60 protein-coding genes, 4 tRNA genes and 1 pseudogene (2 of these 65 cut by a window edge) are annotated in these 56,228 nt (G+C 67.3%); 21 read left to right on the forward strand and 44 right to left on the reverse strand.

The features are described from left to right. The 8 genes from PV646_RS07690 to PV646_RS07725 form a co-directional block, all read left to right on the forward strand. On the forward strand, positions 1–2,339 hold the 3' portion of the coding sequence (locus PV646_RS07690; RefSeq protein ID WP_500340754.1) for a WXG100 family type VII secretion target. It extends 2,287 nt beyond the left edge of the window; the window shows 2,339 of its 4,626 coding nt (coding positions 2,288–4,626); its start codon lies off the left edge, out of view; it ends in the stop codon at positions 2,337–2,339. Beyond that, complete coding sequence (locus PV646_RS07695) at positions 2,336–3,034, forward strand: hypothetical protein (RefSeq protein WP_500340755.1); 699 nt, start codon at positions 2,336–2,338, stop codon at positions 3,032–3,034. The genes PV646_RS07690 and PV646_RS07695 overlap by 4 nt, the downstream gene beginning before the upstream one ends. Continuing rightward, the gene (locus tag PV646_RS07700; RefSeq protein WP_500340756.1) at positions 3,031–4,548 is read left to right on the forward strand and encodes a hypothetical protein; all 1,518 of its coding nucleotides are present in this window, start codon (positions 3,031–3,033) and stop codon (positions 4,546–4,548) included. The genes PV646_RS07695 and PV646_RS07700 overlap by 4 nt, the downstream gene beginning before the upstream one ends. Positions 4,549–4,560: 12 nt before the next feature. Further along, positions 4,561–5,385, forward strand: coding sequence for a phosphotransferase family protein (locus PV646_RS07705; protein WP_500340757.1), 825 nt, complete (start codon positions 4,561–4,563; stop codon positions 5,383–5,385). A gap of 39 nt (positions 5,386–5,424) precedes the next feature. Then, positions 5,425–5,736 carry a TFIIB-type zinc ribbon-containing protein gene (locus PV646_RS07710; RefSeq protein ID WP_500340758.1) on the forward strand — a complete coding sequence of 104 codons (312 nt, stop codon included), beginning with the start codon at positions 5,425–5,427 and terminating at the stop codon, positions 5,734–5,736. Between the two features lie 89 nt (positions 5,737–5,825). Further along, complete coding sequence (locus PV646_RS07715) at positions 5,826–6,272, forward strand: hypothetical protein (RefSeq protein ID WP_452255807.1); 447 nt, start codon at positions 5,826–5,828, stop codon at positions 6,270–6,272. Continuing rightward, the gene (locus PV646_RS07720) at positions 6,269–6,706 is read left to right on the forward strand and encodes a hypothetical protein (protein ID WP_500340759.1); all 438 of its coding nucleotides are present in this window, start codon (positions 6,269–6,271) and stop codon (positions 6,704–6,706) included. The genes PV646_RS07715 and PV646_RS07720 overlap by 4 nt, the downstream gene beginning before the upstream one ends. Before the next feature lie 106 nt (positions 6,707–6,812). Beyond that, the gene (locus PV646_RS07725) at positions 6,813–7,094 is read left to right on the forward strand and encodes a DUF4287 domain-containing protein (RefSeq protein ID WP_500340760.1); all 282 of its coding nucleotides are present in this window, start codon (positions 6,813–6,815) and stop codon (positions 7,092–7,094) included. Here the strand turns inward: PV646_RS07725 and PV646_RS07730 are convergent. Continuing rightward, positions 7,091–7,543, reverse strand: coding sequence for a TetR-like C-terminal domain-containing protein (locus tag PV646_RS07730; protein ID WP_500340761.1), 453 nt, complete (start codon positions 7,541–7,543; stop codon positions 7,091–7,093). The genes PV646_RS07725 and PV646_RS07730 overlap by 4 nt on opposite strands. Here PV646_RS07730 and PV646_RS07735 point away from each other — a divergent pair. Next, positions 7,517–8,287 carry a DUF418 domain-containing protein gene (locus PV646_RS07735; protein WP_500340762.1) on the forward strand — a complete coding sequence of 257 codons (771 nt, stop codon included), beginning with the start codon at positions 7,517–7,519 and terminating at the stop codon, positions 8,285–8,287. The two genes, PV646_RS07730 and PV646_RS07735, sit on opposite strands and share 27 nt — an antisense overlap. Beyond that, positions 8,275–8,553 carry a DUF418 domain-containing protein gene (locus PV646_RS07740; protein WP_500340763.1) on the forward strand — a complete coding sequence of 93 codons (279 nt, stop codon included), beginning with the start codon at positions 8,275–8,277 and terminating at the stop codon, positions 8,551–8,553. The genes PV646_RS07735 and PV646_RS07740 overlap by 13 nt, the downstream gene beginning before the upstream one ends. 54 nt (positions 8,554–8,607) lie before the next feature. On the opposite strand, the gene PV646_RS07745 is transcribed toward PV646_RS07740, so the two are convergent. From PV646_RS07745 to rplJ, 15 genes are all read right to left on the reverse strand, one after another. Beyond that, complete coding sequence (locus PV646_RS07745) at positions 8,608–12,504, reverse strand: DNA-directed RNA polymerase subunit beta' (RefSeq protein ID WP_500340764.1); 3,897 nt, start codon at positions 12,502–12,504, stop codon at positions 8,608–8,610. A gap of 100 nt (positions 12,505–12,604) precedes the next feature. Continuing rightward, positions 12,605–16,084 carry a DNA-directed RNA polymerase subunit beta gene (gene rpoB, locus PV646_RS07750; protein ID WP_500342322.1) on the reverse strand — a complete coding sequence of 1,160 codons (3,480 nt, stop codon included), beginning with the start codon at positions 16,082–16,084 and terminating at the stop codon, positions 12,605–12,607. 624 nt (positions 16,085–16,708) lie between these two features. Next, a complete protein-coding gene (locus PV646_RS07755) occupies positions 16,709–17,551 on the reverse strand; it encodes a hypothetical protein (RefSeq protein ID WP_500340765.1) in 843 nt (280 codons plus the stop codon). Positions 17,552–17,581: 30 nt separating this feature from the next. Beyond that, positions 17,582–18,082 carry an Rv1363c family protein gene (locus tag PV646_RS07760; RefSeq protein WP_500340766.1) on the reverse strand — a complete coding sequence of 167 codons (501 nt, stop codon included), beginning with the start codon at positions 18,080–18,082 and terminating at the stop codon, positions 17,582–17,584. Further along, entirely contained in the window at positions 18,082–19,314 is a 1,233-nt protein-coding gene (locus tag PV646_RS07765; protein ID WP_500340767.1) for an MCE family protein, read from the reverse strand. Before PV646_RS07765 ends, PV646_RS07760 begins: the two co-directional genes overlap by 1 nt. Continuing rightward, positions 19,311–20,447 carry an MCE family protein gene (locus PV646_RS07770; protein WP_500340768.1) on the reverse strand — a complete coding sequence of 379 codons (1,137 nt, stop codon included), beginning with the start codon at positions 20,445–20,447 and terminating at the stop codon, positions 19,311–19,313. The genes PV646_RS07765 and PV646_RS07770 overlap by 4 nt, the downstream gene beginning before the upstream one ends. After that, entirely contained in the window at positions 20,444–21,610 is a 1,167-nt protein-coding gene (locus tag PV646_RS07775) for an MCE family protein (RefSeq protein WP_500340769.1), read from the reverse strand. Before PV646_RS07775 ends, PV646_RS07770 begins: the two co-directional genes overlap by 4 nt. Next, a complete protein-coding gene (locus PV646_RS07780) occupies positions 21,607–22,608 on the reverse strand; it encodes an MCE family protein (RefSeq protein WP_500340770.1) in 1,002 nt (333 codons plus the stop codon). The genes PV646_RS07775 and PV646_RS07780 overlap by 4 nt, the downstream gene beginning before the upstream one ends. Further along, positions 22,605–23,636 (reverse strand): MCE family protein, encoded by a 1,032-nt coding sequence (locus PV646_RS07785; protein WP_500340771.1) that lies wholly within the window; start codon positions 23,634–23,636, stop codon positions 22,605–22,607. Before PV646_RS07785 ends, PV646_RS07780 begins: the two co-directional genes overlap by 4 nt. After that, the gene (locus tag PV646_RS07790) at positions 23,633–24,937 is read right to left on the reverse strand and encodes an MCE family protein (RefSeq protein WP_500340772.1); all 1,305 of its coding nucleotides are present in this window, start codon (positions 24,935–24,937) and stop codon (positions 23,633–23,635) included. Before PV646_RS07790 ends, PV646_RS07785 begins: the two co-directional genes overlap by 4 nt. Then, on the reverse strand, positions 24,934–25,743 hold the full coding sequence (locus tag PV646_RS07795) for an MlaE family ABC transporter permease (RefSeq protein WP_090065886.1): 810 nt from the start codon (positions 25,741–25,743) through the stop codon (positions 24,934–24,936). The genes PV646_RS07790 and PV646_RS07795 overlap by 4 nt, the downstream gene beginning before the upstream one ends. Continuing rightward, positions 25,743–26,528 carry an MlaE family ABC transporter permease gene (locus PV646_RS07800; protein WP_500340773.1) on the reverse strand — a complete coding sequence of 262 codons (786 nt, stop codon included), beginning with the start codon at positions 26,526–26,528 and terminating at the stop codon, positions 25,743–25,745. The genes PV646_RS07795 and PV646_RS07800 overlap by 1 nt, the downstream gene beginning before the upstream one ends. Beyond that, positions 26,525–27,592, reverse strand: coding sequence for an ABC transporter ATP-binding protein (locus tag PV646_RS07805; protein ID WP_500340774.1), 1,068 nt, complete (start codon positions 27,590–27,592; stop codon positions 26,525–26,527). Before PV646_RS07805 ends, PV646_RS07800 begins: the two co-directional genes overlap by 4 nt. A gap of 707 nt (positions 27,593–28,299) precedes the next feature. After that, positions 28,300–28,683, reverse strand: coding sequence for a 50S ribosomal protein L7/L12 (gene rplL / locus PV646_RS07810; RefSeq protein WP_360047091.1), 384 nt, complete (start codon positions 28,681–28,683; stop codon positions 28,300–28,302). Positions 28,684–28,739: 56 nt separating this feature from the next. After that, the gene (rplJ, locus tag PV646_RS07815) at positions 28,740–29,294 is read right to left on the reverse strand and encodes a 50S ribosomal protein L10 (RefSeq protein ID WP_090065889.1); all 555 of its coding nucleotides are present in this window, start codon (positions 29,292–29,294) and stop codon (positions 28,740–28,742) included. 242 nt (positions 29,295–29,536) lie between these two features. On the opposite strand from rplJ, the gene PV646_RS07820 reads away from it, so the two are divergent. After that, positions 29,537–30,247 carry a hypothetical protein gene (locus PV646_RS07820; protein ID WP_500340775.1) on the forward strand — a complete coding sequence of 237 codons (711 nt, stop codon included), beginning with the start codon at positions 29,537–29,539 and terminating at the stop codon, positions 30,245–30,247. On the opposite strand, the gene PV646_RS07825 is transcribed toward PV646_RS07820, so the two are convergent. Then, positions 30,244–31,086 carry an NAD(P)-dependent oxidoreductase gene (locus PV646_RS07825; protein ID WP_500340776.1) on the reverse strand — a complete coding sequence of 281 codons (843 nt, stop codon included), beginning with the start codon at positions 31,084–31,086 and terminating at the stop codon, positions 30,244–30,246. The genes PV646_RS07820 and PV646_RS07825 overlap by 4 nt on opposite strands. Positions 31,087–31,170: 84 nt before the next feature. Here PV646_RS07825 and PV646_RS07830 point away from each other — a divergent pair, with 84 nt between their 5' ends. Continuing rightward, entirely contained in the window at positions 31,171–32,139 is a 969-nt protein-coding gene (locus tag PV646_RS07830) for a GlxA family transcriptional regulator (RefSeq protein ID WP_500340777.1), read from the forward strand. A gap of 60 nt (positions 32,140–32,199) precedes the next feature. On the opposite strand, the gene rplA is transcribed toward PV646_RS07830, so the two are convergent. The 12 genes from rplA to PV646_RS07890 form a co-directional block, all read right to left on the reverse strand. Next, positions 32,200–32,910 carry a 50S ribosomal protein L1 gene (rplA, locus tag PV646_RS07835; protein ID WP_191298157.1) on the reverse strand — a complete coding sequence of 237 codons (711 nt, stop codon included), beginning with the start codon at positions 32,908–32,910 and terminating at the stop codon, positions 32,200–32,202. 81 nt (positions 32,911–32,991) lie between these two features. Further along, positions 32,992–33,426, reverse strand: a complete 435-nt coding sequence (gene rplK / locus PV646_RS07840) for a 50S ribosomal protein L11 (protein WP_030478269.1) — start codon at positions 33,424–33,426, stop codon at positions 32,992–32,994. A gap of 85 nt (positions 33,427–33,511) precedes the next feature. Next, entirely contained in the window at positions 33,512–34,324 is an 813-nt protein-coding gene (nusG, locus tag PV646_RS07845; RefSeq protein WP_500340778.1) for a transcription termination/antitermination protein NusG, read from the reverse strand. A 40-nt stretch (positions 34,325–34,364) separates the two neighbouring features. Next, a complete protein-coding gene (gene secE / locus PV646_RS07850; RefSeq protein ID WP_500340779.1) occupies positions 34,365–34,778 on the reverse strand; it encodes a preprotein translocase subunit SecE in 414 nt (137 codons plus the stop codon). 37 nt (positions 34,779–34,815) lie between these two features. Then, positions 34,816–34,888: transfer RNA gene (locus tag PV646_RS07855), tRNA-Trp, on the reverse strand. A 237-nt stretch (positions 34,889–35,125) separates the two neighbouring features. After that, the gene (locus PV646_RS07860; RefSeq protein WP_500340780.1) at positions 35,126–35,533 is read right to left on the reverse strand and encodes a MaoC/PaaZ C-terminal domain-containing protein; all 408 of its coding nucleotides are present in this window, start codon (positions 35,531–35,533) and stop codon (positions 35,126–35,128) included. Then, entirely contained in the window at positions 35,530–35,979 is a 450-nt protein-coding gene (locus PV646_RS07865; RefSeq protein WP_500340781.1) for a MaoC family dehydratase N-terminal domain-containing protein, read from the reverse strand. The genes PV646_RS07860 and PV646_RS07865 overlap by 4 nt, the downstream gene beginning before the upstream one ends. Positions 35,980–36,049: 70 nt before the next feature. After that, entirely contained in the window at positions 36,050–36,214 is a 165-nt protein-coding gene (gene rpmG / locus PV646_RS07870) for a 50S ribosomal protein L33 (RefSeq protein WP_319976887.1), read from the reverse strand. Positions 36,215–36,313: 99 nt separating this feature from the next. Beyond that, a tRNA-Met gene (locus PV646_RS07875) sits at positions 36,314–36,386 on the reverse strand. Between the two features lie 42 nt (positions 36,387–36,428). Then, a tRNA-Thr gene (locus PV646_RS07880) sits at positions 36,429–36,504 on the reverse strand. A gap of 74 nt (positions 36,505–36,578) precedes the next feature. Beyond that, on the reverse strand, positions 36,579–39,185 hold the full coding sequence (locus PV646_RS07885) for an EAL domain-containing protein (protein ID WP_500340782.1): 2,607 nt from the start codon (positions 39,183–39,185) through the stop codon (positions 36,579–36,581). A gap of 158 nt (positions 39,186–39,343) precedes the next feature. Then, entirely contained in the window at positions 39,344–40,096 is a 753-nt protein-coding gene (locus PV646_RS07890) for a PhzF family phenazine biosynthesis protein (RefSeq protein ID WP_500340783.1), read from the reverse strand. Positions 40,097–40,126: 30 nt separating this feature from the next. Between PV646_RS07890 and PV646_RS07895 the strand changes: the two genes are divergently transcribed. Then, the gene (locus tag PV646_RS07895) at positions 40,127–40,945 is read left to right on the forward strand and encodes a GNAT family N-acetyltransferase (RefSeq protein WP_500340784.1); all 819 of its coding nucleotides are present in this window, start codon (positions 40,127–40,129) and stop codon (positions 40,943–40,945) included. Positions 40,946–41,084: 139 nt separating this feature from the next. Next, positions 41,085–41,294, forward strand: a complete 210-nt coding sequence (locus tag PV646_RS07900) for a hypothetical protein (RefSeq protein ID WP_500340785.1) — start codon at positions 41,085–41,087, stop codon at positions 41,292–41,294. Positions 41,295–41,404: 110 nt separating this feature from the next. Here PV646_RS07900 and PV646_RS07905 read toward each other — a convergent pair whose 3' ends face one another. The 3 genes from PV646_RS07905 to PV646_RS07915 all read right to left on the reverse strand — a co-directional run bounded on the left by PV646_RS07905 (position 41,405) and on the right by PV646_RS07915 (position 43,457). Next, positions 41,405–41,830, reverse strand: a complete 426-nt coding sequence (locus tag PV646_RS07905; RefSeq protein ID WP_500340786.1) for a carboxymuconolactone decarboxylase family protein — start codon at positions 41,828–41,830, stop codon at positions 41,405–41,407. 77 nt (positions 41,831–41,907) lie between these two features. Further along, entirely contained in the window at positions 41,908–42,642 is a 735-nt protein-coding gene (locus PV646_RS07910) for an SDR family NAD(P)-dependent oxidoreductase (protein WP_500340787.1), read from the reverse strand. Continuing rightward, positions 42,639–43,457 carry an NAD(P)-dependent oxidoreductase gene (locus PV646_RS07915; RefSeq protein WP_500340788.1) on the reverse strand — a complete coding sequence of 273 codons (819 nt, stop codon included), beginning with the start codon at positions 43,455–43,457 and terminating at the stop codon, positions 42,639–42,641. The genes PV646_RS07910 and PV646_RS07915 overlap by 4 nt, the downstream gene beginning before the upstream one ends. Before the next feature lie 83 nt (positions 43,458–43,540). Here PV646_RS07915 and PV646_RS07920 point away from each other — a divergent pair, with 83 nt between their 5' ends. Next, positions 43,541–43,894: a winged helix-turn-helix transcriptional regulator gene (locus PV646_RS07920; RefSeq protein ID WP_500340789.1), complete on the forward strand. Its 354-nt coding sequence runs from the start codon at positions 43,541–43,543 to the stop codon at positions 43,892–43,894. A 16-nt stretch (positions 43,895–43,910) separates the two neighbouring features. Here PV646_RS07920 and PV646_RS07925 read toward each other — a convergent pair whose 3' ends face one another. Continuing rightward, positions 43,911–44,588 carry a protein phosphatase 2C domain-containing protein gene (locus PV646_RS07925; RefSeq protein ID WP_500340790.1) on the reverse strand — a complete coding sequence of 226 codons (678 nt, stop codon included), beginning with the start codon at positions 44,586–44,588 and terminating at the stop codon, positions 43,911–43,913. Positions 44,589–44,665: 77 nt separating this feature from the next. Next, a tRNA-Tyr gene (locus PV646_RS07930) sits at positions 44,666–44,746 on the reverse strand. 119 nt (positions 44,747–44,865) lie between these two features. On the opposite strand from PV646_RS07930, the gene PV646_RS07935 reads away from it, so the two are divergent. Together PV646_RS07935 and rfbA are read left to right on the forward strand one after the other, a co-directional pair. Beyond that, positions 44,866–45,357, forward strand: coding sequence for a YajQ family cyclic di-GMP-binding protein (locus PV646_RS07935; protein ID WP_189160100.1), 492 nt, complete (start codon positions 44,866–44,868; stop codon positions 45,355–45,357). After that, positions 45,354–46,226 carry a glucose-1-phosphate thymidylyltransferase RfbA gene (gene rfbA, locus PV646_RS07940; RefSeq protein ID WP_500340791.1) on the forward strand — a complete coding sequence of 291 codons (873 nt, stop codon included), beginning with the start codon at positions 45,354–45,356 and terminating at the stop codon, positions 46,224–46,226. The genes PV646_RS07935 and rfbA overlap by 4 nt, the downstream gene beginning before the upstream one ends. Here the strand turns inward: rfbA and htpX are convergent. The 4 genes and pseudogenes from htpX to PV646_RS07960 form a co-directional block, all read right to left on the reverse strand. Next, a complete protein-coding gene (gene htpX, locus PV646_RS07945; RefSeq protein WP_500340792.1) occupies positions 46,223–47,086 on the reverse strand; it encodes a zinc metalloprotease HtpX in 864 nt (287 codons plus the stop codon). The genes rfbA and htpX overlap by 4 nt on opposite strands. Before the next feature lie 17 nt (positions 47,087–47,103). Next, positions 47,104–47,550 (reverse strand): annotated as a pseudogene (locus PV646_RS07950) (4Fe-4S binding protein); the annotation flags it as partial. A 2-nt stretch (positions 47,551–47,552) separates the two neighbouring features. Further along, positions 47,553–48,098: an NADH-quinone oxidoreductase subunit C gene (locus PV646_RS07955; protein ID WP_500340793.1), complete on the reverse strand. Its 546-nt coding sequence runs from the start codon at positions 48,096–48,098 to the stop codon at positions 47,553–47,555. Then, the gene (locus PV646_RS07960; protein ID WP_177224550.1) at positions 48,095–48,505 is read right to left on the reverse strand and encodes an NADH-quinone oxidoreductase subunit B; all 411 of its coding nucleotides are present in this window, start codon (positions 48,503–48,505) and stop codon (positions 48,095–48,097) included. Before PV646_RS07960 ends, PV646_RS07955 begins: the two co-directional genes overlap by 4 nt. A gap of 312 nt (positions 48,506–48,817) precedes the next feature. Here PV646_RS07960 and PV646_RS07965 point away from each other — a divergent pair, with 312 nt between their 5' ends. Next, positions 48,818–49,762 carry a LysR family transcriptional regulator gene (locus PV646_RS07965; protein WP_500340794.1) on the forward strand — a complete coding sequence of 315 codons (945 nt, stop codon included), beginning with the start codon at positions 48,818–48,820 and terminating at the stop codon, positions 49,760–49,762. Positions 49,763–49,863: 101 nt separating this feature from the next. Here the strand turns inward: PV646_RS07965 and PV646_RS07970 are convergent, their stop codons facing one another. From PV646_RS07970 to PV646_RS07990, 5 genes are all read right to left on the reverse strand, one after another. Next, positions 49,864–50,013 (reverse strand): hypothetical protein, encoded by a 150-nt coding sequence (locus PV646_RS07970; protein ID WP_355300328.1) that lies wholly within the window; start codon positions 50,011–50,013, stop codon positions 49,864–49,866. A gap of 150 nt (positions 50,014–50,163) precedes the next feature. Further along, the gene (locus PV646_RS07975) at positions 50,164–50,913 is read right to left on the reverse strand and encodes a transglycosylase SLT domain-containing protein (RefSeq protein ID WP_500340795.1); all 750 of its coding nucleotides are present in this window, start codon (positions 50,911–50,913) and stop codon (positions 50,164–50,166) included. A gap of 532 nt (positions 50,914–51,445) precedes the next feature. Then, the gene (locus PV646_RS07980) at positions 51,446–51,823 is read right to left on the reverse strand and encodes a hypothetical protein (RefSeq protein WP_500340796.1); all 378 of its coding nucleotides are present in this window, start codon (positions 51,821–51,823) and stop codon (positions 51,446–51,448) included. A gap of 9 nt (positions 51,824–51,832) precedes the next feature. Continuing rightward, the gene (locus tag PV646_RS07985) at positions 51,833–52,654 is read right to left on the reverse strand and encodes a phosphotransferase family protein (protein WP_500340797.1); all 822 of its coding nucleotides are present in this window, start codon (positions 52,652–52,654) and stop codon (positions 51,833–51,835) included. A 95-nt stretch (positions 52,655–52,749) separates the two neighbouring features. Next, the gene (locus PV646_RS07990; protein WP_500340798.1) at positions 52,750–53,187 is read right to left on the reverse strand and encodes an HNH endonuclease; all 438 of its coding nucleotides are present in this window, start codon (positions 53,185–53,187) and stop codon (positions 52,750–52,752) included. A 596-nt stretch (positions 53,188–53,783) separates the two neighbouring features. Here PV646_RS07990 and PV646_RS07995 point away from each other — a divergent pair. After that, the gene (locus PV646_RS07995; RefSeq protein WP_500340799.1) at positions 53,784–54,161 is read left to right on the forward strand and encodes a MerR family transcriptional regulator; all 378 of its coding nucleotides are present in this window, start codon (positions 53,784–53,786) and stop codon (positions 54,159–54,161) included. Positions 54,162–54,271: 110 nt separating this feature from the next. Here PV646_RS07995 and ddaH read toward each other — a convergent pair whose 3' ends face one another. Beyond that, entirely contained in the window at positions 54,272–55,174 is a 903-nt protein-coding gene (gene ddaH / locus PV646_RS08000) for a dimethylargininase (protein ID WP_500340800.1), read from the reverse strand. Positions 55,175–55,240: 66 nt separating this feature from the next. Here ddaH and PV646_RS08005 point away from each other — a divergent pair, with 66 nt between their 5' ends. Further along, entirely contained in the window at positions 55,241–55,690 is a 450-nt protein-coding gene (locus tag PV646_RS08005; protein ID WP_177224552.1) for an Lrp/AsnC family transcriptional regulator, read from the forward strand. A gap of 10 nt (positions 55,691–55,700) precedes the next feature. After that, on the forward strand, positions 55,701–56,228 hold the 5' portion of the coding sequence (locus tag PV646_RS08010; protein ID WP_500340801.1) for an enoyl-CoA hydratase. 213 nt of this gene lie beyond the right edge of the window; the window shows 528 of its 741 coding nt (coding positions 1–528); the start codon lies at positions 55,701–55,703; its stop codon lies off the right edge, out of view.

Raw genomic sequence — 56,228 nt, forward strand, 5'->3', positions numbered from 1 at the left:
AGTTCATGCGGCGACGCAGCGAGGTCCCGCTGCCGGACAACCTCAAGCACCTGCGACACCACACCGAGTTCACGAAGGCGGGTCTGTCGCTGCTCGACGACGCCGGGCGCGGCGGGGACAGGGTCAAGTCGACGTCGGTCTCCGCCACCACCGTCGCTCCCGACCCTCACCGCTACACCGTCGACGTCCACGGCTCGGTCGACAGCGTGCGGGTCGGCGACACGAAGCTCACTCCCAGGGACCTCGCCGACATCATCCGGGGCGCCGGTGACTGGGACGGCAAGCAGCCGATCCGCCTGCTCTCCTGTCAGACCGGCAACAACCCGGACGGCTTCGCGGCCCACCTGAGCAAGGAACTCGGTGTCGAGGTCGTCGCCCCCGTCAAGGACGCCTGGGTCGACGACATGGGCAACGTGTTCGCGAGCTCCACGCACCACGACCCCAAGCGCGGCGACAACTCCCCCGGCTGGCCTCCGAACGGCGACTGGGTGACCTTCAAGCCGGACGGCACCAGCACCAAGCACGACCGGGCGGTTCCCCCTGGCGCGACGCCGACCTGGGGTTCGGACGTCCCGGAGAAGCGCCCGCTCGCGTGGAAGCGCGGCGAGCCCTCCCAGTACCACGCCGGCCCGGACGGCGTCTGGCGCGAGGTTCCCCCGCGCAACGCGCCACCACCCCACGAGACCAGGGGCAACGGGCCACGCCAGTGGCTGCCCAACCAGCAGCCACCTCAGCAGCACCGGCAGCCACCGCCTCCCGGCGCGCCCATGCACGGCCGGCCTCCGCAGGGCCAGATGCCGCAGGGCCAGATGCCGCAGCGCCACCCGAACCATGGCGGTCCCCAGCAACAACACCGTCCCTCGTTCGACCAGCACAACCGGCAACCAGGGTTCGACCCGCGCAACGCGGGGCAGCAGCGCGGCTTTGATCCGCGCCACCAGCAGCACCACCAGGCCCCAGGCCACCACAACCAACCGCAGCAGCAACCGCATCAGCACCCTGGTCAGCAACACCAACAGCAGCAGGGGTACCGCCAGCAGCCGCCCGGCCCGCAGTACTCGCAAGCACCGCGCCACGGACCCCAGCAGCCACGGATGGCGCCACCTGGCCAGCAGCCGCGCCCGTTCCAGGGACCACCCGGCCAGCAGCCGCCCTTCCGCCAGCCGCCACCTCAGGCCGGTCCGAACCAGCAGGGCATGCGCCCGATGCCGCCGCGAGCCGACAACCCGCAGGTGCGCCACGACGTGCCCGCACGCCCGGCACCGATCAGGGACACCCAGCCGGTTCCTCCGCGGCCCGCTCAGGACAGTCGGCCGCGGTTCGACACGACACCGGTCCAGCGCACCCCGCCGCCGGCCTTCACCACCTACTCGGGCCCGCCCGGCACGGAGACCCCCGCACCGCGACCACAGGCGTACGACCCGTCCAACGACCCGGAACTCCGTGACGCGATCGCGGACTACCGGGACAAGCACCCGGAGTTCGCCAACCTCACCGCGGACGAGTGGCAGGCGAAGACGCGCAACTGGGCGCTGGGCCCGAACGGCGAACTCCTCCTGCACGACGCCGATCCGGCCAAGCCGGCGGAACCCCGCTGGAAGACCTTCCAGAAGTGGGTCAACGACCTGTTCGACCAGAAGTCAGCCGGTACGTACGAGGGACACGGGCGCGATACCAGCGACCAGGACCTCACGTTCGCGCCAGGTGGTGAACTACCTGCCGACATGACGCGGACGATGCCCAGGAGCGTGCTCGACGGCATGGCCAAGCCGGTCGACATGGCGAACCTGCGGGAACCCGTCGTGTGGCGGGACGACGCCGACTTCCTGCGCAAGCCGCTCTTCCGCCTCGACGGGTTCGAGCACCCGATCATCGGCGGGCCGGGAATCGAGCCCAAGGACTCGACGAACATGAACGTCATGGCGCACGTGGGCCCGAACACCCACTCGGCCTTCACGTCGTTCGGGATGAGCGCGGAACACGTCGTGCAGCGGGAAAGCTCGACGTTCCACAACGCACACCCCCCGAGGGACGTCGAGGTCGGTCCGGGCGTCTACGAGCGGGTCGAGTACGTCACCGAGGCGTACCACCCGAGCGGAATCCACGTCGACGCCACCATCCGGGACAACGCCCACGGCGGCGGCTCGCACGGGGAGGGCGAACTCCTGTTCCCCGGCGGCATGCACAGCGAGTACATCTACCGGGTGTGGACGCGGACGACCCGCTTCACGCCGGAGACCGGCGAGATCACCACCCAGACCCTGAACGATCCGCAGGTCAACCCAGGCTTCAAGTACCGCGCGGAAATCGAGGAGATCGAAAGAGAGATGGCGGCATGAGCCAGGTCCCAGAGGTGCGCGTCGACACCTACCTCGGCGCGTCACCGCTACCGGAGATCGACGAGAAGGAGCTGGCCGCCGCCGCTCGGAAACCGAACGGCGAGATCCGCTACTTCGACCCGAACCAGCCGAAGTTCGCTCCTCTGGGACACCTCCAGCTGATGGGCGTCCGCGCGGTCGGCCCCGACGGCACCTTCACCGGCGAGGAATGGCGCAACCCCGAGTTCGTGCCGCACCCGAAGACGGCGGGCGGCGTCGAGTTCGCGAACCACTTCGAAGTTCAGTTGTGGCGCATGCTCAACGGGTTCGTGCAGCTCGGCACGTTCGTCGGCGCGTTCGCGGAGGCCGAGTTCCAGGTGGGCTGCGACTCGAGCGATGTGCTCGGTGTCGTGCCGGACACCGACGGACCGACACTGGACGTCTACACCACACCGGCCCGCGTCGAGGCCGGGAAGTGGCCGCGGTGGATGACGATCGTGGGCACCGACGTGTTGAAGGCACTCGGCCGCGACCCCGCGCTCGGCATCCGCTTCAACGGCGAGGACTGGCCGGGACTGCGCTGGCCCACGAGTGACCTGCTCCAGCTGTGGCAGGAGCGGGAAGCGCTCCTCGACGACTTCATGCGCACGGGCCCGCTGCCCACCGCTTCAACGACGATGGGCACCGTCGCGGCGCCGGCAGGAGGAAACCGGTGAAGGCGATCGTCTCTGGACCGCTGGGCACGGCGCAGCTCGTGGCGTGGTCGGGCCAGGTGTTCCCGGCGCAGATCGCGAACGTCCGCGACCACCAGCACGTCTCGTTCGACGCCGGAGCGGAGCACGGCATCGTCGTGCTGCAGCCGAGCCTGGTCGAGTCGTGGTTCTCGCAGACCGCGGTGGCACACGAGGACGGTGCGATCTTCGCGATCGAGGGCGTCTCGGACGAGGGCGATCTCGTCTGCCACCCGTTCACGGGGTCTCGGCCGAGGTACTGGCGCGTCAGGAAGTCTCCCGGCTCGTGCGACAAGCTCAGCCAACTGCGGGTGAACCACCTCGCGTTCCTCGACGAGCCACCCGCCGGGCAGAGCGTGGCGCTGCCGTGGGGTCCTGTCGCCGAGCCACGCCTCGACTCGATCGTCGACGCGATCACCGCCGAACTCTCCGCCGCCGCGGCTGAGGGCTGGCAGCGCATCCACGTCGAGTGCGAGGCGACGGCGGGCTGGCAGTCGCTCACGACCACGCTGTCCACTGCGGACGGTGAGGAGCACTACTGGCTGCCTCCGGCGTCGGTCAGCCAGTGGTTCCACCGCCTGAGGGCAGCGGGCCACAGCTTCCCGTCGGGAACCTGGTTCACCGCTCGCTACACCCTCGAACCCGGACAGCTGCCGACTCTCGCCTTCGACACCGAGACCGAACCCGCGTGGCAGCCGTACTTCGAGGACCGCGCCGACTTCGCGGTTCAGGCGCTGCGGCACGAAGCGACCTTCTTCCCGCGGTTCCCGACCCACGTGCCCGACTGGCTCGCTGCGGCGAGCGCCATGAACGCGGTGATCAACCCCGAGCCGGAGGAGATGCCGCGGGCGTCCCCCGAGCTGCTGCTGGTGCGCGCGGTCGACGGCATGTCCGAGCAAGGGGTCGCGATCTGCCATCGCACGCCGGTGACGGCCGGCGAGAAGCAGCTGCTCCTCGACTACCTCACCCGTGCACCGGTCGTGCTGGCCTCCCGGGGCTTCGCACCGGACGCGGTGGATCCGGCACATCCGGACTCGGTGCCCATGGTGTTCCGCACGGACGGCAGGTTCGTCTGGTCCGGCTCGGTGCCGCACTACCTCGAACACCACGACATCGCGCCGGACGTCGCGTTCCTGGGCCACGTCCGTGCGCAGCAGTACCGCACGCCGACCCAGCTTCCGTCCGCGGTGCGAGCACGTGCTCTCGCCGTGGCCACCGGTGCGCCGGACGTCGAGCCGGGCCTCACCGAGGAGTTCGAACAGGCTGCCAGTGCGGTGCTGGCGACCGCCGCCCACCTGAACCTGGACCCGGCCTCGTACTCGCTGGGCACCGTCGTCGACGGTGCGCTGTGCCTGGTGCGCGAAGGCGACCGGTACGTCGTGTTCTGGCTGTACGACGAGGATCGCCGCTTCTACGCCGCGTTCGACAGCCCTGGTGACGCGGCGACCTACCTGATCGGCTTCTTCTACTCCTACGCGGGATCCCTGCAACGCACCTGATTCACTGTGCGCGTGGACGACCTGATCGCGGCGATGGCCTCGCTGACCGGCTCTTCCGCCGACCCGGAGGTGCTGGGCGGCGACCGTGGTGACGTCGTGGTCGTGCGCGTCGGCGACGTCGTGGCCAAGGCGTTGCCGGCGGACACCGACGTCGAGGCGCTCGCGCAGCGGCTGGAGATCGCGGCCGCGCACCCCGAGTTGTTCGTGCCGCCGGTGATGCCGCTGCAGTTCGTGGACGACCGGCCGGTGACGGTGTGGGCGTACGGGACGCCGGTGAGTCAGGAGGACCCTGACAAGGCGCCGTGGGAAGAGAGCGCGGCGCTGCTGGCGAAGCTGCACGTGTTGCCCGTGCAGGGGCCTGTGGCCGGTACGCCGGAACGGATCGTGCGCGCTATTCGGGCGTTGCCGCCGGACTTGCCGCACGCCGATGTGGTGTTGCGTGCGTACGAGGTGTTGCCGCCGTTGGAGCTGAACGGCCGTGCGTTGATCCACGGCGATTGGCACCTCGGGCAGTTGGTGCACCGGGGTTCCTGGCGGCTCATCGACGTGGACGATCTCGGGGTCGGAGATCCGGTGTGGGATCTGGCACGACCTGCGGCTTTGTTCGCCGCCGGGGTGTTGCCCGACGACCTGTGGGCGCGGTTCCTCAACGCCTACCGTGAAACGGGTGGTGTGGCGCTGCCGACATCCGAATGGGAAGCGCTCAACATCCCGGCTCAGGCGTACGTTGTGCAGATGGCGGCTCGGGCACTCATGTCCGGGTTGCAGGCAGTGGAACCGCTGGTTGAAGCCTGTCGTCGGATCGTCGCGACGCACGAGAGCAGTGACCGCGGCTAATATCGTTTTGTCCGGTCCCACCGCAGGAGGCTCACCACGATGCAGTGTCCCAAGTGTCATGCGAACATGCGCACGTTCGACCGCATGGGCGTTCACATCGAGCAGTGCGACGGCTGCCGCGGGGTCTTCCTCGACTACGGCGAGCTCGAGTCGATCACGCGCCTCGAGTCCCAGATGCAGGCCCCGCCGCCGCCCGTCGCGCCGCCGCCCGCCGCCTACCCGCAGCCGGCCCAGCCCGCCTGGGGCGCGCAGCCGCAGCAGATCCACCACCACCACGGTGGCGGCCACGCCGGCTACGGCTACGGCCACCGCAAGCACCGCGGCCTCGGTGGTCTCTTCTTCTCCTCCTGAGTGCGCAACGGCCCCGGATCCCTGCTCCGGGGCCGTTGACGACTACCGAAAAAGTAGTGGATAATCGGTAGTCAACGAGAGGAGTGGCCATGTCTGTCGCGACCGAGGCCGCCCACATCCGCGACCTCTTCGACACGATCGAAGAGCTGGAAGCCGTCGCGTCATCCCTGTCAGAAGACGACGAACGCCGCGCCCGCCTCGACGGCGTGGTCGCCAAGACCCTCCGCCAAGCCCCGCCGGTCCGTCCCGTGGTGGCAGGCGAACTCCTCGACCTCACCGAGAAAACGGTGAAAGCCTGGGCCCGAGAGGGCGTGCTCGCCATCCACAGCCAGGAACCGCGCATGCTGCTCGACACCGTGCGCCTGCACGAGGTGCTCCACCTCGTCTCCGACCTCCGCCGCGCCGGCAAGACCCGCGGCCTGATCGACGAAGTCCACCGCCGCCTGAGCGACCAGTCACTGCTGGACCGCCAAGACCTCGCCAACTCCCTGGACGAGATGCGCAGCGGCAGGGGACGCGTGGTCCGCCCGGTTTGATCGAGGTAGTCGAAACCCCCACCGCTCACGCCCAGGCCGACGGCCTGCGCGGCAGAGCCCGCGTGGCCTACGAACGCTTCCTGGACGAACTCGCCCACTCGGGCTGCGCCGCTCTCGGCTACCGGGTCACCGGCCCGGAACCACTACCGCGCCTGTGCGTGAAGCACCTGCGGGGTGCGGACCGCGTCGTGGTCGCCTTCCCGTCCCCCGACGTCGTGTGGGTGCTCCTCGTGGGCCCGCACGACGACGACCCGGGCCTGGACCTCTACGAAGCCCTGTACGAGATGGCCGGCGTACGACCCCGCCTGTCGGAGAAGCGCACCAAACCCCGTTGCTGCACGGATGAGAGCGGCATCCCGCCCCTGGTGGACGAACACCTCGTGGACGACCTGGTGATCCGAGCCAGAGCGCTGGCCAGGGCCCGCCGCCGCTAGCACCCTTCGAAGGTCCTGACCACGAGCAGAGCTCACCGACAAATTTTCTTGTCAAGACAGACATAGTTGTCCTAAGCTGGGGTTCACCAGACGAACGGAGCCCACCATGTCCTTCCAGGCCTACCTCGACGGCGCGGAGAAGAAGACCGGCAAGACCCCGGCCGAACTGCTGGCGGAGGCAACCAGCCGGGGCTACGACGGCTCGACCAAGGCGGGCGTGTTCCTGGAGTGGCTGAAGAGCGACCACGACCTGGGCCGAGGCCACGGCATGGCGCTCTACCACGTCCTCAAGAACGGCCCGCAGATCAGCGAGAAGCACGTCGGCACCCAGGGCACCCACCGGGACGAGTCGACGACGCTCCGACTGGACGGCATCGCCAACCGCTAGAGCCCCAGCGCGGGCAGCAACGCCTCGTCCACGATCGCGGTGACCTCGTCGGCCGACGGGATGCGGCTGTTGTCGATGGCCAGCTTGAAGACGAGCGCCTCGCCGATCTGGGTGGTGATCGGCGTCAGGCGTGCCGGGTCGAGTCGGCCGCGGTCGGCGTACCAGCGCAGCACGGTCGTGGTGAAGGTGCCGCCACGAGGGTCGAACACCTTGTCCCACAACGTTTCCGCCAGCTCCGGATAACGCTCGCGCTCGGACGTGATCGCCAGCACCGCATTGGCCGCCGGAGTGGCCATCCAGTCCGTGAGCAAGGTCAGCGCCGCGATGAGGTCCGCCCTCAGGTCGTCCGCCGCCGGCGTCGGCACCTCCACCGGGTAGGACTCACCCAGCGCGCACTTGCGCCGGATCTCGCACAGGGCGTGATGCTGCTGCTCATCGCCCTGGCGCACGCCCACATGTACCTGTCACCGCAGGCGACCGGCTTCAGGTCGTACGCGATCGACGGCAGCCCGCTCGACATGGTGGTCACGGGGGTTCAGATCACCTTGGTCGACGGGCGGGCCATGCCGATGTTCGCCGCGTTGTTCGGCTACGGGTTCGTGCAGATCGCTGCGAGACGAGGCGATGACGCACGGCGCGTGCTGCGGCGGCGATCCGCGTGGTTGCTGGCGTTCGGATGCGCTCACGCACTGCTGCTGTTCTTCGGCGACATCCTCGCCGCATACGGGCTGCTCGAACTGGTCCTCGCCGGCGCTGTGCGCTGGAAAGACCGGTCGTTGCTGGTGTTCGCCGGACTGTGGCTGGCAGTGCACGGCACGGCGACCGCTCTGGCGGGCCTGCGGATCGCGGAGTTCGGCGGCGCGTCGGGAATGGTCTCGGCGACGGATCCGGTGACCGCGATGATCGACCGGATCACGTTGTGGGGTGCGCTCACGCCGTTCTTGATCATCGACCTGGTCGTGCCGTTCCTGCTCGGCGTGTGGGCCGCCAAGCGGAAGATGCTGATCGAGCCGCACGAGCACCAGAAGGCTTTGCGCGCCATCGCGTTCATCGGCATCGGCACGGCCGTTGCAGGCGGGATCCCGTTGGCACTGGTCGACACCGGGCTCTGGAACGGCGCACCGGAGGTCGCTCTCTACGTGCTGCACGGCCCGTCGGCGGCCTCGGCTACGCGGCCCTCGTGGGGCTTCTAGCCGTTCACCTCACCCCAGGTCCGGTGATCACGGCGCTCGCCGCCTGCGGGCAGCGGTCGATGACCTGCTACCTGCTGCAGTCCGTGGTGTTCGTGGCCGTGTTCGTGCCCTACGCGGGAGGACTCGGCACGGAGGTGGGCACCGCCGCGGCGTCCGGCATCGCCGTGCTCACCTGGCTGGCCACCGTGGTGTTCGCGGAAGTGTTGCGGCGCAACGACCTGCCGGGGCCGGCGGAGACGCTGCTCCGCAAGCTCGCCTACCGGTGAACGCCGAACGGCCCCCGGAGCGCGAAGCTCCGAGGGCCGTTCGAAGACAACCGACTAGCGGTAGTCGCGACCGAAGTCGTAGTCGTCCAGCGGCACCGCGGCACCAGTGCCCGTGCCGAAGACGTCCGGGGTGTAGTACCCGTCGTCGTACGAGGGGATCGCGTACGCAGCGGCACGCGCCTCCTCGGTCGGCTGGACCTGGATGTTGCGGTAGCGGTTGATGCCCGTACCAGCCGGGATCAACTTACCGATGATCACGTTCTCCTTGAGGCCGATGAGCTTGTCCGAACGCCCGTTGATGGCGGCGTCGGTCAGCACACGCGTGGTCTCCTGGAACGACGCCGCGGACAGCCACGAGTCGGTCGCCAGCGAGGCCTTCGTGATACCCATCAGCACCGGACGACCGGCAGCCGGCTCGCCACCCTCGGCGACGACGGCGCGGTTGCCCGACTCGAAGTCCGCGCGCTCGACGAGCGAGCCCGGCAGGAACTCCGTGGCACCCGAGTCGATGATCGTGACCCGGCGGAGCATCTGCCGGACGATGACCTCGATGTGCTTGTCGTGGATCGCCACACCCTGGGCGCGGTACACCTTCTGCACCTCACCCACGAGGTGCAGCTGCGCCTCGCGCGGGCCCATGACACGCAGGACCTCGTGCGGGTCGGGAGTACCTTCCAGCAGCTGCTGGCCGACGGACACGTGGTCGCCGTCCTGCAGCGGGCCGGTGGCCGTGTTGGCGAGACGCTGACGCTTGGACAGCTTCTCGAACACGATCTCCTCGGAACCGTCGTCCGGGATCAGCGTGATCTTCCAGAAGCGGTCGCCGTCCTCGATGCGGACGCGACCGTCCACGTCGGCGATCGGCGCCTTGCCCTTCGGGACGCGGGCCTCGAAGAGCTCCTGGACACGGGGCAGACCGGTCGTGATGTCGTCACCGGCCACACCGCCCTGGTGGAACGTACGCATCGTCAGCTGCGTGCCGGGCTCACCGATCGACTGGGCGGCGACGATGCCGACGGCCTCGCCGACGTCGACCAGCTGGCCGGTCGCCATCGAGCGGCCGTAGCAGGACGCGCACACACCGACCGGGGACTCGCAGGTCAGCACCGAACGCACCTTCACGCGGACGATGCCGGCCTCGACCAGCGACACGAGTGCCGGGTCGCCGAGGTCGTCGCCGCGGTTCAGGACCAGGTTGCCCTGCGCGTCGGTGATGTCGTCCGCGACCGTGCGGGCGTAGACCGAGGTCTGCGCGAACTCGTGCAGGCCGACCTTGTCGCCCAGCTGCTCGCCGACGGTCATCTGCACACCACGGGTGGTGCCGCAGTCGACCTCGCGGATGATGACGTCCTGCGAGACGTCCACCAGACGACGGGTCAGGTAACCCGAGTCGGCGGTACGCAGCGCGGTGTCGGCCAGACCCTTACGAGCACCGTGCGTCGCGATGAAGTACTCGAGCACCGACAAGCCCTCGCGGAACGAGTTCTTGATCGGGCGCGGGATGTACTCACCCTTCGGGTTGGTTACGAGACCACGCATACCCGCGAGCGAACGGACCTGCGTCATGTTGCCGGCGGCGCCGGACTGCACGATGACGCGGATCGAGTTGTCCTCGGGGAAGTTGTCTTCCATGATCTCGTGGACCTGCTCGGTGGCCTTGGTCCACACCTTGACCAGCTCGGAGTTGCGCTCGTCGTGCGAGAGCTGACCGCGCTGGTAGCGCTTCTCGACGGCGTCCGCGAGGCGCTCGTGCTCCTCGAGGATGTCCTGCTTCGCCGCCGGGACGAGGACGTCCGAGATCGCGACCGTGACACCGGAGCGGGTGGCCCAGTGGAAACCGGCGTCCTTCAGCTTGTCCAGCGTCCGGGCGACGGTGACCATCGGGTACCGCTCGGCGAGGTCGTTGATGATCACGGCCTGCCGCTTCTTGGGCATGACCTCGTTGATGAAGGCGTAGTCCTGCGGCAGGATCTCGTTGAACAGCACGCGACCCAGCGTGGTCTCCGCGAGCCACGGCTGACCGGGCTCCCAGCCTTCGGGCTCCTGGCCCTTGGGCGGGTTCTTGTCGGAGACGCGGATCTTCACCATCGACTGCAGGCCCAGGACCTTGCGGTCGAACGCCATCAGGGCCTCGGCGGGCGACGAGTACGAGTGGCCCTCGCCGATGTCGCCGGGCTTGTGACGGGTCAGGTGGTACAGGCCCGTCACCATGTCCAGACGCGGCATGGCCAGCGGCTTGCCGGACGCCGGGGACAGGATGTTGTTCGACGACAGCATCAGGACGCGGGCTTCGGCCTGCGCCTCGGCGGACAGCGGCAGGTGGACTGCCATCTGGTCACCGTCGAAGTCGGCGTTGAACGCTTCACAGACCAGCGGGTGCAGCTGGATGGCCTTGCCCTCGACCAGCTGGGGCTCGAAGGCCTGGATGCCGAGGCGGTGCAGCGTGGGTGCGCGGTTCAGCAGCACCGGGTGCTCGGTGATGACCTCTTCCAGCACGTCCCACACGGCCGGGCGCGCACGCTCGACCATCCGCTTGGCGGACTTGATGTTCTGGGCGTGGTTGAGGTCGACGAGCCGCTTCATCACGAACGGCTTGAAGAGCTCCAGGGCCATCTGCTTGGGCAGACCGCACTGGTGCAGCTTGAGCTGCGGGCCGACCACGATGACCGAACGGCCGGAGTAGTCGACGCGCTTGCCGAGCAGGTTCTGGCGGAACCGGCCCTGCTTGCCCTTGAGCAGGTCGGACAGCGACTTGAGCGGCCGGTTGCCCGGACCCGTCACCGGCCGGCCGCGGCGGCCGTTGTCGAACAGCGCGTCGACGGCCTCCTGCAGCATCCGCTTCTCGTTGTTGACGATGATCTCGGGCGCGCCGAGGTCGATCAGTCGCTTGAGGCGGTTGTTGCGGTTGATCACGCGGCGGTACAGGTCGTTCAGGTCGGACGTCGCGAAACGGCCACCGTCGAGCTGCACCATCGGGCGCAGGTCCGGCGGGATGACCGGGACGCAGTCGAGGACCATGCCCTGCGGGTTGTTGCGGGTCGCCGCGAAGGCGGCGACGACCTTGAGGCGCTTGAGCGCCCGCAGCTTCTTCTGGCCCTTGCCGCTGCGGATCGTCTCGCGCAGGATCTCGGACTCGGCGTCGACGTCGTAGTCACCCAGGAGCTTCTGGATGGCCTCCGCGCCCATGGCACCGGTGAAGTAGTCGCCGTAGCGGTCGTACAGCTCGCGGTAGAGGAGCTCGTCCGCGATCAGCTGGGCCTTGTCCAGCTTGGTGAACGTGGACCAGATCTCGTCGAGGCGGTCCAGCTCGCGCTGGGCGCGGTCGCGGAGCTGGCGCATCTCACGTTCGCCACCCTCCTTGACCTTGCGGCGCACGTCGGACTTGGCACCCTCGGCCTCGAGCTCGGCCAGGTCGGCCTCGAGCTTCTGGGCGCGGGCCTCCACGTCGGCGTCGCGACGGTTCTCGACGCGCTTGCGCTCGACCTGCATCTCGCTCTCGAGCGTCGGCAGGTCGTTGTGGCGCAGCTCCGCGTTCACGCCCACGATGACGTAGGCGGCGAAGTAGATGATCTTCTCGAGGTCCTTGGGGGCCAGGTCGAGCAGGTAGCCCAACCGGCTGGGGACGCCCTTGAAGTACCAGATGTGCGTGACGGGAGCGGCGAGCTCGATGTGGCCCATGCGCTCACGACGCACCTTCGCACGCGTCACCTCGACGCCGCAGCGCTCACAGATGATGCCCTTGAAGCGCACGCGCTTGTACTTGCCGCAGTAGCACTCCCAGTCCCGGGTGGGACCGAAGATCTTCTCGCAGAACAAGCCGTCCTTCTCAGGCTTGAGCGTGCGGTAGTTGATGGTCTCGGGCTTCTTGACCTCGCCGAAAGACCACTGGCGGATGTCGTCCGCGGTCGCGAGACCGATACGGAGCTCATCGAAGAAGTTGACGTCGAGCACGTCTACTCTCTTCCCCTTTTTAGATCGGTGGCAAAGGAGCTGGTCTGAGGGCCGGTGAAGGGGACGCGGGAGGCATCCCCTTCACCGACCGACGAGGTGACTAGTTGACGACGTCGTCCACGGAGGGCGACTCGGACCTCGACAGGTTGATGCCGAGGTTCGCGGCCGCGCGCTCCAGGTCCTCGTCGTCGCCGTCGCGCATCTCGATCGCGGCACCGTCCGAAGACAGGACCTCGACGTTGAGGCAGAGCGACTGCAGCTCCTTGAGCAGCACCTTGAAGGACTCCGGGATACCGGGTTCCGGGATGTTCTCGCCCTTGACGATGGCCTCGTAGACCTTCACGCGGCCAAGCACGTCGTCGGACTTGATGGTGAGGAGTTCCTGCAGGGTGTATGCGGCGCCGTACGCCTGCATCGCCCAGCACTCCATCTCACCGAAGCGCTGACCACCGAACTGCGCCTTACCACCCAGCGGCTGCTGCGTGATCATCGAGTACGGGCCGGTCGAACGCGCGTGGATCTTGTCGTCCACCAGGTGCAGCAGCTTCAGGATGTACATGTAGCCGACGGACACCGGGAACGGGTACGGCTCGCCGGAGCGGCCGTCGAAGAGCTGCGCCTTGCCGTTCTGCTTGACCATCCGCTCACCGTCGCGGTTCGGGATGGTCGAGCCGAGCAGGCCCGTGATCTCTTCTTCCTTCGCACCGTCGAACACCGGCGTGGCGGTCTTCGTGCCGGGCTCCACGTCCATCAGGTCCTCGGACAGGTTCTTCGCCCAGTCCGGGTCCCCGTTGATGCTCCAGCCCTGCTTGGCGATCCACCCGAGGTGGGTCTCCAGCACCTGGCCGATGTTCATACGACGCGGCACACCGTGCGTGTTCAGGATGATGTCGACCGGCGTGCCGTCCTCGAGGAACGGCATGTCCTCCGCGGGGAGGATCTTGCCGATGACGCCCTTGTTGCCGTGGCGGCCGGCGAGCTTGTCACCGTCCTGGATCTTGCGCTTCTGGGCCACGTAGACGCGGACGAGTTCGTTCACGCCCGGAGGCAGCTCGTCGTCGTCCTCACGCGAGAAGACGCGGATGCCGATGACCTTGCCGTACTCGCCGTGCGGCACCTTCAGCGACGTGTCGCGGACCTCGCGCGCCTTCTCACCGAAGATCGCGCGGAGCAGGCGCTCCTCGGGCGTCAGCTCGGTCTCGCCCTTGGGCGTGACCTTGCCGACGAGGATGTCGCCGGGCTGGACCTCGGCACCGATGCGGATGATGCCGCGCTCGTCCAGGTCGGCCAGGACCTCTTCGGAGACGTTCGGGATGTCCCGGGTGATCTCCTCGGCGCCGAGCTTCGTGTCGCGGGCGTCGATCTCGTGCTCCTCGATGTGGATCGAGGTGAGAACGTCGTCCTGCACGAGGCGCTGCGACAGGATGATCGCGTCCTCGTAGTTGTGGCCTTCCCACGGCATGATCGCCACGAGCAGGTTCTTGCCGAGCGCCATCTCGGCGTTCTCGGTGCAAGGACCGTCGGCCAGGACCTGACCCGCCTCGATCCGGTCGCCCTCGTTGACGATGGGCTTCTGGTTGATGCAGGTGCCCTGGTTCGAGCGACGGAACTTGTGCAGCGCGTAGGTGTTGCGCGCACCGTCGTCGGCCATGACGGTGATGTAGTCGGCGGAGACCTCCTCGACCACACCCGTCTTCTTCGCGACGACGACGTCACCGGCGTCGACCGCGGCACGCAGCTCCATGCCGGTGCCGACGAGCGGCGACTCGGAGCGGAGCAGCGGCACGGCCTGACGCTGCATGTTCGCACCCATCAGGGCGCGGTTCGCGTCGTCGTGCTCGAGGAACGGGATCATGGCCGTCGCGGCCGACACCATCTGGCGCGGCGAGACGTCCATGTAGTCGACGTCGGTCGGGTCGATGAACTCGACCTCGCCGCCCTTCTTGCGGACGAGAACGCGGTCGTCGGTGAAGTTGCCCTCGTCGTCGGTCGGCGAGTTCGCCTGCGCCTTGACGAAGCGGTCTTCCTCGTCCGCGGTCAGGTAGTCGATCTGGTCGGTGACCCGGCCGTCGGTGACCTTGCGGTACGGCGTCTCGATGAAGCCGAACGGGTTGACCCGCGCGTAGCTCGAGAGCGAACCGATCAGACCGATGTTCGGGCCTTCCGGCGTCTCGATCGGGCACATGCGGCCGTAGTGCGACGGGTGGACGTCGCGGACCTCCATGCCGGCGCGCTCACGGGACAGACCGCCCGGACCCAGTGCCGACAGGCGGCGCTTGTGGGTCAGACCCGCGAGCGGGTTGGTCTGGTCCATGAACTGCGAGAGCTGCGAGGTGCCGAAGAACTCCTTGATCGCCGCCACGACGGGACGGATGTTGATCAGGGTCTGCGGCGTGATGGCCTCGACGTCCTGCGTGGTCATGCGCTCGCGGACGACGCGCTCCATGCGGGACAGGCCGACGCGGATCTGGTTCTGGATCAGCTCGCCCACGGTGCGCAGACGACGGTTGCCGAAGTGGTCGATGTCGTCGACCTCGACGGGCACGTCGCCACCGGCGGCGGCGTCCATCAGCGTCTCACCCGCGTGCAGGCGAACGAGGTACTCGATCGTCGTGACGATGTCGTCCTCGGTCAGGACACCGGTGTTGATCTCGGTGTCCAGGCCCAGCTTCTTGTTGACCTTGTAACGGCCAACCTTCGCCAGGTCGTAGCGCTTGTCCTTGAAGAACAGGTTCTCCAGCAGGGCCTGCGCCGACTCCTTCGTCGGGGGCTCGCCGGGGCGCAGCTTGCGGTAGATGTCGAGCAACGCCTCGTCGGTGCCTGCGGTGTGGTCCTTCTCGAGCGTGGTCAGCAACGTCTCGCTGAACGCGAACCGCTCGCGAATCTGCTCCGTGCTCCAGCCCAGAGCCTTCAACAGCACCGTCACCGGCTGGCGACGCTTCCGGTCGATGCGGACACCGACGGTGTCGCGCTTGTCGACGTCGAACTCCAGCCAAGCACCCCGAGACGGGATGATCTTGACGCTGAAGACGTCCTTGTCGGTCGTCTTGTCGACCGCGGTGTCGTAGTACACACCGGGCGAACGCACGAGCTGAGAGACCACCACGCGCTCAGTGCCGTTGATGATGAACGTGCCCTTGTTCGTCATCATCGGGAAGTCACCCATGAACACCGTCTGGCTCTTGATCTCGCCAGTGGTGTGGTTGGTGAACTCCGCCGTGACGAACAACGGTGCCGCGTACGTCATGTCCTTGTCCTTGCACTCTTCGGTCGAGGCCTTGACCTCGTCGAAGCGCGGGTCGGAGAAGGACAGTGACATGGAGCCGGAGAAGTCCTCGATCGGCGAGATCTCGTTGAGGACCTCTTCGAGGCCGCCCGTCGGGTTCTCGTCACCGGCGTCGATACGGCGCTGGAACCACGCCTCGTCACCGGTGAGCCATTCAAAGGACTGGATCTGCAGGTCAAGCAGGTTGGGCGTCGAAAGCGGCTCGTGAATCTTCGCGAACGAGACCCGCTTCGGCGCTCCAGGGATCCCCGACGTGGAGTTGGTCGCAGCAGTGGCCTTGGTCGCGCGAGAGATCGCCAAGATGCGTCCTTCCAGGGACAAATAGCTGGCTAGAGCGAACTAGCACGGCTGTCAAGGGTGCGGCGCTGCTCGACTAATCCACGCTCTCGGCGAAGGGCAAGCGGAAAATGGGCAGCGCAAAGGGGCAGTCTAGCCACGCGCACGGCGACTGTCGAGAGGCACCTGGAAGGACCCTCCTCTTGCTCACCGACAGAGTGACCCTGCATGAGCGCGCAGTCAAGATGTTGCGGGTCGATCCACCCTCTGGATGGAGCGCCGTTTACTGCAAGTCACCCAATTGACCTGGGGAAACACGTGTACGGCCGTTTTGGTGGGAAGTTGACGGCCTCAAGTGGACTTACAGAGCGCCACAAGATTTGTGTGACTGAGGTCACGCGTGTCGGGACTGGTGGAGGACGTCCAATCGGTGCTTCCGGGGCTCCCGCGGCGTCCTCGCAGCGGAGTTGATCTTAGTGGACGGTGATCAGTTACCCGGCACCGGCCCGCCCCAAACGAGTTGGGGTGGTGGGGTGAGGCTCGCGGGGGCGGCTGGGTGGGTCGTGAGGGCTGGGACGCGCCTGGGGCCGTCTCGGGCGTGCGCGAGAGCGGTGCCGTGCGCGCGTGCGGGACCCGCTGCGGTCAGCAGCCCTGGAGTTGGCGGTTCTGCTCCGCCGTCGCCCCGAACATCTCCATGTTGTCGATCTTCCACCGGCCGCCGTCGTCCACCGCGCTCACGCGGAGCATGGCGGTGCCGCCGCCCGACTGGTTGTCGGTGGTGCGGGTGGTGACCTGGTCGGCGAACACGAGCACGGTGGCGTGGTCGTCCTTGAGAGAGGACACGGCCGACGACACGACGCGGACGGTCACGACGAGCTTCTGCTGCGGCGCGACCTCCTTCACCGGGCCGAACACGGCGTTGTACTGGCACAGGGCCTTGCCGGTGAGGAGCTCTTTCGCGGCCTTCTCGGTGGACTCGACGTCGGCGAAGTTGTACGAGAACGACCTCTCGACGGCCTCGCGGATCTGGCCGTTGACCGCCGAGGTGGTGGCGGCGTCGACCAGGGCGGCGTCGTAGGACACCGAGCGCGACTTCACCAGGAAGAACGTGCCCAGGGCGCCCAGCAGGACCGCGACCACCAGCAGTGCAGCGGGAAGCACCCAGCCGCCCTGGAACGGAGCCTTGGCCGGCTCTACCACCTTGACCGGCTCGGCCTTCTCGGCCGCCACAGCCTTCTTCTTCGGCGTCGCCGACGGGGGCCAGTCGAGCGCCTCAGGTGCCTTGAGGTCTGCCTCTTTGGCCACCGGCTCCGGCACGACCTCCGGCGCCACGTCCTCGACCACGGGCTCGGCCGCGGGCTCGGCCGTGGGCGAGACGTCAGGCGCGACCTCGGGCTCCGCGGACGCGCGGCGGTTCAGACCGGCGACCTTCGGACGGCCTCCGGCGGGCGGCGTGGGAATGGGGCGGCGGCGGGAAGGGGGCACGTGCACTCGTTCCAATCAGCTCTGGCCGGATCAGACGCCTGCCCGCAGGGGGCCGAGCTGCGAGAGCTTCCAGCCGTCCTCGGTGCGGGTGAGCTTGGTCAGGTACCGGTTGATCTTGGTGACCTGCTGGCCGCCGTCGGGCGTCACGGTGCTCTCGACCACGGCGATCATCGACGCGCTGCCGGCACGGTCGTCCAGCTCGGTGATCGCGGCGTCGAGGACCTTCGACGTCGTCACGGACTTGGCGTCGACCAGCTGCTTCTTGCGCGAGTCCTTGTCCTTGTCGATCTCGGCGCGCAGGTCGCCGGTCGACGAGTTGAGCCAGCGCTGCAGGTCCTCGTCGACCTTCTTGTAGTCCAGCGTCAGGAAGTTCGTGACGCCCACCTGGCCCGAGCGCAGGGCCTCGTCGCGCACCGAGGCGAACGACGACGCCGACGAGTTCGACGCCGAGTACCAGGCCACGCCCGCGTAGGCGGCGTACCCGAACGTCAGCACCGCCAGGACGGCGGCGACCACCGTGAAGATCCGCACTACTTCTTCCCCTCCGAAGGCAGGCCGAGCAGCTGGCCCAGCGACGTCAGCAACGGCACCTCCGGAGCAGCTGCCTGCCCCGTCGGCTCCTGGCCGGGCTGCGTGGTCGCGTTGCCGACCGGCGTGGTCGGCGTTCCACCGTACGGCGCATTCTGCGAGCCTCGCACCGACGTCGCCGACCCGCGCGCGAGAGCGCAGTAGGCCTGCGTGTTCAGCGGCGCGGCCGAGGTGTCACCACCGGGCCGGATGGTCGTGCCCTCGTATCCGACCGTGCACGGCATCGGGTCGAACACGTTCAGAGCCAGCCCGAAGTGCGCAGACCCGTCGCCCGGCGCCACGGAGAACCCGCCACCGACGGCGATGGGGTACGTCACCGCGATCTGCTCCAAACCATCACGCCTGGTCACGAGGATGTTCGACGTGGTCAGCAGGTTCGCGAACACCACCCCGAGGTTCGGCCCGCTCTCCTTCAGAAGGGCCGACACCTGCTCGGACGCCGGCGGCACCGCCACGATCAACCGCCGCAGGTCGCCGTCGGACGCCTTGAGCTGCTCGGCGAGCAACCGCAGGTCACCGCTGAACGACCGGATGGCGCCACCGGACGCGGCCTGCGTGGCCAGCACGATCCGCCCGTCCTGCAGCAACTGCGTCGTCTGAGGCAGGTGTTCCTTGGCCGCAGCCGTGAACGCCGCGGTGTTGTCGATCAACACCTGAAGATCGCCACCGGTCCCGCTGAACGCCGTGTGCAGCTCGTCCACGACGGTCCGCAGGGAATCCGTCGGCACGGAGGAGGCGAAGGAGTCCAAGTTGGACAACAGCCCGTCGACCGGAGGCGGCGTCTTGGTCGAGGACCGCGGGATGACCGCCCCCGCCTCCAGGTAGGGCCCGCCGTCGGCCTTGGGCCGCAGATCGACGTACTGCTCACCCACCGCCGACCGGTTCGCCACCACGGCCTCCAGGGCGGACGGCACGCGGGGCGCGTCGGCGTCCAGCTCCAGGTCGACCTCGATGCCGTCGGACGCCAGTCGCAGCTGCCCGACCCGCCCGATCGTCACGCCGCGATAGGTCACCTCGGCGTTGGTGAAGATGCCGCCCGAATCGGCGAGCTGCATCGTCACGACCGTCGACGACGACTTGAACAGCCCGACGTAGGTGGCACTGACGTAGGAGATGCCCAGCAACGCGACCAGCACGAACGCGCCGATCTTGAGCTTCGTCGACCGCAGGATCACTTGCGACCACCTCCCAGCAGACCGCCGAGCAGGTCGCCCAGCCCGGACCCGGTGCCCTGCCCGAGGTTCGGCAGCGGGATGTTCGGCATCGGCAGCGGCGTGCCCTGCGACGGGATCAGCGAGTCGATCGGCGACTGCCGCGACCGGCCGAGGTTGTCGAGCACGGTGCCGAGGTTCAGGTCGAGGTCGATGAACGCGTTGGTGTAGTCGCCCTTGATGCCGTCGACCGCCTCGTCCGGGAACGGGTAGGTCAGCAGCAGCTCCAGCGACTTCGGCAGGTTCTGCCCCGACTCGACCAGCTTGGTCAGCGTCGGCTGCAACGCCTTCAGGTCCGCCACGATGTCGTCACGGCTCCGGTTGATCGTGTCCGTGGCGACCCCGGAGAGCTTGGTCAACGACTGCAGCAACGTCACGAGCTGCGTGCGCTGCTCGGCCAGCACCTGCAGGCCGGGCTGCAGGTCCGTCAGCGCGACGGCGATCTTGTCCCGCTGCTGCGCCAAAGTCCCGGACAACCGGTTGAGGGAGTCGAGCGCGCGGACGATCTCCGCCTTGTGCTTGTCGAGCTCCCCGACGAACGTGTTGAGGTTGCCCAGCAACGAGCGGATCTCGGCCTCGTTGCCCTCCATCGCCGCGTTGAGCTCCTTGGTAATGTTCTGCAGCTGCGCCACACCACCACCGTTGAGCAGCATCGACAACGCGCCGAAGACCTCTTCGACCTCGGGGTTGCGGTTGGTCCGGTCCACCGGGATCACGGCGTTGTCGGCCAACGAGCCGGCAGCGTCCTTGGGCTTCCCGAGCTCCACGAACTTCTCGCCCAGCAACGCGGACTGGCGCAGCTTCGCGAACGCGTTGGCTGGCAGCCGAACGTCCCCGTTGACCAGCAACGTCACCTCGGCGGTCCAGCCGTCGGCACCCAGGTCGATCTTCTCGACCCGACCGACCGGCACGTCGTTGACCTTCACGCCGGCCTGCGGCACGAGGTCGAGCACGTCCTTGAACTGCGCCTTGACCCGGTACGGGTGATCACCGACGTCGGCACCACCGGGCAACGGCAGGTTGTAGACACCGTCGAACCCGCCCGAACCGCACCCGGCGAGCACCAGCGCACTGAGAACGATCGCCAGCTTCCTCACTGGGGCACCCCCGCGAGCGGCAGGGGCAACGGCAGCTTGCCCGCGTTGAGGTCGCTGAGGATCTCGGCCGGCGGCTTCAGCGGCACCACACCGGTCAGGATCGGCTCCAGCTGCTTGCACGTCTGGGCGAGCACCGGCGGCACGTCGTTCGGCGTCGCCTGCTGGATCAGCTTGCAGATCAGCACGATCGGCGGCTGGTTCAGCTCGTTGATGTTCGCGCGGGTGTCGAGCGTGCCGGACGCCGCGTTGTAGGAGTTCTGCAAGTTGCCCAGCGCCAGCGGCGCCACGTCCAGCGTCTCGGCCAGCGCCGCCCGCTGGTTCACCAGCACCTGCGTGATCGAGGCGAGCTTGTCCACGTTGGACTTGAGCACCTCGCGGTTGTCCTTGATGAACCCCTGCACCATCCCGAGCGCGGTCGCGAGCTCGTTCAACGCCGCCCCGAGGTCACCGCGTTCGTCGGCGAGCATCTTCGACACGTCCGCGAGCTGCTTGTTGAAGTCGCGCACCTGGCTGTCGTTCGCCGCCAGCATCGCGGTGAACTTCTGCAGGTTGTCGACCGTCGCGAACAGGTCCTCTTTGGACCCCGACAGCGTCCGGGTGGCCTGGCCGAGGTTCTTCAACGTGTCGTTGAGCGCCTGGCCGTTGCCCTCGAGGTTGCGGGCCGCGGAGTTCAGCAGGTCCGCGAGCGCCCCATCGGCGTTCGCGCCGTTGGGCCCCAACGCGGTCGTGAGCTTGTCGAGCGACGAGTACAGCTCGTCCAGCTCGACCGGCGTCGCGGTGCGTTCACGCGGGATCACGGCGTCGTCACCCATGACGGGACCGCCGGTGTAGGCGGGCGCGAGCTGCACGTACCGGTCGGAGACCACGCTCGGCGAGACCACGACGGCCTGCGCGTTCTCCGGCACCCGCACGTCGCGGTCGAGCGTGAACACGACCTTCACGGTCTTGCCCTCGGGCGTGACCTCGTCGATCGTGCCGACCTTCACGCCGAGAACGCGCACGTCACCGCCGGGGTAGACGCCGACGGCCGCCGCGAAGTGCGCGGTGACCTTGCGCCCGTTCATCCCGGCGAAGACCCACCACAGCGCGGCCGTCACGACCAGCGCGAGCACGCACGCGATCGCGATGAACCGGCCGACCTTGCTCTGAGCCACGTCAGTCATCGCTGCACCCCCGGCGGCAGGCAGCCTTCCTCGTTGAACCCGACGACGCCGAGGTTCACCGCGGGCGGCAGCAGACCGCAGATGTAGGTGTCGAACCAGCGACCGTTGCCGAGGGTGTTCGCGAACACCCGGTAGAACGGCGCCATCAGCGCCAGGCTCCGGTCGAGGTTGTCCTGGTTGCGCTGCAGGATCGTGGTGACGCGGCCGAGCTGTTCCAGCGCCGGCTTGAGCTGGTTCTGGTTGTCCGTCACCAGTCCGCTGAGCTCGCGGGACAGCGAGCGCGTGCCGTCCAGCAGCGCACTGATCGCCTCACGGCGCTTGCGCAGCTCGCCCAGCAGCAGGTTGCCGTCCGACAGCAGCTTCTCGAACTCGGCGTTGCGGTCGGCCAGCGTCTTGGTCAGCTGCCTGGTGTTGTCCAGGAGCTTCGCCAGCTGCTGGTCGCGCGAGGAGATCGTCTTCGACAACGCGGACAGGCCGTCCAGCGCGCCGCGGACGTGCTCCGGCGAGTTCTTGAAGGTGTCGGACAGGACGGTGAAGCTGTCCGCGAGCTGCTTGGTGTCGATCTGCCCGACGGTCGTCGCGAGCCCGTTGAACGCCTCGTTGACGTCGTACGGTGCGAGCGTGCGTTCCTTCGGGATGGGGTCGCCGGGCGACAGGGGCTGCGTGCCCTGCGGGTCCAGCGCCACGAACTTCTGCCCCAGCAACGTCTTGATGCGGATCATCGCGGTCGTCCGGTCGCCCACCCAGGCGTCCTTGACCTTGAACGTCACCCGCACCCGGTCGCCGTTGAGCTTGACCTTGGTGACCTTGCCGACCTTCACACCGGCGACGCGGACCTCGTTGCCCGCCACCAGTCCCGCGGCCTCGCTGAAGTCGGCGGCGTACGAGGTGCCACCGCCCACGATGGGCAGGTCGTCGGAGTAGAACGCGGCGAGCAGCAGCAGGGCGATCAACGTCAGGCTGATCGCACCGGTCCTGATCGGGTTCGTCGTCTTCATCGGCGGCACCTCTGCTGTGTCACCGGCAACGCCGTGATGGGGATCGGGTTGTTGATGACCGGCGGCACGGCGATCTGGCCGCTGGCCTCGCACAGGTAGAAGTTGAACCACGAGCCGTAGGTCGCGGTCCGGGTGATCGTCTCCAGCTTGTTGGGCAGTCGCTGCAACATGCGGTCGACGAGCACCTCGTTGTCGCCCAACGTCTTCGAGACGATGCCGAGCTGGGCGATGTCGTTCTTCAGCGGCTCGCGGCCCTGCTCCAGCAACCCGGAGGTGGCCTGCGTCAGGTCGCCGAGCGCGGTGATCGCGTCACCGATCGGCTGACGGTCCTGCGCGAGCCCGGAGACCAGCGACTGCAACGTGATCACGAGGTTGTTGAAGTCCTCGTCGCGCGAGTTCACGGTCTCCAGCGCGGTGTTGAGGTTGTCGACGACCTCGCCGATCACCTTGTCCTTGCTCGCCAGCGTGCTGGTCAGCGAGGCCGTGTGCTGCAGCAGGCTGTCGATCGTGCTGCCTTCTCCCTGCAGCACCTGGATGATCTCGAACGACAGCTTGTTCACGTCGTCCGGGGACAGCGCCTGGAACAACGGCTTGAAGCCGTTGAACAGCACGGTCAGGTCCAGCGCGGCTTTCGTCCGCTCCAACGGGATCGTGCCGCCCTCGGCCAGCACCGCCTTGGTGTCACCGGTGCCGGACTCCAGCGCGATGTACCGCTGCCCCACCAGGTTCCGGTACTTGATCGTCGCGGTGACGGCCTCGGGCAGCTTGCGGTCGCCGTCGATCGAGAACTCGACCTCGGCGGTCTTGCGGTCCACGACCTTGATGCCGTCGACCTGCCCGACGCGGACACCGGCGATGCGGATGTCGTCACCCTCGTTGAGCGCGGTGACGTCGGTGAACTGGGCCTTGTAGCCGGTGGCGCTGGCCAGGTTCACGTTGGCGATGGTGACCGCGAGCAGCGACGTGGCGAGGATCGTGACCACCGCGAAGGCGATCAGCTTGAGCAGCGGGGCGAGCAGTCCCTTCACTTGACGGTCACCTCCGTGCCGCGGACCAGCGGGCCGAGCAGCAGGCTCGACCAGCCGGGCATGTCCTGCGGGTCGACGCCGATGCGCGGTCCGAAGAGCGCGGCGATCAACCTGGCCTCCTCCGGCGAGTTCGCGAGCCGCAGCACGTCGGCGGACTGCGGCATGGTCGCGCCGGGCGGGATGATGCCGTCGTTCGCGACGCGGGCGGGCGGCGGCGAGCTGGAACCGTCCTGCACCGGACCCTCCGGCGGGTACTGCGGGAACGGGTTCGGCCGCGGGATGAGGTCGTAACAACGGGGTCCGCGCTTGTCCCGGTACTCGGGCTCGTCGAGGTTCGGCTTGTACTTGCCGCGGTTCTGCGTGATCTCCAGCGTGATGTGCAGACCGGGCTCGTTGGTGCCCTCGCCGAACGCCTTGCTGATCACCGGCTCGAACTCCGCAAGTCCCTTGAGCAGGCACGGGTACTCGGGCGCGTACTTCGCGAGCAGCTCCAGCGTCGGGCGGCTGGTGTCGGCGAGCGCGATGATGTTGTTCTTGTTGACCGTGACGAAGCTGGTGACGTCCTGCGACGTGGTGGTCAGCGAACCGTAGAGCGACAGCAGGTTCTCGCGCTGGTCGACGACGGTCTTGGTCGTCGTGGTCATGTCGTTGAGCGCCTGCAACAGGTCCGGCGCGGCGTCCGAGTAGACGTTCGCGACGTCCGCGAGCTTGGAGATGTTGTCCTTCAACGCGGGCAGCTGCGGGTTGAGCTCACCGAGGTAGGAGTCCAGCGACACCAGCGTCTCGCCGAGCGGCTTGCCCCGTCCGTCGAGCGCCTGCGACAACGCCGTCAACGTGGTGGCGAGCTTCTCCGGCTGGATCGCTTGCAGCACCGGCATCAGGTTGTCGAGCACGCGTTCGAGCTCGATCGCACTGCTCGTCCGGTCCTGCGAGATGACCGCGCCCTGGGTGATGGCCGCGCTCTTCTGCTGCGGCAGCACGAGGTTCACGTACCGCTCACCGAACAACGTCTTGGGCAGCAGGCGCGCGCTGACGTTGGACGGGATCTGCTCGACCTTGTCCGGCAACAACGCCAGCTCCAGCTCAGCGCCGTCCCCGCTGGTGCGGATGGCCTTCACCGAACCGACGATCAGCCCGCGCACCTTGACGTCACTCGCGGTCTGCAGCTGGTTGCCGATGTGGTCGGTCTTGAGCGTGACCTTCACGTAGTCGCTGAAGGCGTCCTTGTAGAGCGCCACGGTGAGCGACAGGAACATGGCGATCGCGAGAAGAAAGGCGATGCCCAGCACGCGTTTCTTCATCCGGCGATCCTCACCGTCGTCGTCGCGCCCCAGATGGCGAGGCTCAGGAAGAAGTCGAGCAGCGCCGTCGTGACGATCGCGGTCCGCACCGCACGCCCGACCGCCACACCAACCCCGGCCGGACCACCGGAAGCGCGGTAGCCGTAGTAGCAGTGGGTCATGATGATCACGACCGCGAAGACCAGCACCTTGCCGAACGACCAGAGCACGTCGATCGGCGGTAGGAACAGGTTGAAGTAGTGGTCGTACGTACCGGCCGACTGCCCGTAGAACTCCACGGTGATAGTTCTGGCTGCCAGATAACTGGTCAGCAGCCCGATCACGTACAGCGGGATGATCGCGACGAACCCGGCGATGATCCGAGTGGTCACCAGGAACGGCAGGCTGGGAATCCCCATGACTTCAAGCGCGTCGATCTCCTCGGAGATCCGCATGGCACCCAACTGAGCCGTGAAACCAGACCCGACGGTGGCAGACAGCGCCAACCCGGCAACCAACGGCGCAATCTCACGGGTGTTGAAGTAGGCGGAAACGAACCCGGCAAAGGCGGACGTACCGATCTGGTTCAAGGCAGTGAAGCCCTGCAACCCGACCACAGTCCCGGTGAACACGGACAGCCCGACCATCACACCGATCGTGCCGCCGATGACCGCGAGCGCCCCGGACCCGAAGCTGACCTCGGCCAGGAGCCGCAACGTCTCCTTGGAGTACCGCTTGAGCGCACGGGGCGTCCACGCCAGCGCCTTGATGTAGAACGACAGCTGGTCGCCGAACCCGTCCAGGGTGGAGAGCACCTTGTTCGCCATCAGCTCCCCTTCGCGGGCACGACCTGCAAGTAGATCGTGGTGAGGACGAAGTTGACGAAGAACAACAACAGGAACGTGATGACCACGGCCTGGTTGACCGCGTCCCCCACGCCCTTGGGCCCGCCGGCGGGGTTGAGCCCCCGGTAGGCGGCCACGATCCCGGCGATGAACCCGAAGATCAGGGCCTTCAACTCACTGATCCACAGGTCGGGCAACTGCGCCAACGCCGAAAAACTCGCGAGATAAGCGCCGGGCGTGCCGTCCTGCATGACCACGTTGAAGAAGTAGCCACCCATCACACCGACGACGCTCACCATGCCGTTGAGCAGCACGGACACCAACATCGCCGCAAGCACCCGTGGCACCACGAGCCGATGGATCGGCGACACCCCGAGCACTTCCATCGCGTCGATCTCTTCACGAATCTTGCGCGACCCGAGGTCCGCACAAATGGCAGAACCACCGGCTCCAGCGATCAGCAACGCCGTCACGATCGGACTGGCCTGCTGAATGATCGCGAGCACACTGGCCGCGCCAGTGAACGACTGAGCACCGATCTGCCGAGTGAGCGACCCCAGCTGCAACGCGATGACCGCACCGAACGGAATAGACACCAGCGCCGTAGGCAACACCGTCACGCTGACGATGAACCAACTCTGCTGAATGAACTCCCGCAACTGAAAAGGCCGCCGGAACGTGGCCCGGACAACGTCGATCCCGAGCTGACACAGCTTCCCGGTCTCCCGCAGCGCACCAGCACCGGGGAACGAGGTCTGAGCGGTCACAGAACACCACCCTGCCGAGGCCACGGGCTGGGCGCAGGCGCAGCAACGGCAGTCCCGGCGTGCACGCCGTACCGAACCTGTTCCTCGGTGGAAAGACTCTCGATGATCCCCTGCTGAGCCTGGTGAGGCAGCTGGTGAATGATCGACATGACCCGATCCTTGCGCCGCCGCACAGCGTCCCGAACCGGCAGCCCGGGCGTGGGCTCGATCTGCGGAATGATCCCCCGGACATCCTCGGACGTGGACCCGTCCGAGTGCCCGGCGTCCGCATGAGCCTGCTCAGCGGCCATGGTGGCCGTGTCCTTCTCCTCGGACATCCCGATCGGCCCCAGCCGCCGCCCGTTCAAGAACTGCTCGACCACGGGTTCGTCGCTGGTCAGCAACACCTCACGGGGCCCGAACATGACAAGCTCCCGCCGGAACAACATCCCCAGGTTGTCCGGCACGGTACGAGCAATGTTGATGTTGTGCGTGACGATCAGAATCGTCGCGTCGATCTGAGCGTTCAAATCGATCAACAACTGACTCAGATAGGCCGTCCGAACAGGGTCCAGCCCGGAGTCCGGCTCGTCACACAAAATGATCTCGGGATCGAGCACCAGCGCACGAGCAAGACCAGCCCGCTTGCGCATACCGCCGGAGATCTCACCGGGAAGCTTCTTCTCGGCCCCGACAAGACCGACCATCTCCATCTTCTCGAGAACGATCCGCCGAACCTCGGCCTCCGTCTTGCGCGTGTGCTCCCGCAACGGAAAGGCGATGTTGTCGTACAGGTTCATCGACCCGAACAACGCACCGTCCTGGAACAGCACGCCGAACATCTTCCGAATCTCGTACAACCGGTGCTCAGAACACCGGACAAGATCGGTCCCACCAATAATGATCTTGCCCTGCTCAGGCTTGAGCAACCCGACCAACGACTTCAGGAACACGCTCTTGCCAGTACCAGAAGGCCCGAGCATCACGCTGACCTCACCCGGCGGCAACGTGAGCGTGACGTCCTGCCAGATGGTCTGCTTGCCGAAGGACTTGGTCAGACCCTCGACGACCACCTCGACGCCCATCCGCACCTCCGCACACGCCCGAGGACGCCGCAGCGATCGGCGTCACACCTGGGCAACGAGTTCGTTCGCGGCAGGTTACTCACCAGTTGGCCTAACGGCGGTTGCGTTCAGATAACGCCACAGAGCGTGACCTCGCAAAACGGTCACCAATCCCTAGACCACTGCCTGCCAACCAGGATTAACGAGACCGATGTGACTCGAAGCACACCAGCAACCGCGACGCCGAAGGCGAGCCGTCCTCAGCAAGCGGTCCAGGCGGTGGGGTCCCATCACGAGTCGCGCCATAGCTCTTGCTGCATGCCTGGAGGGGTGTCAAGCAGGCACGCTTTTCGCCTGCTTGACACCCCTCCAGGCATGTGGCCCGCTCTTGGCTCGGCTCGTGATGGGACCCCACCGCCAACGCAACACTCAAATCAACAGGCAGCCGCCCTAAGCAACAGGCGTGCCATCTGCCTACGGGTGGCGCGGGCCCCCTGATCAGATTGCCGGGGTCTGGGGCAGAGCCCCAGGGGAAGCACGCAGCAGTGACCCGCCACTCGCAAGGTGACCACCCGCAAGGTCGCGGAGCGCAAGGTGACCACCCGACGAAACCGCGGATCGCAAGCTCACCAGATCGCAAAAACACAAAAAAACGGGCGTGCACCCCCGTTGAAAAGGTGCACGCCCGTCCAAAACCACAAACGCCAAGCCCCACCAGGGGGCTCAGATCACTTGACGGTGATCTTGGCGCCCGCAGCCTCGAGCTTCTCCTTGGCGGCGTCGGCAACATCCTTCGCCACGCCCTCGAGGATCGCCTTCGGAGCCGACTCGACGAGCTCCTTGGCCTCCTTCAGACCCAGACCCGAGACGACCTCACGGACGACCTTGATGACCTGGATCTTCTTGTCGCCGGCGGACTCGAGGACGACGTTGAAGTCCGTCTGCTCCTCGGCCTCTTCGGCAGCCGCGGCGGGGCCGGCGGCGGCAACGGCGACGGGCGCCGCAGCGGTGACCTCGAAGGTCGTCTCGAACTGCTTCACGAACTCGGACAGCTCGAGGAGGGTCATCTCCTTGAACGCGTCGAGCAGCTCTTCGGTGCTGAGCTTCGCCATGATCGGCGGTCCTTTCTAATCTCCCGCGCGAAAGCGTCGGGCGTGTCTTTGGGTGATCAGCTTTCGGCGGGAGCGTCGGCTTCGGCGGCGGGAGCCGCGGCGGCCTTCTTCTCCTGCAGGGCAGCAGCCAGGCGAGCGACCTGGGAAGCCGGGGCGTTGAACAGACCCGCAGCCTTGGCCAGGTTGCCCTTCATCGCGCCCGCGAGCTTCGCGAGCAGCACCTCACGGGTCTCGAGGTCGGCGATAGCCGCGACCTCTTCGACCGAGAGCGGGCGGCCATCCATGTAGCCGCCCTTGATGATCAGGGCCTTGTTGTCCTTCGCGAAGTCGCGGATCGCCTTGGCGGCGTCAACGGGCTCGCCCTCGACGAACGCGATGGCGGTCGGACCGGACAGAAGGGCCTCGAGGCCCTCCACACCGGCGTCCGCGGCAGCGAGCTTGACGAGAGTGTTCTTCGCGACGGTGTACTTGGTGCCCGCGCCGAGAGCGCGACGCAGCGTGGTGAGCTGCGCCATGGAGAGGCCACGGTACTCAGTGACAACCGCTGCCGAGCTGGTGCGGAAGGAATCCGCAAGCTCAGCGACCGCCGTAACCTTCGTGGGCTTCGCCATGATCGCCTCCTCTCTGGGCTGGGTTAGACCGCCGGCCTGGAGAAGGTCCCGAAACAACAAAAACGCCCTCGCGCACAAGCAGCACGGGGCGTCGCAAGACTGACCTCGTCCTCCCTGCGCGGGCCGCCCGTGTTGCAACGGGGCCTTCGATCTCCTCACGGAGACAACCTGCGGTCTTCGGTAGAACCGTCAAAAGACTAGCCGACTGGGTGGCGGCCATCCAAATCGGCACAATGTGACGTGTGACCGACGAGCCAGGCAAGGACCTCGCGCCCCGCCAGCCGCAGCCGCCTGCCCCACAGCCGGACCCGGAGCAGCTGCGGCAGTTCCAGGAGTTCCAGCGCTTCCAGGAGTTCCAGCGCTACCAGCAGGCGACGGGCCAGGCGCCGCAAGCACCCCAGGCTCCCCAGCAGCCCGGCGGCAAGCGCTGGTGGCTCGTCGTCCTCGGCAGCCGCATCTTCTGGCGCGCGCTCTTCTTCCTACTCGTCGTCTTCAGCGCCATGTGGGCCTACAACCACTTCTTCGGCGTCGACGACCCCGGCGACATCGCGCAGGACAGCGGCGGCGTGACCGGCGCGGCACAGGGTCTGGCCGCGCCGGCCGGGCTGCAGGGCACCGTCGGCATGTTCTACAAGCACGTGTCGTTCGCCGACACGACCCGCGCGTGCACGCTCTTCCTGCGCGACGACACCCGTCAGAAGTTCGCGAACACCTACGGCGCAAGCGATTGCGCCGCCGCGGTCAAGGACCTGAAGACCAAGGTGACCAGCGTCGACAAGTACCAGCAGGTCATGTTCCCGCCGGACATGCTCAAGACCCCGACCAGCAACAAGGTCACCATCGACTCGTGTGCCCTGACCGTCGAGGGCGGCCCGCGACTGGGCACGTTCGTCGTGGAAAAGGTCGGCGCCGGCTGGGTCATCACCGACTGGTCCGAGAGCACCTGCGGTTAGAACGACTCGACGGCGCGCGCGAAGCTCTCCTCCCCACGCCCATCGTCGACCTGCCGGTCCACCAACGCCTTCAGCGAGTCGAGCGCGGCGAACGGCACCCCCTGCGCCTCAGCCGCCCGGATCAGGGTGGCCAGCCCGGACTGGTTCATGGCGAGGCTCGACTCGGCGTTCCCGTAGCCGGCCCCGTCGATCTCCTCCGCGAACGTCGTCAACGCCGGCTGGAGATCCGTCAGCCACGACACCAGCATCGGCGTGAGCTCACCGACCTTGATCCCGTTGACCCGCGCCAGCGCCGCCGCGTGCAGGAACCCGCCGAGCAGCCCGTACATCCCGGACAGGATCGCCACGTCGTACCCGGACGCCCGCCCGGCATCGGCACCGAGGAACGTGACCTTTCCCAGCACCGTCAACGCTTCCCGCCAACGCTCGTGCACCGCGGACGACCCGCTGTAGATGATCGACGACGCGTCGGTGCCGATCGTCTGCGGCACCGCGTAGACCGCGCCGTGCAGGTACTCGGCGCCGTGAGCCGCAGCCCACTCGGCCAGTTCGCGAGCCTCGTCGGGAGTGCCGGAAGTCAGGTTCACCAACGCCTTCCCGCGCACGTCCGCACCGCTCAGAACCCGTTGCGCCGCTTGATGATCGAGCAAGGCGACGACCACGAGCCCACCCGCGGCCACCGCCTCCGCCGGGCTGCTCGCAACGGTCGCCGCAAGCCCTGCGGCCTTCCCCTCGGACCGGTTCCAGACCACGACTGATCGGCCGTCCCGCACGAACGCCTCCGCCAGCGCACGTCCGAGATTCCCCAGGCCCAGCACGGTGATCGCTTCAGATGTCATGCCTTCAGCTTCGCCATGGTTGATCATCCCGGCCAGTGACCGGAATGACGGCGTTCGCCAAATTCCTGCCATAGGCTGGCTCGCATGAGCGCTGGATCCGTCGCCCTGGTCGTACCGGGCGACTTCGGGGTCGCGGACCTCTACGAACTGGGCATCCCGGCGGCGGTCTTCGGCACCCCGCAGCCGGACCTGGCAGACCCCTGGTACGAGTTGTGGTTGTGCAGCACCGGAAACCGCACGCGCGACACCACTCCGGGCTTCACGTTGCACAGCACCCACAAGCTCGATGACATCGTGCGCGCGGACACCGTCATCGTGTCGTGGGTGCCGGACGAGGTCATCGAGGACAACGCGCCCGTGCCACCGGAACTCGTCACGGCCCTACGCGACGCCCACGACAACGGCGCACGAATCGTGTCGGCGTGCGTAGGCGCGTACGCACTGGCGGAAGCCGGCCTGCTGGACGGCAAGAGGGCCACCGCGCACTGGATGCACACCGCCCTGCTGGCCGAGCGCTACCCGAAGGTCCAGGTCGACGACTCGCAGCTCTACGTCGACGAGGGTGACGTGCTGACCAGCGCGGGCATGTCGGCGGGCCTCGACGTCTGCCTGCACCTGGTGCGCCGCGACCTGGGCGCTCACGTCGCCAACCAGCTCGCCCGCCGGATGGTGGTGCCGGGACACCGGCCAGGACACCTCGGGCAGTACGTCGACCTGTCGGTCCCCGCGAGCGACGAGCAGGGCCTGGCGCCGGTGCTCGACTGGGCCCGTGCCCGCCTGGACGAACCGCTGACGATCGAGGACCTGGCCCGCAAGGCCGCGATGAGCCCGCGGACCTTCTACCGCAGGCTCCAGGCGACCACCGGCACGACACCGTTGCAGTGGCTGCTCACCGAACGCATCACCAGGGCGCAGGTGCTGCTGGAGTCCACCGACCTGCCGATGGAGAAGATCGCGGCGCTGAGCGGCATCGGCACGGCCAACAACCTCCGGCACCACTTCCTGAAGCAGATCGGCAAGTCCCCCACCGACTACCGCAGAGGCCGGGCCTGAACAGCAGAAAGGCCCCCGGCGAACCGGGGGCCTTTCTCAGATCAAGCTAGAACCGGAGGCTCAGGCCTCGTCCACCAGCATGTTGCGGGTGCGGCTCGGGTCGACCGGGATGCCAGGGCCCATCGTCGTGGAGACGACGACCTTCTTGACGTACCGGCCCTTGGCCGCGGACGGCTTCGCACGCAGGATCTCGTCCAGCGCGGCCGCGTAGTTCTCGACCAGCTTCTCGGAGTCGAACGAGACCTTGCCGATGACGAAGTGCAGGTTGGCCTGCTTGTCAACGCGGAAGTTGATCTTTCCGCCCTTGATCTCGTTGACGGCCTTCGCGACCTCGGGGGTCACGGTGCCGGTCTTCGGGTTCGGCATCAGACCACGCGGGCCCAGGATGCGAGCGATACGACCGACCTTCGCCATCTGGTCCGGGGTCGCGATCGCGGCGTCGAAGTCGAGCCAGCCACCCTGGATGCGCTCGATCAGGTCCTCGGAGCCAACGGCGTCCGCACCGGCGGCCTCGGCCTCAGCGGCCTTGTCGCCGACTGCGAAGACGATCACGCGGGCGGTCTTGCCCGTACCGTGCGGCAGATTCACGGTGCCGCGGACCATCTGGTCGGCCTTGCGAGGGTCGACGCCGAGGCAGATCGCAACCTCGACGGTGGCGTCCAGCTTCACCTTGGACGTTTCCTTGGCGAGCTTGGCAGCCTCGAGCGGCGAGTACAGCCGATCCCGGTCCACCAGCTCTGCGGCGGCCTTGTAGGCCTTGCTGCGCTTCATAACTCTGTCCTTCGTGGATCAGTTCGTGGTGAATGAGCCGCGCTCGGCTCTCCCACGCTTGCGTGAAAAGAAAGGGGTGGGTCAGCCTTCGACCGTGATGCCCATGGAACGGGCGGTGCCGGCGATGATCTTCGCGGCCTGGTCGATGTCGTTCGCGTTGAGGTCGACCATCTTGACCTGCGCGATGCTGCGGACCTGCTCCATGGTCACCTTGGCGACCTTGACGCGGTGCGGCTCGCCGCTGCCCTTGTCGACACCAGCGGCGGCGAGGATGAGTCGCGCGGCCGGCGGGGTCTTCAGCTTGAAGTCGAACGAGCGGTCTTCGTACACGGAGATCTCAACCGGCACGACCTGACCGCGCTGCGACTCGGTCGCGGCGTTGTAGGCCTTGCAGAACTCCATGATGTTGACGCCGTGCTGACCCAGCGCGGGACCAACGGGCGGCGCCGGGTTGGCGGCACCAGCCTTGATCTGCAGCTTGATGATCGCTGACAGCTTCTTCTTCTTGGGAGGCATTGTCCGTACTTCCTGTTATTGCGGTGTCCGCGCGTGGCTCTGCCAGCCGCCGCGTGGCCGATCGGTCTCCCTCGCGGGAAACCGCTCAGATCTTGGAGACCTGGCTGAACGACAGCTCGACCGGCGTCTCCCGGCCGAAGATCGACACCAGGACCTTCAGCTTCTGGCCGTCCGCGTTGACCTCGCTGATGGTGGCGGGCAACGTCGCGAACGGGCCGTCCATGACGGTGACCGACTCGCCGACCTCGAAGTCGACCTCGATCGTCGGCTTCGACACGGTGGTGGAAGCGGCCTTCTTGCCCTCGGCCGGCTTCTGCTCCTGCTGCGGGAGCAGGAACTTCAGCACCTCGTCGATCGTGAGGGGCGAGGGCTTCGAGGTTGCTCCGACGAACCCGGTCACGCCCGGCGTGTTGCGGACGGCGCTCCAGGACGCGTCGGTGAGCTCCATGCGGACCAGGATGTAGCCGGGCAGCACCTTGCGCTGCACCAGCTTGCGCTGGCCGTTCTTGATCTCGGTGACCTCTTCGGTCGGCACCTCGACCTGGAAGATGTAGTCCTCCATGTCGAGCGTGTGGATACGAGTCTCGAGGTTCGCCTTGACCTTGTTCTCGTAACCGGCGTACGAGTGCACGACGTACCAGTCGCCGGGTGCGCGGCGCAGGGCCTGGCGCAGCTCTTCGGCGGGGTCCTCGGGCTCTTCGTCGATCGGCGTCTCGTCGATCGCGAGAACGTCGGAGTCCTCTTCGGACTCCTCGTCGGTCTCGTCCGCGACGTCGGCGTCTGCCTCGGAGTCCACAGCCTCCGACTCGACCGTCTCGTCGGCGGTGGTGTCCTCGGACACCTCGTCGTCGATGAGGTCGGTCTTCTCCTGGGCGTCAACGCCGTTGTCGGAGCTCACTGTGGATCTCGCTTCCTGGTTGCAGCGGCAGCTGTCCGGCTCAGCCGAACAACTCGAAAACAGCCGCGCCGAAGCCGAGGTCGAGAGCCCACACCAGCGCCACCATGAAGACCACGAACACCAGCACGACGCCGGTGTAGGTGACCAACTGCTTGCGCGTCGGCCAGATCACCTTGCGGAGTTCGCTGACGACCTCGCGGATGTAGCGGAAACCCCGCCCGATCAGCGAAGGACGCTTCTCCTGCCCGTCACGGGACTTGGTCGGGCGACTCTTCTTCGCGTCGTCGTCCGACTCCTCGGACTTGGCGACGCTCTTCTTCGACTCAGCGCTGCTGCCGTCCTTGCGGGCGGCCGGGCGAGAGGAGGCACGACGTTCACGTCGCGCCGCAGCAGTGGACGGCCGGACAGCGCCTTCGCGCTCCTCCGGCTGGTCCTGCTCGCGGCCCTCGCTCATGCCGTGCCTCCACTCCACCCATGACGCGCTTCGACAGCAGGGGCGACAGGACTTGAACCTGCAACCTGCGGTTTTGGAGACCGCTGCTCTGCCAGTTGAGCTACACCCCTTTGAGATCCCGAACCGAGATCCCCTGGCCAAGCAGGAAGTGTACGGGAGCCTGTCCCGTCCATTCCAACCAGACCGCTCAAGCACTTGCCGAGCGGCCTGTCGCACAGCCTACCCACACGCAGGCCGAGAACACGAATCAGGGTCGTGCAACTGAAGCACGGACCCGGCCCGAATCTCGCGTGAGCACCGCAAACACCACCGGACCGGGTTGTCCGGTGGTGTTCTTGATCACAAGATCAGCTCACGCGGACGCGGGCGAAGGCGCCCGTCAACACGGACTTGCCGTCAAAAGCCGCGTTGATGTTGACCTTCACAGTTCCGTCCTCGAAGTCCTTGGTGACCTTCGCGGTGACCTCGACCAGCGCACCCTCCTCGTCGTTCGGGACCACGACGGGCCGGCCGAAGCGGCAGCCGTACTCGACGATCGCACCGGGGTCGCCGATCCACTCGGCGACGATCCGCGAGGCCACGGCCATCGTCAGCATGCCGTGCGCGATGACGTCCGGGAGGCCGACCTCCTTGGCCGTCTTCTCGTTCCAGTGGATGGGGTTGAAGTCCAGCGAGGCGCCCGCGTAGCGAACCAGGTCGTCGCGCTTGAGGCGCACGGACAGCGCCGGCAGCTCGGTGCCCACTTCGTGGCTCATGCGCCTTCTCCCCTCACGACGAGCATCGACTTGGCGGTGGCGACGGGCTCGCCGTCCACCGTGCTGATCTCCGTCCGCACGGTCACCATGTCGTTGCCCATGCGGCTCGTGATGGCGTCGATGTGGGCCGTGCTGACGAGCTGGTCGCCCGCGGTGATGGGGCGGTGGTGCGTGAAGTTCTGGTCGCCGTGCACGACGCGGCTGTAGTCGAGCTCCAGCTCCGGGTCGAACATGACCGTCTCGTTGGTCTTCATCGCCACGACGATCGCGAACGTCGGAGGCGCGATGACGTCCCTGTGCCCCAACGCCTTCGCGGCTTCGGCGTCGCGGTAGGCCGGGCTGGTCGCGCCGATGGCCTCGGCGAACTCGCGGATCTTCTCGCGGCTCACGTCGTAGGGCTGCGACGGCGGATAACTACGTCCGATGAAAGCGGGGTCGAGAGGCACCGAAGGAGCCTATATGCGACGAGGCCCGCCCCACGTGTGGGACGGGCCTCGGTCGAAGCTGACTACGCGCTCAGCGGGTTTCCTTGTGCGAGCGGTGCGTCTTGCAGTTCGGGCAGAACTTCTTGATCTCCAGGCGGTCCGGGTCGTTGCGACGGTTCTTCCTGGTGATGTAGTTCCGGTGCTTGCACTCCTCGCACGCGAGGGTGATCTTCGGGCGTACGTCGGTTGCAGCCACGGTCCTTGCCTTCCTGAGAGCACGCGATCCCCCGTGAACCCAGTCCGGGCTTACCGTCTGGCGAGGGTGGGCGACGAAGCCGCCCGAGATCTTGCTGAGTAGCGGTGGCCGGACTTGAACCGGCGACACAGCGATTATGAGCCGCTTGCTCTACCAACTGAGCTACACCGCTATACACAACTCAAGCCGCAGCGCTCAGCACTGCGGCCAGTTGTGGAGCCCCTTTACGGAATCGAACCGTAGACCTTCTCCTTACCATGGAGACGCTCTGCCGACTGAGCTAAAGGGGCTTGCTCTTTCGTTCTTGCCGAGCGAGGACAACTCTACAACACGGCTCAACCAAGAACGAAATCCGGGGGGTCCCTTAGTGGACCAAGGTGAGCACCGTCTCATCCCGAGCACCCCTGACCTGCACGGTTCGTGCCCGCAGCCACGCCTCGAAGCGATCTTCGGAGAGCGGCCGGGAGATCAGGTAGCCCTGGGCCACGTCGCAACCCATGCCCACCAACTGGTCGCGCGCGGCGTCGTCCTCGACACCCTCGGCCACGACGACCAGACCGAGCGAGTGCCCGAGCTCCACGATCGACCGGACCACAGCCATGTCGCCGAGGTCCGTGCCCATCCCGAGCACGAACGACTTGTCGATCTTCACCTCGTCCACCGGCAGCTGGCGCAGGTACGCGAGCGACGAGTAGCCGGTGCCGAAGTCGTCGACCGCCAGCACGACGCCGATCGCGTGCAGGCGCCGCAGCACCGGCAGAGCGCGTTCGGGGTCGGCCATGACGCCGGACTCCGTGAGTTCGAAGGTCAGCAGGCCCGACGGCACGTCGTGGCGCAGCAGGGCGGCCTCGACGCGGTTCGGGAAGTCCTCGTCGCCCAACGTGCGGACCGACAGGTTGACCGCGATGGACATCCGCAGTCCGCGGTCGAGCCAGCGGCGGACGCGTTCCAAAGCGCGGTCCATCACGAAGTCCGTCAGCACGTCCACGAGACCGGTGGCCTCGACGGCCGGCACGAACTCGTCCGGGTCGACGCGGCCGAACTCCGGATGGGTCCAGCGCACCAACGCTTCGGCGCCCACGACCTGACGGGACGGCAGGGCGACCTTCGGCTGGTAGTGCACCGAGATCTGCCCGGTCTCGACGGCCTGGCGGAACTGCGTGACGAGCTGGAAGCGGCGCAGGAACAGGTGGCCCATCGACGGCGCGTAGGCCTTCACCGGCGTGCCCTCGGACGTGGCGCGCACGGCGACGTCCGCCCGCTGCAGCAACACGTCGGGGTCCGGGTCCTCGGTCTCGGAGTCCGCCTTGGAGGCGTAACCCACGACCGCGGAGGCCTCGACGGTCAGCCGGTCGACGGGGTACGGCACGGAAAGCCCGGCGCGCAACCGTTCCGCGGTCTCGTGTGCGGTCGCGGCACGCTCGTCGTCCAGGTACGCGGCGAACGCGCCACCCTCCAGGCGTGCGAGCGGCACGTCGGCACCGAGTGCGTCACGCAGCCGGCGGCCGGCGGCGACGACCATCCGGTTGCCCCAGGCCTGGCCCAGCGCGTCGGAGACCGTCGACAGGATGTCGAGGTCGATGCGCAGCACCACGCCCCGCTGGGACTCGCGCAACGACTCCGCGCACGCCTCGCGCAGGCCCGCTCGGTTCAGCAGGCCGGTCAGCGGGTCGTGATAGGCGTCGTGGCGCAGCCGTGCGAGCAGGCGGCGGTTGTCGACCGCGGTCGCGAGGTGCGAGGCCAAGGTCCTGAGCAGCTGGATGTCCGCCTTGCCGAACCCGCGCCAGCGCGACAGCCGGTCGTGCGCCTCGACGGCACCGAGCAGCTGGGTCGCACCGCGCAACGGGACGATGAGGGCTTCCTGCGCGTCGCGGCGCAGCAGGGCCTCGGTGACGTCCTCGGTCGCGTCGGCCACGCGGTAGTAGCGGACGTGCGTGCCGGGCAGCTGGAGCACGGGGTCTTCGCGCACGGCACGGGGGTCCGTCGCGGTCATCTCGTCGGGCAGCGGTTCGCCGGCGACGAGGGTGATCATGGCTTCCTGCGGGTCGGTGCGCAGGCGCAGCACGACCCTGTTCGCGTTGAGCTGCTCGCGGATGCGTTCCGCGATGAGCTGCCACTCGTCCTCTTCGACGCCCGCCGTGAGGTCGTCGTCGGGCTGACGCGGGCCGGTGCCGTGCTGGCCCGACCTCGCGACGCGGAGGCTGACCTCGCTCAACGCCTCCAGGTCGCGCTGTTCGCGCAGCAGCCCGGAGTAGGCGAAGTAGGTGGCCACGATGCCCGCGAGGACCAGGACGATCAGGGCGGCGCCCCACGGCGTGGTGGCGACGATCTGGTAGCCGACGAGGCCGGCCGAGGTGTTCAGCAGAGCCACGACCAGCGTCTGCAGGACAAGACGAACGCTGTTGCCCACGCGCATCGACTTGCCCATGAGACGCAACGCGCAGAGGCCCAGCACGCTCGCGAGGAGCGGCACGGTGATGGTGCCGATGAACGCGCCCGCCCAGAACGGACCGCCCGCGCCGATCATCCGGTTCACGGCCTCGGCGGCGGCGAACGCCACGGAGATCTCCATGAACATGAGGCCCGCGTTGTACACGGCGCGGTCGAGGATCCGCCTGCCGAGCAACGTGCCCACGCCGGCGACGACGTGCGCGGCCAGCACGATCTCGAACGGAGCCACGAGCAAGCCCAGGACCAGCGGGATCTCGGTGAAGGAGATCGTCCACGCGACGCCGCTGCGGACGTCGACGTTGATCGCGAGCTGTTCCGCCAGCAGGAAGCCGACGACGAGAAGGGGGCCGATCCAGAAGAGGGAGGTGGTCTCCTTCTCCGGGAGCCAGGCCGCGACCATGCCCGCGCAGACGACGCCTGCCACCAGGAGGGTGACGGCGAACGCGCTGAACGCGCGGTTGGTCGACTTGGCCGACCAGGCGGCCGAGTCCGACACGGGGGCCGACGCTCGGTCGGACATCCAGCCTCCTCGCCGGCCTGGGTGGGGGGACCTCTAGGCGTGACTGAGGGGTCCCGCACTTGGCGATCAGGACCCCTCCAGGGGCACCAATGTACCCCGCTCGGGGGACGAAATGGCAGGTCGAGCACGTTTGGTGACGTCGATTCACCCAGACGTGGCTAGACGCTGAGGTGTCCCCGAAGCACCGTCACGGCCTGCCCGGAGAGCAGCACACGATCTTGGTCGAGGGTCGCCCTGACGAACCCCCCGCGCGGTGACGCCTGCTCCGCCAGCAGGTCAGCGCGTTGAAGCCGAGGCACCCAATAGGACGTAAGGGTGCAGTGGGCCGAACCGGTGACGGGGTCCTCCGGGATGCCGACGGCCGGGTAGAAGCAGCGGCTGACGATGTCCGCACCACCGTCGCCGATCGCCGTCACGATTACTCCGCGTGACGGGATTTGTGTCAGCCCTTGGACGTCGGGTCGCAGCGAACGGACTTCCGCGGCGCTCTCCAACTCGATCAGGAAGTCGAAGCGCCCACGCGACACAGACTTGATCGTCGCATGTGGCAGCGCCTCCTCTAGACCGATTGGCGGGTCAGTCAACTCTGGCGGGTCCGCGGGGAAGTCCATGCGGACCCATCCATCGTCATTTGCGCATGTGAGCACCCCGCTACGCGTGGTGAACGACTGCTCTCCGCCCAGCACGTGCGCGGTGGCGAGGGTGGCGTGCCCGCAGAGGTCCACCTCGACCTCGGGCGTGAACCAGCGGAGGTGGTTGTCCGGGGTGACGAAGGCCGTCTCGGCGTGCTTCATCTCGGCGGCGACGTGCTGCATCCAGGCGTCGTCGCGCGGCTCGGTGAGGAGCACGACTCCGGCGGGGTTGCCCGCGAAGGGCGTGCTGGTGAACGAATCCACGACGTAGATCTCCACACCGCCGACCCTGCCATGCTCAGATGGGGCGTGACCGAACCTTTCTCCTACCGCGAGAACGATCCAGACTCCCTGCTGCCGACCTGGGGACCCTTGCGCACGCACGGCCTGACCTGGCAGCCCGGGTGGGACCTGCCGGCGTTGCTGGAGGAGTGGCACAGCCATCTCACCGGCCTGGACGACCCGGACACCGCGGCGATCGTGCAACTGCCGAGCCACGAGACCGGCGACGCGCGGACGTTGATCGACCGGGGCTTCGCGCCCCTCACCGTGGTCGCCGAACGCCTGGCCGGCCGCACACCCGCGCACCGGCCGTCCGATGTGGACATTCGCGCCGCCACGCGCGCCGACCTGGACGTCGTCGTCGAACTGAATCTGCACACCGTCCGGTACGACGCGCAGTTCGGCCTGGTGACCGAGCGCGCGAACACCGCCGAGCACCTGCGCACGGCGTTGGCCGAGGTGCTCGACCGCGACCACGAGGCGATGTGGCTGGCTCTCAGCGGCGACACGCCCGTCGGCATGATCTACGTCGACATGCCGCAGGACGCGGGGTGGATGGAGAAGTACGCGTCGGCACGCCCGTTCGCGTATCTCGGCCATCTCGGCGTGCGGCCGGATGTGCGTGGCACGGGTGCGGGCAGCGCTCTCGCCGCGCACGCGCACTCGGTCCTCGACGGCGCCGGAGTGGCATCGACGCTGCTCCACCACGCCTTGCCGAACCCGCGCTCGACACCGTTCTGGTACTCGCAGGGCTATCGGCCGCGCTGGACGTTCTGGGTTCGACGCCCCGCGTTGCGCTCGTTCTCCGGCGTGTCGGCACAACCCGAACGGCCTAGTGGGACATGATCTACCCGTTCACACAAGCGAAGAACCCAAACGAACCCGTACTTGTGGAACGAATCCGGCCTCTATTTCGACAAAGGGGTAAGCGGATTCAAGCCACGCCTGGGGGGTCGAGATGGAACTCAGCGGAAGAGCGAGGGCGATGCTGCGGGCTGTCGCCGCAGGGCGCGCCGAGGTGACAGGCGGCACGGAGCCCGACCTGTACGTCGACGGACTGCCCTGCTGCGACCGGATGGCGACGCACGACCTCGTGCACGCAGGACTGCTGCGTCCCGCGCAGCCGACGAGCTTCGGCCTCCGCGTCTGCGCGGAACTGACCGAGGACGGCCGCGCCGCGCTCGCCGCGAGTTGATCGGCGTGTTGATCGCCCAATGATCGAACATTTGTTCGACATGGGGTAGGCTTCGCGCTGAAGCCGGCACGCAAGAGAGAGGAAGCTCTTGCGCGCCGGCTTCATCTTCTTCAGGCCACCTTCTGGTCCGTGGCAACGTTCATGCGGTTCCACAGGTTGATCGCGCCGCAGACGATGACGAGCCCGGCGAGCTGCTCCTCGGTGTAGTGCTTCGCCGCCTCGGCCCACACGTCGTCAGTGACCTGCACGCGCGTGATCTGCTCGGCGAGCGCGAACCCGGCCTTCTCGGCGTCGGTGTAGTACGGGACGTCCCGCCAGCCGGCGACGGCGAAGATCCTCTCGTCCGCCACGTTCGCCTTGCGGAGCAGCTTGGTGTGGTAGTCGATGCACGTGCCGCAGCCGTTCATGATGCTGACGCGCAGGCAGATCAGCTCGGCGTAGTCCCCGTCGATCCCCGTGGTGGCCGCCGCCTCGGACAGGGCCATCAACGCCTTCATGGCGCCGGGCACGGACACGATCGGGTTGGCGATCCTCATCTTCGTTCTCCTTCGTCGTCTTCTACCAGGTAGACCCGGCAGGCGACGAAGGTGTGACAGGTAGTCCGAAGATTTTCTCAGGCGCTGATCCCCTGGCCGAGTCCACCGTCGACGGGCAGGTCCGCGCCGGTCGTGAAGGTCGCCTCGAACGCCAGGAACAGCACGGCGTCCGCGACCTCGTCCGCGGTGCCGTGACGTTTCAACGGCGTGATGCGGTCGCCCTCCTCCTTGAACTGCTGGAGGTTCTCTTCCGGCACACCAGTGACGCCCATCGACGGCGTGTCGATGAAGCCGGGGCTCACGACGTTGACCCTGACGTTCCGCGGTGCCAGCTCCGCCGCGAACGACCTGCCGAACGACCGCACCGCCGCCTTCGCCCCCGAGTAGACGCTCATGCCGACGGCGCCGCCCGTCTGCGCGATCGAGGTCGTGAAGACGATCGAGCCGCCCTCCTTGACGAGCGGAGCCAGCTTCTGGGCGGTGAAGAACGCACCCCTGGTGTTCACGGCGAACGTGCGTTCGTAGTCGTCCGGCGTGACGTCCGGGATCTCGAGCAGCGTGGCGTGACCGACGTTGATGAACAGCAGGTCGATCTCGTGGAGTCGTTCCCGCACTTCGGTTGTGAGCCTGACGACGTCCTCGAGGTTCGACGCGTCCGACGCGATGGCGTGCGCCTTGATTCCCTCGGCCTTCTCCGTGCTGCGCCCCGTGAGCAGCACCTCGGCGCCTTGTGCGATCAGCTTGTCGACCGTCGCGCGCCCCATGCCGTGCGTGCCGCCGGTGACGACGGCCTTCTTCCCCAGGTACTTCACTTCCGGATCTCCTCGATGACGCTCGCGATGCTGTGCGCGCCGTGGCCGTTGCGCTGGGCGCGTTCGAACAGGCCGTGCAGGGCCTGCGGGATGGTGACGTCGAGGCCCTGTTCCCTGCCTGCCTCGGTGAGCAGGTGGAGTCCCGACACGTTGATGTCCAGCGCGGACACGTCGGTCTCGTAGTCCTTGGTCTGCGTCTCCTCGCCCATCTCGGGCAGCAGGGCGCTCATTTCGTTGAGGAAGCTAGTGGCCATCGGCGTGAACTGCTGCGGCGTGATGCCCTCGCTGCCCATCAACGCGACCGCCTGCAGGTACCCGCCGAAGGTCGCCCACATGATGCCGAGCAGGGCCAGGTCGTAGAGCGCGGCCAGTCCCGCGTCCTCCCCCACGTACACGGGCTCGCCGAAAGCCTGCAGGACATGGTGGTTCTCGTTGCCGCTGAACAGGATCTTCGCCTGCGGCGTGCCGATCTGCTGCGGCACAGCCATGATCACGCCGTCGACGTACTCGACGCCGTTGGTCTTCGCCCATTCCGCCGTGGCACGGGCCTGCTCCGGCGTGCCGGACGTGAGGTTGACGAGCGTCTTGATGTCGTTGGTGAGCAACGGTTGTTGTGCTTCATACGTGGACAGACAGGTGACGACGACGTCGCTCTTGAACGCCTCTTGTGGTGTATCGGCTCGTGTGGTGTTGGGCAGCGTTTTGGGCGTGCGGTTCCACACGGTCACTTCGTAGCCCTCTTCGACGAGAGCGTTCGCGAGCGCAGTGCCCATCCGGCCGAGGCCGAGCACACTCACGGTTTCCTTGATCCCCATGCCGTGAATGCTCGTTCTGACACACACTTGGCGACAAGTACCTACTATTTTGTCAGGTACCCACTTTTTGGTAAGGATCCTGGATGAAGCCACGGCAGTACGCGTGCGGCCTCGACGCGGCGATCGACGTGATCGGCGGCCGCTGGAAAGCACTGATCCTCTGGGCACTCCACCACGGCCCGGTGCGCACGGGCGAACTGCGCAGGTCCGTGTCCGGCATCAGCGAGAAGATGCTGATCCAGGTGCTGCGCGAGATGGAAGCCGACGAGATCGTGCACCGCGAGGTGTTCCACGAGGTGCCACCGCGCGTCGAGTACTCGTTGACACCACTGGGAGTCCGGCTGAACGACGCCCTGTCACCGTTGGGCGACTGGGGCGAGGACAACATGAAGGCGATCGCACACCGCCGAGGCGTCGAACCCGCGCCCAGGCACTAAGCGCTGCACCCCGCCGTCACCGGTCGAAGTACACGACAGTGGCGTCGTCGGAAATCTTCTTACGAGGCCAATCAACGGCCTTGACGTCTTCCTTTTCAACCGCGCGCATTCTGCGGATGAGGTCGTCCGGCCCGTTCGCCGCCATCAGTTCGAGCGCCTGACGCCAATCGAAGAGATTGAACAGATCCACCGCCCGCGCAGCCCCGTCAGACAGGATCGCAACGCGCCGCACGTCTTGAAGCGCAACCTCACCCTGAAGCGCGTGCTCGACATCAGACGCCTTCGCACCGGCCGTGCGCTTCGTCTGCCTATCGCTGACAACCAGCAGTTCCTGCTTGGTGTCGACGACCACCGTGGCGTCCCCGAGCACCAGGTACCGCAGCACGTCGTCCTTGACCTGCACCACCGCGATGGCCACGCTGGGCGAGTCGGGATGATCGAGGTCGCAACTGCCGGAGTGCAGCTCAGCGGCCTTCTCGATGGCCTCCCCGAGCGCCTCACCCGGTTCGAGGTGCGCAACCCGAAGGATCTCCGCGGACAGCTGGTCGGCGAACCACCCGACACCGTGCTCGCACCCGGTCTCGGGCTTGGCCGTCACACCGTCGAGCACGGCGAGAAGGTTCGGCCCGACGAGCGCCCGGTCCTCACTCGGCGCCGTCGTTCGGCCGGCCTCTGTTGCCATCTGCGTACGCACTGAGATCCCCCTCGGTCCGAACGAGGATACGACGATGGGCCTCTGACCTGTCCGGTCAGAGGCCCATCAGTCTTGCGTGGCGGGTAGAGGATTCGAACCTCTGTAGCTTTCGCGACGGATTTACAGTCCGCTCCCATTGGCCGCTCGGGCAACCCGCCCCACACCGCCGTAACGGTGCAGGCGGAACAATACATAACCCCTTCGGGAGGCCCCAAATCGGGGTCCCCCAGTAGCATCGACGCTGGCTGTGATCCCGAGATCGTTGGAGTGTGAAGTCGTGGCGGACCCGTCGTTCGACGTGGTGAGCAAGGTGGACCGGCAGGAGGTCGACAACGCGCTCAACCAGGCCTCGAAGGAGCTGAGCACGCGCTTCGACTTCCGCGGGACCAACACCACAGTGGCCTGGGCCGGCGAGGAGGCGATCACCTTCACCTCCGAGACCGAGGAGCGTTGCAAGGCGGCGATCGACGTCTTCCAGGAGAAGCTGGTCAAGCGCAACATCTCGATGAAGGCGTTCGAGGTGGGCGAGCCCGCCATCTCCGGCAAGGTGTTCAAGGTCACGGGAAACCTCGTGCAGGGCATCACGTCCGAGAAGGCCAAGGAGATCGCCAAGAAGATCCGCGACGAGGCGCCCAAGGGTGTGCAGGCGCAGATCCAGGGTGACCAGTTGCGGGTGTCCGGCAAGAAGAAGGACCACCTGCAGGACGTCATCTCCCTGCTGAAGGGTTCTGACTTCGGCATCGCCCTCCAGTTCACCAACTACCGGTGAAGGGCATCGTCCTGGCCGGTGGCAGCGGCACGCGCCTGCACCCGATCACGCAGGCCGTCTCCAAGCAGTTGCTGCCGGTGTACGACAAGCCGATGATCTACTACCCGCTGTCGGTGCTCATGCTGGCCGGCATTCGCGAGGTGCTGATCATCAGCACGCCTACCGACCTGCCGCAGTTCCGGCGGTTGCTCGGCGACGGGTCCCAGTGGGGCATGGACTTCTCCTACGCGGAGCAGGCCGCGCCGAACGGGCTCGCCGAGGCGTTCGTCATCGGTGCCGGCTTCGTCGGCGACGACGACGTGGCGCTGGTGCTGGGCGACAACATCTTCTACGGCCAGGGTTTCTCCACCACGCTGCAGCAGCACGCGTCCTCTTTGGACGGCTGTGTGCTCTTCGGCTACCAGGTGAAGGATCCCGAGCGGTACGGCGTGGGTGAGGTCGACGCGACGGGCAAGCTGTTGTCCATCGAGGAGAAGCCCGCGAAGCCGAAGTCGAACCGGGCGATCACCGGCCTCTACTTCTACGACAACGGTGTGGTGGACATCGCGCGGAACCTCAAGCCGTCGCCGCGGGGCGAACTGGAGATCACCGACGTCAACCTCGCCTACCTGCGCGAGGGGCGTGCGCGGCTGGTGGACCTGAGTCGCGGGTTCGCGTGGCTCGACACCGGCACGCACGACTCGCTGCTCGAGGCCGGACAGTTCGTGCAGGTGCTGGAACACCGGACGGGCGTGCGCATCGCGTGTCCCGAGGAGATCGCGCTGCGCATGGGCTTCATCTCCGCGCAGGAGTGCTACGCGCTCGGCGAGAAGCTCGGCAAGTCCGGGTACGGCGAGTACCTCATGGCCGTGGCGAAGGCTGGGCGTTAACGCCGCGCCATCTCTTCGAGCCTGCGGATGCGGTCGGCCATCGGCGGGTGGGTCGAGAACCACTTCGCGAACTGTTCCCCCGAACGGAACGGGTTCGCGATCATCAGGTGGCTCTGCGACACCACCCCCGGCTCCGGCGCGAGTGGTGCCGCCCGCGTCCCCAGCTCGATCTTGCGCAGCGCCGAGGCCAGCGCCAGCGGGTCGCCCGTCAGTTCGGAACCGGACTGGTCCGCCTGGAACTCGCGCGAGCGGCTCACGGCCAGGCGCACGACGGTGGCCGCGATCGGGCCCAGCAGCGCGATCATCAGCAGGCCCAAGGGTCCTGGGCCGTCGTCGTCGGAGTCGCCTCCGCCGAAGATGCCGGCGAACAGGGCCAGGTTCGCGAGCATCGTGATCACGCCGGCCAGCGCGCCGGCCACGCAGCTGATCAGGATGTCGCGGTTGTAGACGTGCGCCAGTTCGTGGCCGAGCACGGCCCGTAGTTCGCGCTCATCGAGCAGGTCCAGGATGCCCGTGGTGCAGCACACGGCCGCGTTGCGCGGGTTGCGGCCCGTCGCGAACGCGTTCGGTGCGGCTGTCGGGCTCAGGAAGAGCCTGGGCATGGGCTGGCGCGCCTTCTGCGACAGCTCCCGCACGATCGCGTAGAGCACTGGTTGCTCCACCTGCGACACGGGCACCGCCCGCATCGCGCGCAGTGCGAGCTTGTCCGAGTTGAAGTACGCGTAGGCGTTCACGCCCAAGGCCAACACCAGGCCGATGACCAGTGCGGTCCGACCGAACAGGCTGCTGACCAGCACGATCAGCGCGCTCATCCCGCCGAGCAGCACGGCCGTCTTCAACCCGTTGAAGTGCTTGTGCACGGTTTCGCCTCCGGGTTTTACGTCCTACCCCTCAACGAACCAGGCCTGCGTCCGGTTCCTGTGGCTGTTTCGGGCGCTGCCTCCGCCGCCGGGTCGAGCGCGGGTGGCGGCGGCACCTTCTCGACCCAGGTGGACAGCACGTCCCGTTCGTGGACGAGCTCCGCGACGGCACCCTCGCCGTCGATCGAGCCCGTGCCCGGATAACCGAACTCCGGCGCCCAGTGCAGGGCGTCGAACGGGCAGACCTCGACGCAGATGCCGCAGTAGAGACACTGGCCGTAGTCGATCGCGAACCGGTCGAGCACGTTGCGGCTGCGCGCGCGGGCGCTGCCGGGCTGCTCCTCGACCTCGGTGTGCGACGTGATGTGGATGCACCAGTCAGGACACTCACGCGCGCAGATCATGCAGACCGTGCAGTTGGCCTCCAACAGCGCGATGACGCCCCTGGTGCGCGGGGGAAGGTTCGTCACGACTGCGGCTCCTCTTCACGGCGCGGACCCCACGACGGGTCCGGCACTCCGGGTGGTGCGGTGCGGCGGCGGCTCGGCGCGCTCGTGTTGTCCTCGCCCGGTTCGAGAGCGCCCGGCCACGGACGCACGACGCGGGAGGCGAGCACGAAGTCCTTGCGCAGCGGGTGGCCCTGGAAGCTGTCGGGCAGCAGCAGGTGCTCGGGCTCGCTGCCGGCGGTGACGCCGAACATCACTCCGAACATTTCGCTGGCCTCGCGCTCGTGCCATCCGGCGCCCTTCCAGAGGTGCGCGATGCTCGGCAGCGCGTCCTCAGGGCTCAGCTCGGTGCGCAGCATGACGCCGTCGCGCGTCTGCGGGTTGATCACGTGCAGGAACACCGCGTGACGCTGGCCTACGGCCCCTGGACGACCCGCGTCCTCGACACCGAGCCAGTCGAACATCACGAAGCCCTCGGCGTGGTGGGCCGCAGCCGTGGTGAGCCAGTCGGCGAGCTCCACGTGGTGGATCGTCTGGCCGAACGCGGTCTTCGCCGTCGTCGTCATGCGTTCACCAGCCCGTGCAGCGCCTTCAGACCCTCGAGCAGTGCTTCGGGCCGCGGCGGGCAACCGGGTACGGCTACGTGGACCGGCAAGGCCTGGTCGATCCCCTTGGTGACGCTGTAGGAATCCCAGTACGGGCCGCCGGTGTTGCTGCAGGCGCCCACGGAGATCACGTAACGGGGTTCGGGCATGGCCTCGTAACTGCGGAGGACAGCGGGCAACATGACGTCCGTGACGGTGCCGGAGACAACGAGAACGTGCGCCTCGCCCGCGCCGTCGACCGGCGTGACGCCGAGGTCGGGGAGGCGGTCGAGAGCTGCCATCACTTCGACCCCACAGCAGGCGAGTCCGAGTTCGAGCACGGTGACCTGGTAGGTGGTGCCCCATTCCAGGCGAGCGGAAGCCGTCACAACGGCTGAGGGTAATACTTGGGGGCCCGCCGGCTTGCGCCTGGCGGACCCCCACCCCCCAATGATTCCCCCCGGAATCGGCTCCCACGCGTGGTCGCCGCAGATAGTTTTGTACACCGCGGGATAAGTGTCCAGGGATTCGCCGACAGGATCTGCAGATAATTTGTCGGCGAAATGCGGTCAAGTTCAGTTCAACTGATCGACAGAACATCAGAGAGGGTCCCGATGTCCGGCTCGTCCCAGTTGGTGCTTCCCACCAGCACCTCGTTGCACCGTTTGCTGCACATGCCCGGTGCACTACTGGATACCACGATGGACCAGCTCAGGACCCTTCTCACCGTGCATGAGACCCGTTCGGCCCTACGAGCGGCGCGGGCATTGGGACGCGAGCAGTCGAGCGTTCAGAAGCAGCTCGACACGTTGAACAGGAACTTTCTGGAACTGTGCGGCGAAGCACTCGTGGTGAAGCAGGGACGCGGAAAGGACGTGCTGTTCACGCCCACTGGTGAGTCGATCGTCGAATTGGCGCGGGAGACGCTCGCGGTGTGGCTCGACGGAATTCACGAGTGCCGCCGCAAGCTCGGCACGACCGTCACCGTCGGCACGACGCGATACATGCTCGACACGCTCGCGAAGGCGTGGCACCACGTGGCCGATGAGTTCCAGGAGCGCGACGTCGACCTCAAGGTCGTGCACATCCGCACCAAGGACATCTGGACGAAGCTGGAGACGCAGGAGGTCGACGTCGTCTGCGGCAGCGTCGTCACGCGGGCCGGCCAGGGCTGGGAGCGTCCCGAGTTCGAGGTGATCCAGTGGCGGCGGGGCGGGCTCGCCCTGCTGACGAACCTGCCGGAGACCGTCGTCGGGGACCGCGTGCGCGTGCCGGCGTTGCGGTCGGTGCCGCTGGTCGTGCCGGGAGCGGGGCTGATCGCGGAGTTCCTGCGCGGCTGGTTCGGCCCTGACTACCGCCAGGGCCTCGACATCGCCGCGGAGATCGACGAGATCCAGTACGGCATCTCCTTGCTCCGCTCCAACCTCGTGAAGGGCGCGATGATCGTCACGTCCGGCCTGGGGGTGGTGGCGGCGAACAACGAGCTGCGCGAGGGAAGCGGTCTGCGCGTGGTTCAGCTCGCCGACGATTCGCTGGAACGGCTCGTGGGCGTCTTCGCGAGGACGGACGCGCTCGAGAAGCATCCGGCGGACCATCCGCTGAAGCTCCTGTGGGCCGCCTTCGAGCGCGAGGCCCCGACCTTGTGAGACGTCACGCGCCGCCCCTGTGGTCCTCAGAGGCCTCGTGGCCACGCCTGCACGAACAGAAGCGCCCCGGCCGCAGCCGGGGCGCTTCTGTCGTTTCCTGCTTACTTCTTCGCGGGTGTCATGGCGTCGTGCTCAGGCCTGCGTTGCTCGACTTTGGGACGATGCTGGGCTTTGGCCATCTTGGCCAGCCAACTCGTCGCCTCCGAGCGGATCTTCTCCAGCTCGTCGTCGCGTGCCTGTTGCTCGTTCATCGGCCACTCCCTGCGTTCGGGGATCGCGTTCGATGGGAGCACTACCGGGCGTGTGCCCGCTAGGGCCGCCATGCTTGTGGGTGAACCTGATTGACAGCATCGTCCGCCGATGGGTTTCCCGCACCCCGACACGACGTGTTCGGCCCTTTTTCAGTACCCCAGGTATCCGCCACCCAGGTTCATGTTGACCAGACCCGGGTGGTTGTGGAAGCCGCCGTAGCGCGCGTAGGTGTAGCGAACGCCCGCGATGATGTTGTCGACCGGCGCGAGGATGTTGTCGTACCCGGCCAGCTTGTAGGCCCGGAACGTCGGGTCGATGCACTGCATCAGGCCCTTGGACGGCGTGCCCCGCATCGCGTTGGAGTCCCAGTTGTTGACGGCGTTGGGGTTGCCGTTCGACTCCTTCATGATGATCGTGTAGATCTCGTCGACGGAGCCGTTGTCGATGTTGGTGCCGTTGGCCTGCAGGATCTTGATGGCGTCCTTGATCCAGGCCTCGACCTCGCGCTGCTTGGCGGGCTTGCGCATCTCGATCTGACGCTCGGCCTCGGCCTTGGCAGCTGCCTCGCGCTGGGCGTGCGAGTCCGCAGCGGCCTTCGAGGCCTGGTCGAACGCCTGCTGCGCGTACATCTGCTGCATCTGCAGCATCTGGCTGACCTTGCTGCCGGGGTTGACGTTGTGCACCGTCTGGACGTTCCGGGCCTGCTGGTCGGGAAGCGCACCCAACTCGGCCGCACCCGCCGCGAGCTCCGTCGCGGGGCCACTGGTGGCGGCGTTGGCGATGGCGGCGGTGCCGGCGGCGACACCAGCTGCGACGACGATCGCGCTCACGCGGTGAGCGAGCGGAACCTTGTCGTCCTCGACGCGGTGGGCGCCGGGCTTGAATTCCTGTCGGGGCACGACCGTGTACACGGTTCGGCCATCGGCCTTGCTGTGCCGGGCCAAGGGGGAGCCTCCTGCGTCGGGGAGCTTGGCCACCGGACTGTCCCGGCGGGGGATTCCGGGCCGGACTTTGGACCCTAGGTGGTACAGGGCCTGTGTCCTGCCAGTGACCAAACCGTTATCGGCGGGCGAGAACGTAACCTCGCGTCACGAGCGCAGGCAAGCTCCAGCGCCCGTTGGGTGACTCTCGTCACGTTTCCGATGAGTTGGGCTATCCGTTGCTGACAGACAGTCAACGAGCCTTGTGAGTCCTGCGTAAGTTCATCGTTGCCTCCTGACGAACTGACGGAGCTGTCTGTTAGTTCGCTGCTAGCCCGGCTCTCGTTATGGGTTACGTGCACGACCACGCGATCGAGTGATGCCGTCACGCTTGGTAGTGTTTTCGGGGTGCGGGGTGCTGACCTGCGGGGACTTGATCGCTGGACAGCGTTTTTTCTGTCTGACGAGGGGTACGGAGAGGCCGCGTGTCCGGTTCACCCAATGTTGTGGGTTAACTCTTGCGCCTCTGCTCCAAGGCCTTGAGAACCCAGTCCGGGCTGTCGCCGGGGCTGTCGTTGAAGGCGATCGCGGCCTCCGGCTGACGCCAGTGCACTTCGTTGACGACGACCTGGAAGAGCTCGAGCAGACCCGGTCCCTTGCGAATGCCGCCGCCGACCAGGACCACGTCGTACTGCTTGCCGCCGAGCTTCTCGGCGAGCTTGGCCTGGGCGCGGCCGTCGAGTTCCGCGAAGTCGATGAGGAAGAGGTCCTCGGCGAGCCCCAGCTCGGCGAACTGGCGACTGCCTCGTTCGATGGCGGCGGCGACGGGCGCGGGGTCGAAGCCGGGGATGGTGTGCGGGTCGAAGCCGATCACGAGGACGTCGGTCATCTCCCGACGCTACTGCTGCCAGATACCCGCGACGAGCTGTTCGAGCAGGCCGACGGTGGGCGGGTCGGCGTCGATGAGCAGGTCCGCGACGAGGTGCGACGCCTCCCTCACCTCGCACTCCGCGCGGAGTGTTCCGAGGGGAATGCCGGTGTGCCGGCTGATGACGTCGAGCACGGCGTGCATGTGCGGGCCGCTGAACCTGGCGAGGAAGAACCAGTCGTCGAGCGGGTCGCCGAAGCGGGCCCACTCGAAGTCCAGCAGGGCAGTGATGGTCGTGCCGTCCGCGAGCCAGTTGTCCCAGTGGCAGTCGGCGTGGACCGGGACCGTGGCTTTGGTGTGCAGCGGTGCGCGTGCGGCGATCTCCTTCAGGCCGTCGAGGAGTTTCGTCGGGATCGCGAGCTCGTCGATTTGGGCGATGAGAGCTCGCCGGCCGGCGAAGCCGCCGTGGGCCGGGACTTCGGCCAGGACCTTTCCGGCCTCGTCGGGAGGCGTCCAGGCGTGCAGGGTGTCGAGCCTCTGGATCGCCTGCTGGGCCAGGGCGAGCGCGGCTGGTTCGTCGAGGTCCGGGAGTCCCATGCGGGGCGCGGCTCCGGGGATGCGGGCGTAGCAGGCGTAGCGGACGTCGTGGCGCTGCCCGCTCGCGAGCAGCGGAGCGGCGAGGCCCGGTGGCAGGTGGGGTGCGAGGGCGATCTCCCGGTCGAGCCGGTCGTGGTCTGCCAGTTTCACCACGACGTCGGCGCCGACGTGGACCTGGTGGGAGCGGCTGCGCACCGGTTGCAGCGGACCGGGGTCGCGACCGAGGGCAGCCGTGGCGACAGCGCGTGCGTCCATGGTTTGAGGCTTCCATGTGCGCCGGAAACCTGTAGCTCTCCGTCAACGTCGGCCACACACCGCCGACCGGAGCGTTCGGGATCGTCGACGATGCGTTACGTGCGGTGGGCGTTGGAGGTCTGAGTCTCGACCGCCTGCACCAACTGGGCGGGGGTCAGCCAGTCCTTGCCGCGGTGGATCATCCGGTGACAGTTCGAGCACAGCACGACGAGATCCGTGAGCCGCGTGCTCGTCGGACCGGTGACGTGCAGCGGAACGGCGTGGTGCACTTCTGCGAAGCCCTTGCCCCGCTCACCGTAGAAACTCTCGAAGTCGAACCGGCACACCTCGCAGGCGAGCTCACCACTCGCCGCCAGCACCGCGTCGATCTTCTGCTTGCGCAGCGCTGGATCCCGCTCCCGCACGAGACGCAGCCGCCGCAGCACGCTGCCCTCCGCCGCGCCTTCGTCGACATCGGCGTCCAGCGCCGGCAACGGCTCGTGCGTTACCCAGAGCGGCTGGGCGATCTGCCCAGGTGAGCGCAGCTGGGTCACCCGAATGAGGAAATCTATGGTGATGGGGGTAGACATTGCCCTCTCGGCAGGGTTAGTCTTCTCCCCGTCGAACAAGAGATAACATGGCACGGGAGATGACGAACTGCCCGTGAGGTGAACGCAGGACGGTCAGGCGCGCAAGAACTGGAGCCGACCGCCGCTTCACCAGCAGGTGCAAGACGCAGTCGAAGTGCAGTGCGCAAGTGCAAGACGGTCAGATGTGCCGGAGCCGATCAGTGGAAGGGGTTCTGGCAGGTGGCCTAGGGCCGTCGGTGAAACGAGTCCGGCACGTGCATGAGGTCCGGTGCCGACAGCCACGTGAGAACACGAAAGTCAGTGATCAGAGGAGAAGGGAAGGGGTTGCACACCATCGGATCGCCCGCCTTCGGCTGAACTCGGCCGGACGGGTACCGCGGTTCCATCAGATTGGAAGGTGGTCTTCGGTTACGCACACGCGATCCCCGCAACGCCCGCTCGCAGTACGGGGCATGCGGACAGAGGAAGCCGGTCTCACGGTCGGCTAGGTGGAAGTGAAACCCAACAACCCTGGGGCCCCGGTGCTACGGCATCGGGGCCCCTCGTGATGCGGAGGCGCGATGACCCCAGAAGCCCACGAATCTGCGAGCAACGAACCGCAGACCACAGCGGAGAAGTTCGACGACGAGCACTACCCCGCCTACTCGATGGGCCGGGCCGCGGAACTGCTCGGCACCTCGGCGAACTTCCTGCGCAGCCTGGACGAGGCGAAGCTCATCGAGCCGCAGCGTTCAACCGGCGGACACCGCCGGTACAGCCGCTACCAACTGCGTCTGGCCGCCCGCGTCCGCGCCTTGGTCGACCAGGGCACGGCGCTGGACGCCGCTTGCCGCATCGTCACCTTGGAAGACCAGCTGCAGGAAGCCCAGGCGCTCAACGCCAGGCTCACGCAGTCGTCGGCGACCGACGAGCCACACCCGCCGTTGCACAGCGTGTAGACCCACGTCGCAGTTGGACACGTGCTCATGAGAACGCCCCAGCAAGATCTTGCTGGGGCGTCTTTCGTTCCAGACGACGTGGCGGCAGAACGGGACTGCGTGGGCGAGGTCTAACCGCGCAGTTCCATCGTGCAGCACTTCGGGCCGCCGCCCGACTTGCGCAACTCCGAGATGTCCACGAACACCGGCTCGAACCCGCGCCGCGCCACCTGCTCGGCGAGGTGGGTGGCCTCGACGGGCATCACGACGTGCTTGCCGTCGGAGACCGCGTTCAGCCCCAGGCACACGGCATCGGCGTCGTTGGCGATGACGGCGTCCGGGAACAGGCGGCGCAGGACCTGCTGTGAGCCGGGCGAGAACGCCTCCGGGTAGTAGGCGACCAGAGGGGTGGGTGACTGGTCGTCGAGCATGAACAGCGCCACGTCGAGGTGGTAGAAGCGCGGGTCGACCAGCTGCAGGGACACGACCGGGACGCCTAGGACTTCCTGGGCCTCGGAATGTGCCCCGGGGTCGGTGCGGAAGCCTGTGCCTGCCAGGAGCAGGGAGCCGGTCCAGGTGAAGTCGCCCTCGGCCTCGTTCACGGCGGTCGGCATCACCACGGACTTGTAGCCGGCGCCCAGGAACCAGCGGCGGAAGTGGTCTGCCTCTGCTGAGCGCTGGGAGGCGCGGAAGCGGGAGCCGAGCACGCGGCCGTCGATGACCGTGCCGCTGTTCGCCGAGAAGACCATGTCCGGCAGGCCCACCACGGGCTCGATGACCTCGACGACGTGGCCCAGGCGTTCGTAAGTCTCGCGGAGCGCTGTCCACTGTTCTACCGCCAGCGTGGTGCTGGTGGGCTGGGTGGGATCCATCCACGGGTTGATGGCGTACTCCACCGTGAAGTACGTCGGCGGGCACATCAGGTACCGACGGGTCGTGGGCACGCGCCCAGGAAGGAGATCCTGGTCAGACGCGATGGGTGCGGCGATGTCGAGCGTGATCGGCTCGCCGGGCCCGGAGATGGATACGGTCATGGATCGAAATGTAAACGGCGGTTAGACCATCGAACAACGCCGCGACATTGCGTTGATTAGGGCAGAATGTTGCGTGTGGACAGCATCGACCATCGAATCATTTCGTGCCTCATGGCCAACGCTCGTTCCAGCTACGCGGAGATCGGGAAGGAGGTGGGGTTGAGCGCCCCTGCGGTGAAGCGGCGGGTGGACAAACTGCTGGACACGGGGGTGTTGCGGGGGTTCACGGCGGTGGTGGACCCGGAGGCGCTCGGGTGGGGTACCGAGGCGTTCGTGGAGGTGCACTGCAAGGGGAACGTCGCGCCGCACGACATCCAGCATCGGCTCGAGCCGATGGCCGAGGTCAGTGCCGCCTACACGGTGTCGGGGGCGGCGGACGCGATCGTGCACCTGCGGGCCGCGGACATCCACCACCTCGAGACCGCGCTGGAACGCCTCAGGGCCGTCGAGATCATCGATCGGACCGTGTCGACCGTTGTGCTGTCCCGGCTCCTGGACCGGCCCATCGCGCCCTAGGGTTCGGGCCATGGCTGAGGTTCTGCTGGAGCTCCACGACTCCGTCGCCGTGATCACGATCAACGATCCGGAGCGGCGCAACGCACTGACGATCGACCTGTCCAAGGAGCTCGAGGACAAGGTCGGGCAGGCGGAACGAGAGGCCAACGCGCTGGTCATCACGGGTGCGCCGCCCGCGTTCTGCGCCGGCGCGGACCTCACGCAGCTCGGCAACTCCAAGGACGAGGGGCTCAAGAAGATCTACGCGGGGTTCCTCGCGGTGGCGAACGCCACGATCCCGACGATCGCCGCGGTCAACGGTGCGGCGGTCGGCGCGGGGCTCAACCTCGCGCTGGCTGCGGACGTGCGGATCGCCGGGCCCAGGGCGCGGTTCGACGCGCGGTTCCTGCAGCTCGGCATCCACCCCGGCGGTGGCATGACGTGGATGTTGCAGCGGATCGCCGGTCCGCAAACAGCCACTGCCATGACGCTGCTGGGCCAGATCCTGGACGCCGACCAGGCCGTCGCGCACGGGCTGGCCTACGCGAAGGCCGAAGAT

The sequence above is a fragment of the Streptomyces sp. ID05-26A genome, assembly GCF_033794685.1.
Lineage (GTDB): Bacteria > Actinomycetota > Actinomycetes > Mycobacteriales > Pseudonocardiaceae > Lentzea.

Bases quoted from the DNA above. Each gene is read 5' to 3' on its own strand.
- PV646_RS07695 (WP_500340755.1), top strand. From the start codon at position 2,336: ATGAGCCAGGTCCCAGAGGTGCGCGTCGACACCTACCTCGGCGCGTCA.
- PV646_RS07710 (WP_500340758.1), top strand. From the start codon at position 5,425: ATGCAGTGTCCCAAGTGTCATGCGAACATGCGCACGTTCGACCGCATG.
- PV646_RS07715 (WP_452255807.1), top strand. From the start codon at position 5,826: ATGTCTGTCGCGACCGAGGCCGCCCACATCCGCGACCTCTTCGACACG.
- PV646_RS07725 (WP_500340760.1), top strand. From the start codon at position 6,813: ATGTCCTTCCAGGCCTACCTCGACGGCGCGGAGAAGAAGACCGGCAAG.
- PV646_RS07735 (WP_500340762.1), top strand. From the start codon at position 7,517: ATGCTGCTGCTCATCGCCCTGGCGCACGCCCACATGTACCTGTCACCG.
- PV646_RS07775 (WP_500340769.1), bottom strand. From the start codon at position 21,610: ATGACTGACGTGGCTCAGAGCAAGGTCGGCCGGTTCATCGCGATCGCG.
- PV646_RS07780 (WP_500340770.1), bottom strand. From the start codon at position 22,608: ATGAAGACGACGAACCCGATCAGGACCGGTGCGATCAGCCTGACGTTG.
- PV646_RS07790 (WP_500340772.1), bottom strand. From the start codon at position 24,937: ATGAAGAAACGCGTGCTGGGCATCGCCTTTCTTCTCGCGATCGCCATG.
- PV646_RS07795 (WP_090065886.1), bottom strand. From the start codon at position 25,743: ATGGCGAACAAGGTGCTCTCCACCCTGGACGGGTTCGGCGACCAGCTG.
- PV646_RS07805 (WP_500340774.1), bottom strand. From the start codon at position 27,592: ATGGGCGTCGAGGTGGTCGTCGAGGGTCTGACCAAGTCCTTCGGCAAG.
- rplL (WP_360047091.1), bottom strand. From the start codon at position 28,683: ATGGCGAAGCTCAGCACCGAAGAGCTGCTCGACGCGTTCAAGGAGATG.
- rplJ (WP_090065889.1), bottom strand. From the start codon at position 29,294: ATGGCGAAGCCCACGAAGGTTACGGCGGTCGCTGAGCTTGCGGATTCC.
- PV646_RS07825 (WP_500340776.1), bottom strand. From the start codon at position 31,086: ATGACATCTGAAGCGATCACCGTGCTGGGCCTGGGGAATCTCGGACGT.
- PV646_RS07830 (WP_500340777.1), top strand. From the start codon at position 31,171: ATGAGCGCTGGATCCGTCGCCCTGGTCGTACCGGGCGACTTCGGGGTC.
- rplA (WP_191298157.1), bottom strand. From the start codon at position 32,910: ATGAAGCGCAGCAAGGCCTACAAGGCCGCCGCAGAGCTGGTGGACCGG.
- rplK (WP_030478269.1), bottom strand. From the start codon at position 33,426: ATGCCTCCCAAGAAGAAGAAGCTGTCAGCGATCATCAAGCTGCAGATC.
- secE (WP_500340779.1), bottom strand. From the start codon at position 34,778: ATGAGCGAGGGCCGCGAGCAGGACCAGCCGGAGGAGCGCGAAGGCGCT.
- PV646_RS07860 (WP_500340780.1), bottom strand. From the start codon at position 35,533: ATGAGCCACGAAGTGGGCACCGAGCTGCCGGCGCTGTCCGTGCGCCTC.
- PV646_RS07885 (WP_500340782.1), bottom strand. From the start codon at position 39,185: ATGTCCGACCGAGCGTCGGCCCCCGTGTCGGACTCGGCCGCCTGGTCG.
- PV646_RS07900 (WP_500340785.1), top strand. From the start codon at position 41,085: ATGCTGCGGGCTGTCGCCGCAGGGCGCGCCGAGGTGACAGGCGGCACG.
- PV646_RS07905 (WP_500340786.1), bottom strand. From the start codon at position 41,830: ATGAGGATCGCCAACCCGATCGTGTCCGTGCCCGGCGCCATGAAGGCG.
- PV646_RS07915 (WP_500340788.1), bottom strand. From the start codon at position 43,457: ATGGGGATCAAGGAAACCGTGAGTGTGCTCGGCCTCGGCCGGATGGGC.
- PV646_RS07920 (WP_500340789.1), top strand. From the start codon at position 43,541: ATGAAGCCACGGCAGTACGCGTGCGGCCTCGACGCGGCGATCGACGTG.
- PV646_RS07955 (WP_500340793.1), bottom strand. From the start codon at position 48,098: ATGACGACGACGGCGAAGACCGCGTTCGGCCAGACGATCCACCACGTG.
- PV646_RS07965 (WP_500340794.1), top strand. From the start codon at position 48,818: ATGGACCAGCTCAGGACCCTTCTCACCGTGCATGAGACCCGTTCGGCC.
- PV646_RS07970 (WP_355300328.1), bottom strand. From the start codon at position 50,013: ATGAACGAGCAACAGGCACGCGACGACGAGCTGGAGAAGATCCGCTCG.
- PV646_RS07980 (WP_500340796.1), bottom strand. From the start codon at position 51,823: ATGACCGACGTCCTCGTGATCGGCTTCGACCCGCACACCATCCCCGGC.
- PV646_RS07985 (WP_500340797.1), bottom strand. From the start codon at position 52,654: ATGGACGCACGCGCTGTCGCCACGGCTGCCCTCGGTCGCGACCCCGGT.
- PV646_RS07995 (WP_500340799.1), top strand. From the start codon at position 53,784: ATGACCCCAGAAGCCCACGAATCTGCGAGCAACGAACCGCAGACCACA.
- ddaH (WP_500340800.1), bottom strand. From the start codon at position 55,174: ATGACCGTATCCATCTCCGGGCCCGGCGAGCCGATCACGCTCGACATC.
- PV646_RS08005 (WP_177224552.1), top strand. From the start codon at position 55,241: ATGTTGCGTGTGGACAGCATCGACCATCGAATCATTTCGTGCCTCATG.